The organism is Kineococcus sp. R86509, assembly GCF_042466365.1.
In the GTDB taxonomy this organism is placed as follows: Bacteria; Actinomycetota; Actinomycetes; order Actinomycetales; family Kineococcaceae; genus Kineococcus.
This window is the reverse complement of sequence record NZ_JAXHCE010000001.1, coordinates 2,293,025-2,350,695: the sequence shown is the minus strand read 5'-3', so window position 1 is coordinate 2,350,695 and position 57,671 is coordinate 2,293,025. Positions and strand designations below refer to the sequence as shown.

The 57,671-nt window shown below is 71.9% G+C and carries 54 protein-coding genes (2 of these 54 running past the window's edge); 29 read left to right on the top strand and 25 right to left on the bottom strand.

Features of this window, described 5'->3' with window-relative positions:
* From SJY07_RS11305 to SJY07_RS11275, 7 genes are all read right to left on the bottom strand, one after another.
* A protein-coding gene (locus tag SJY07_RS11305) for an isoaspartyl peptidase/L-asparaginase family protein (RefSeq protein ID WP_380159151.1) crosses the window boundary here: on the bottom strand, positions 1-234 show its start. Its footprint begins 714 nt before the window's first position; only the first 234 of its 948 coding nucleotides appear in the window; its start codon is at positions 232-234; its stop codon lies off the left edge, out of view.
* Positions 234-1,067, bottom strand: a complete 834-nt coding sequence (locus SJY07_RS11300) for a M55 family metallopeptidase (protein WP_328294171.1) — start codon at positions 1,065-1,067, stop codon at positions 234-236. The genes SJY07_RS11305 and SJY07_RS11300 overlap by 1 nt, the downstream gene beginning before the upstream one ends.
* Complete coding sequence (locus SJY07_RS11295; protein WP_328294172.1) at positions 1,064-2,182, bottom strand: oligopeptide/dipeptide ABC transporter ATP-binding protein; 1,119 nt, start codon at positions 2,180-2,182, stop codon at positions 1,064-1,066. Before SJY07_RS11295 ends, SJY07_RS11300 begins: the two co-directional genes overlap by 4 nt.
* Entirely contained in the window at positions 2,179-3,183 is a 1,005-nt protein-coding gene (locus tag SJY07_RS11290; RefSeq protein WP_380159148.1) for an ABC transporter ATP-binding protein, read from the bottom strand. The genes SJY07_RS11295 and SJY07_RS11290 overlap by 4 nt, the downstream gene beginning before the upstream one ends.
* A 2-nt stretch (positions 3,184-3,185) precedes the next feature.
* Positions 3,186-4,070, bottom strand: coding sequence for an ABC transporter permease (locus tag SJY07_RS11285; RefSeq protein WP_328294174.1), 885 nt, complete (start codon positions 4,068-4,070; stop codon positions 3,186-3,188).
* On the bottom strand, positions 4,067-5,026 hold the full coding sequence (locus tag SJY07_RS11280; protein ID WP_328294175.1) for an ABC transporter permease: 960 nt from the start codon (positions 5,024-5,026) through the stop codon (positions 4,067-4,069). The genes SJY07_RS11285 and SJY07_RS11280 overlap by 4 nt, the downstream gene beginning before the upstream one ends.
* Before the next feature lie 93 nt (positions 5,027-5,119).
* Positions 5,120-6,646: an ABC transporter substrate-binding protein gene (locus SJY07_RS11275; protein ID WP_380159144.1), complete on the bottom strand. Its 1,527-nt coding sequence runs from the start codon at positions 6,644-6,646 to the stop codon at positions 5,120-5,122.
* A gap of 401 nt (positions 6,647-7,047) precedes the next feature.
* On the opposite strand from SJY07_RS11275, the gene SJY07_RS11270 reads away from it, so the two are divergent.
* The 5 genes from SJY07_RS11270 (at position 7,048) to SJY07_RS11250 (ending at position 12,541) form a co-directional block, all read left to right on the top strand.
* Positions 7,048-8,373, top strand: coding sequence for an extracellular solute-binding protein (locus SJY07_RS11270; RefSeq protein ID WP_380159142.1), 1,326 nt, complete (start codon positions 7,048-7,050; stop codon positions 8,371-8,373).
* Positions 8,374-8,423: 50 nt separating this feature from the next.
* A complete protein-coding gene (locus SJY07_RS11265; protein WP_380159140.1) occupies positions 8,424-9,440 on the top strand; it encodes a LacI family DNA-binding transcriptional regulator in 1,017 nt (338 codons plus the stop codon).
* Positions 9,441-9,589: 149 nt separating this feature from the next.
* The gene (locus tag SJY07_RS11260) at positions 9,590-10,555 is read left to right on the top strand and encodes an aldo/keto reductase (RefSeq protein ID WP_380162276.1); all 966 of its coding nucleotides are present in this window, start codon (positions 9,590-9,592) and stop codon (positions 10,553-10,555) included.
* A gap of 12 nt (positions 10,556-10,567) precedes the next feature.
* On the top strand, positions 10,568-10,987 hold the full coding sequence (locus SJY07_RS11255) for an RbsD/FucU domain-containing protein (RefSeq protein WP_380159138.1): 420 nt from the start codon (positions 10,568-10,570) through the stop codon (positions 10,985-10,987).
* Between the two features lie 57 nt (positions 10,988-11,044).
* Entirely contained in the window at positions 11,045-12,541 is a 1,497-nt protein-coding gene (locus tag SJY07_RS11250; RefSeq protein ID WP_380162274.1) for an alpha-L-fucosidase, read from the top strand.
* Here SJY07_RS11250 and SJY07_RS11245 read toward each other — a convergent pair.
* Positions 12,486-13,574, bottom strand: a complete 1,089-nt coding sequence (locus SJY07_RS11245; RefSeq protein WP_380162272.1) for a LacI family DNA-binding transcriptional regulator — start codon at positions 13,572-13,574, stop codon at positions 12,486-12,488. The genes SJY07_RS11250 and SJY07_RS11245 overlap by 56 nt on opposite strands.
* A 236-nt stretch (positions 13,575-13,810) precedes the next feature.
* Between SJY07_RS11245 and SJY07_RS11240 the strand changes: the two genes are divergently transcribed.
* The 6 genes from SJY07_RS11240 (at position 13,811) to SJY07_RS11215 (ending at position 20,367) form a co-directional block, all read left to right on the top strand.
* The gene (locus SJY07_RS11240) at positions 13,811-15,394 is read left to right on the top strand and encodes an alpha-N-arabinofuranosidase (protein WP_380159136.1); all 1,584 of its coding nucleotides are present in this window, start codon (positions 13,811-13,813) and stop codon (positions 15,392-15,394) included.
* A gap of 95 nt (positions 15,395-15,489) precedes the next feature.
* On the top strand, positions 15,490-16,782 hold the full coding sequence (locus SJY07_RS11235; protein ID WP_380159134.1) for an ABC transporter substrate-binding protein: 1,293 nt from the start codon (positions 15,490-15,492) through the stop codon (positions 16,780-16,782).
* Positions 16,782-17,747 carry a sugar ABC transporter permease gene (locus SJY07_RS11230; protein WP_328294184.1) on the top strand — a complete coding sequence of 322 codons (966 nt, stop codon included), beginning with the start codon at positions 16,782-16,784 and terminating at the stop codon, positions 17,745-17,747. The genes SJY07_RS11235 and SJY07_RS11230 overlap by 1 nt, the downstream gene beginning before the upstream one ends.
* On the top strand, positions 17,744-18,619 hold the full coding sequence (locus tag SJY07_RS11225; protein WP_328294185.1) for a carbohydrate ABC transporter permease: 876 nt from the start codon (positions 17,744-17,746) through the stop codon (positions 18,617-18,619). The genes SJY07_RS11230 and SJY07_RS11225 overlap by 4 nt, the downstream gene beginning before the upstream one ends.
* A 9-nt stretch (positions 18,620-18,628) precedes the next feature.
* Positions 18,629-19,465, top strand: coding sequence for a hypothetical protein (locus tag SJY07_RS11220; protein ID WP_380159131.1), 837 nt, complete (start codon positions 18,629-18,631; stop codon positions 19,463-19,465).
* Positions 19,466-19,503: 38 nt separating this feature from the next.
* A complete protein-coding gene (locus SJY07_RS11215; RefSeq protein WP_380159129.1) occupies positions 19,504-20,367 on the top strand; it encodes an HAD family hydrolase in 864 nt (287 codons plus the stop codon).
* Here SJY07_RS11215 and SJY07_RS11210 read toward each other — a convergent pair.
* The 7 genes from SJY07_RS11210 to SJY07_RS11180 form a co-directional block, all read right to left on the bottom strand.
* Positions 20,348-20,584 carry a hypothetical protein gene (locus SJY07_RS11210; protein WP_328294188.1) on the bottom strand — a complete coding sequence of 79 codons (237 nt, stop codon included), beginning with the start codon at positions 20,582-20,584 and terminating at the stop codon, positions 20,348-20,350. The two genes, SJY07_RS11215 and SJY07_RS11210, sit on opposite strands and share 20 nt — an antisense overlap.
* On the bottom strand, positions 20,581-21,564 hold the full coding sequence (locus tag SJY07_RS11205) for a hypothetical protein (protein WP_380159127.1): 984 nt from the start codon (positions 21,562-21,564) through the stop codon (positions 20,581-20,583). Before SJY07_RS11205 ends, SJY07_RS11210 begins: the two co-directional genes overlap by 4 nt.
* Positions 21,565-21,779: 215 nt before the next feature.
* A complete protein-coding gene (locus SJY07_RS11200; RefSeq protein ID WP_380159125.1) occupies positions 21,780-22,109 on the bottom strand; it encodes a hypothetical protein in 330 nt (109 codons plus the stop codon).
* A gap of 80 nt (positions 22,110-22,189) precedes the next feature.
* Positions 22,190-22,807 carry a bacterial proteasome activator family protein gene (locus SJY07_RS11195; RefSeq protein WP_328294191.1) on the bottom strand — a complete coding sequence of 206 codons (618 nt, stop codon included), beginning with the start codon at positions 22,805-22,807 and terminating at the stop codon, positions 22,190-22,192.
* 15 nt (positions 22,808-22,822) lie between these two features.
* Positions 22,823-23,668: a phosphatase PAP2 family protein gene (locus SJY07_RS11190; RefSeq protein WP_380159122.1), complete on the bottom strand. Its 846-nt coding sequence runs from the start codon at positions 23,666-23,668 to the stop codon at positions 22,823-22,825.
* Positions 23,669-23,747: 79 nt separating this feature from the next.
* Complete coding sequence (locus tag SJY07_RS11185) at positions 23,748-24,680, bottom strand: aldo/keto reductase (RefSeq protein ID WP_380159120.1); 933 nt, start codon at positions 24,678-24,680, stop codon at positions 23,748-23,750.
* A gap of 53 nt (positions 24,681-24,733) precedes the next feature.
* Positions 24,734-25,558: an oxidoreductase gene (locus SJY07_RS11180; protein WP_380159118.1), complete on the bottom strand. Its 825-nt coding sequence runs from the start codon at positions 25,556-25,558 to the stop codon at positions 24,734-24,736.
* 75 nt (positions 25,559-25,633) lie between these two features.
* On the opposite strand from SJY07_RS11180, the gene SJY07_RS11175 reads away from it, so the two are divergent.
* On the top strand, positions 25,634-26,863 hold the full coding sequence (locus SJY07_RS11175; RefSeq protein WP_328294195.1) for a VWA domain-containing protein: 1,230 nt from the start codon (positions 25,634-25,636) through the stop codon (positions 26,861-26,863).
* Here the strand turns inward: SJY07_RS11175 and SJY07_RS11170 are convergent.
* On the bottom strand, positions 26,856-27,830 hold the full coding sequence (locus tag SJY07_RS11170) for a carbohydrate kinase family protein (protein WP_380159115.1): 975 nt from the start codon (positions 27,828-27,830) through the stop codon (positions 26,856-26,858). The genes SJY07_RS11175 and SJY07_RS11170 overlap by 8 nt on opposite strands.
* Before the next feature lie 113 nt (positions 27,831-27,943).
* Between SJY07_RS11170 and SJY07_RS11165 the strand changes: the two genes are divergently transcribed.
* The 4 genes from SJY07_RS11165 (at position 27,944) to SJY07_RS11150 (ending at position 36,331) form a co-directional block, all read left to right on the top strand.
* Positions 27,944-29,305 carry a 6-phospho-beta-glucosidase gene (locus tag SJY07_RS11165; RefSeq protein WP_328294197.1) on the top strand — a complete coding sequence of 454 codons (1,362 nt, stop codon included), beginning with the start codon at positions 27,944-27,946 and terminating at the stop codon, positions 29,303-29,305.
* Between the two features lie 77 nt (positions 29,306-29,382).
* Complete coding sequence (locus SJY07_RS11160) at positions 29,383-32,469, top strand: alpha-mannosidase (RefSeq protein WP_380159113.1); 3,087 nt, start codon at positions 29,383-29,385, stop codon at positions 32,467-32,469.
* Positions 32,466-35,327: a glycoside hydrolase family 2 TIM barrel-domain containing protein gene (locus SJY07_RS11155; RefSeq protein ID WP_380159111.1), complete on the top strand. Its 2,862-nt coding sequence runs from the start codon at positions 32,466-32,468 to the stop codon at positions 35,325-35,327. The genes SJY07_RS11160 and SJY07_RS11155 overlap by 4 nt, the downstream gene beginning before the upstream one ends.
* Positions 35,324-36,331 carry an alkaline phosphatase family protein gene (locus SJY07_RS11150; RefSeq protein ID WP_380162270.1) on the top strand — a complete coding sequence of 336 codons (1,008 nt, stop codon included), beginning with the start codon at positions 35,324-35,326 and terminating at the stop codon, positions 36,329-36,331. Before SJY07_RS11155 ends, SJY07_RS11150 begins: the two co-directional genes overlap by 4 nt.
* Here SJY07_RS11150 and SJY07_RS11145 read toward each other — a convergent pair.
* The gene (locus SJY07_RS11145; protein WP_328294201.1) at positions 36,319-37,092 is read right to left on the bottom strand and encodes a DeoR/GlpR family DNA-binding transcription regulator; all 774 of its coding nucleotides are present in this window, start codon (positions 37,090-37,092) and stop codon (positions 36,319-36,321) included. The genes SJY07_RS11150 and SJY07_RS11145 overlap by 13 nt on opposite strands.
* Before the next feature lie 122 nt (positions 37,093-37,214).
* Here SJY07_RS11145 and SJY07_RS11140 point away from each other — a divergent pair, with 122 nt between their 5' ends.
* From SJY07_RS11140 to SJY07_RS11110, 7 genes are read left to right on the top strand one after another with little or no spacing between them, the layout of a single operon-like run.
* Entirely contained in the window at positions 37,215-38,492 is a 1,278-nt protein-coding gene (locus SJY07_RS11140) for a hypothetical protein (protein ID WP_328294202.1), read from the top strand.
* The gene (locus SJY07_RS11135) at positions 38,489-39,463 is read left to right on the top strand and encodes a sugar ABC transporter permease (RefSeq protein ID WP_328294203.1); all 975 of its coding nucleotides are present in this window, start codon (positions 38,489-38,491) and stop codon (positions 39,461-39,463) included. Before SJY07_RS11140 ends, SJY07_RS11135 begins: the two co-directional genes overlap by 4 nt.
* Before the next feature lie 5 nt (positions 39,464-39,468).
* Positions 39,469-40,356 (top strand): carbohydrate ABC transporter permease, encoded by an 888-nt coding sequence (locus tag SJY07_RS11130; protein ID WP_328294204.1) that lies wholly within the window; start codon positions 39,469-39,471, stop codon positions 40,354-40,356.
* The gene (eis, locus tag SJY07_RS11125; RefSeq protein ID WP_380159107.1) at positions 40,356-41,498 is read left to right on the top strand and encodes an enhanced intracellular survival protein Eis; all 1,143 of its coding nucleotides are present in this window, start codon (positions 40,356-40,358) and stop codon (positions 41,496-41,498) included. Before SJY07_RS11130 ends, eis begins: the two co-directional genes overlap by 1 nt.
* A 16-nt stretch (positions 41,499-41,514) precedes the next feature.
* Positions 41,515-42,588, top strand: coding sequence for a Gfo/Idh/MocA family protein (locus tag SJY07_RS11120; RefSeq protein WP_380159105.1), 1,074 nt, complete (start codon positions 41,515-41,517; stop codon positions 42,586-42,588).
* On the top strand, positions 42,585-43,511 hold the full coding sequence (locus SJY07_RS11115; protein WP_380159103.1) for a TIM barrel protein: 927 nt from the start codon (positions 42,585-42,587) through the stop codon (positions 43,509-43,511). The genes SJY07_RS11120 and SJY07_RS11115 overlap by 4 nt, the downstream gene beginning before the upstream one ends.
* On the top strand, positions 43,508-45,181 hold the full coding sequence (locus SJY07_RS11110) for a glycoside hydrolase domain-containing protein (protein WP_380159101.1): 1,674 nt from the start codon (positions 43,508-43,510) through the stop codon (positions 45,179-45,181). The genes SJY07_RS11115 and SJY07_RS11110 overlap by 4 nt, the downstream gene beginning before the upstream one ends.
* A 3-nt stretch (positions 45,182-45,184) precedes the next feature.
* On the opposite strand, the gene SJY07_RS11105 is transcribed toward SJY07_RS11110, so the two are convergent.
* Genes SJY07_RS11105 through SJY07_RS11090 form a run of 4 tightly spaced genes read right to left on the bottom strand, consistent with a single transcriptional unit; the run spans position 45,185 to position 47,973 of the window.
* The gene (locus SJY07_RS11105; protein ID WP_380159099.1) at positions 45,185-45,592 is read right to left on the bottom strand and encodes a hypothetical protein; all 408 of its coding nucleotides are present in this window, start codon (positions 45,590-45,592) and stop codon (positions 45,185-45,187) included.
* Complete coding sequence (locus SJY07_RS11100) at positions 45,589-46,491, bottom strand: hypothetical protein (RefSeq protein ID WP_380159097.1); 903 nt, start codon at positions 46,489-46,491, stop codon at positions 45,589-45,591. Before SJY07_RS11100 ends, SJY07_RS11105 begins: the two co-directional genes overlap by 4 nt.
* Positions 46,488-46,997: a sigma-70 family RNA polymerase sigma factor gene (locus tag SJY07_RS11095; RefSeq protein ID WP_380159095.1), complete on the bottom strand. Its 510-nt coding sequence runs from the start codon at positions 46,995-46,997 to the stop codon at positions 46,488-46,490. The genes SJY07_RS11100 and SJY07_RS11095 overlap by 4 nt, the downstream gene beginning before the upstream one ends.
* Positions 46,998-47,022: 25 nt before the next feature.
* Positions 47,023-47,973, bottom strand: a complete 951-nt coding sequence (locus tag SJY07_RS11090) for an AraC family transcriptional regulator (RefSeq protein WP_380159093.1) — start codon at positions 47,971-47,973, stop codon at positions 47,023-47,025.
* 93 nt (positions 47,974-48,066) lie between these two features.
* Between SJY07_RS11090 and SJY07_RS11085 the strand changes: the two genes are divergently transcribed.
* On the top strand, positions 48,067-48,795 hold the full coding sequence (locus SJY07_RS11085) for an SDR family NAD(P)-dependent oxidoreductase (protein WP_380159091.1): 729 nt from the start codon (positions 48,067-48,069) through the stop codon (positions 48,793-48,795).
* A 57-nt stretch (positions 48,796-48,852) separates the two neighbouring features.
* Here SJY07_RS11085 and SJY07_RS11080 read toward each other — a convergent pair whose 3' ends face one another.
* Positions 48,853-49,476, bottom strand: a complete 624-nt coding sequence (locus tag SJY07_RS11080) for a TetR family transcriptional regulator (RefSeq protein WP_380159089.1) — start codon at positions 49,474-49,476, stop codon at positions 48,853-48,855.
* A gap of 81 nt (positions 49,477-49,557) precedes the next feature.
* Here SJY07_RS11080 and SJY07_RS11075 point away from each other — a divergent pair, with 81 nt between their 5' ends.
* The 5 genes from SJY07_RS11075 to SJY07_RS11055 all read left to right on the top strand — a co-directional run bounded on the left by SJY07_RS11075 (position 49,558) and on the right by SJY07_RS11055 (position 54,515).
* A complete protein-coding gene (locus SJY07_RS11075) occupies positions 49,558-51,054 on the top strand; it encodes an MDR family MFS transporter (RefSeq protein ID WP_380159087.1) in 1,497 nt (498 codons plus the stop codon).
* 82 nt (positions 51,055-51,136) lie between these two features.
* Positions 51,137-51,940 carry a GPP34 family phosphoprotein gene (locus SJY07_RS11070; protein ID WP_380159085.1) on the top strand — a complete coding sequence of 268 codons (804 nt, stop codon included), beginning with the start codon at positions 51,137-51,139 and terminating at the stop codon, positions 51,938-51,940.
* Positions 51,933-52,256 (top strand): hypothetical protein, encoded by a 324-nt coding sequence (locus SJY07_RS11065; protein ID WP_380159083.1) that lies wholly within the window; start codon positions 51,933-51,935, stop codon positions 52,254-52,256. The genes SJY07_RS11070 and SJY07_RS11065 overlap by 8 nt, the downstream gene beginning before the upstream one ends.
* Positions 52,257-52,303: 47 nt before the next feature.
* The gene (locus tag SJY07_RS11060) at positions 52,304-52,882 is read left to right on the top strand and encodes a helix-turn-helix domain-containing protein (protein ID WP_328294218.1); all 579 of its coding nucleotides are present in this window, start codon (positions 52,304-52,306) and stop codon (positions 52,880-52,882) included.
* 28 nt (positions 52,883-52,910) lie between these two features.
* Complete coding sequence (locus SJY07_RS11055) at positions 52,911-54,515, top strand: MDR family MFS transporter (protein ID WP_380159080.1); 1,605 nt, start codon at positions 52,911-52,913, stop codon at positions 54,513-54,515.
* Between the two features lie 78 nt (positions 54,516-54,593).
* Here SJY07_RS11055 and SJY07_RS11050 read toward each other — a convergent pair whose 3' ends face one another.
* The 3 genes from SJY07_RS11050 to SJY07_RS11040 form a co-directional block, all read right to left on the bottom strand.
* A complete protein-coding gene (locus SJY07_RS11050) occupies positions 54,594-55,604 on the bottom strand; it encodes a Gfo/Idh/MocA family oxidoreductase (RefSeq protein WP_380159078.1) in 1,011 nt (336 codons plus the stop codon).
* Positions 55,605-55,822: 218 nt separating this feature from the next.
* A complete protein-coding gene (locus SJY07_RS11045; protein ID WP_380162268.1) occupies positions 55,823-56,476 on the bottom strand; it encodes a LuxR C-terminal-related transcriptional regulator in 654 nt (217 codons plus the stop codon).
* A 29-nt stretch (positions 56,477-56,505) separates the two neighbouring features.
* Positions 56,506-57,671: the 3' portion of a sensor histidine kinase gene (locus SJY07_RS11040; protein WP_380159076.1), read on the bottom strand. It continues 64 nt past the right edge of the window; only the last 1,166 of its 1,230 coding nucleotides appear in the window; the start codon falls outside the window, past its right edge; its stop codon occupies positions 56,506-56,508.

The window sequence follows — 57,671 nt, the reverse complement described above, 5'->3', positions numbered from 1 at the left end:
CTGCTCCACCGTGGCGCAGACGGCGTCGAGCGCCGACCCGCCGTCCTCGAGCACCACGCGACCGGCGAGGTAGGCGCGCCGGAGGCCGGCCTCGAAGGACTCGCGGCGCTCGGTGGAGAGTTCCTCGATGCGCCCACCCGCCCCGCCGTGCAGGGCCAGGGAGTACTCGCGCAACGGCGGTGTGGCCCAGAGCCGGGTCTCCCGCGGCCGGGCGATGGATTCCTCGTCGGCCATCAGCGGCCACCTGCCTGTCGGGTGATGTAGTTGACGGCGACGAACGAGCGGAAGACGTCGAGCAGGTCGTCGCCGGTGATGCGCACCTCGCGCACACCGGTGCGCTCGGCCCGGCGGGCCCAGGTCGCGACGTCGGCCATGTCGGCGGTCTGCATCTCCAGGTCGAGGGCGACGGGACGTTCGATGCCCGGGGTCGACACCTTCCCGGCGGCGACCCGGCGGACGGCCTCCTCGGCCCCGGCGCGGATGCGGCGGCACGACTCCGTGGGGTGCAGGTTCTCCGCGCTGGCCCGGGTGATCGAGTGCTTGGTGACCACGTTCACGGCGCCGCGGGCGAAGGGTTCCGTCTCCTCCCAGGTCACCTCGTCGCCGGAGACGAAGGCGATCGGCACGCCGTGGTGCTCCGCGACGAGGGCGTTGATGCCGGACTCGCCGACGTAGCGGCCGTTGAGGCGGGCGCCGGAGAACACCTCGGGGTTGTAGGTGTGCGACATCGTCGACGCCGCACCGGAGATCGACCCGTGGTAGCCCACGAAGAAGATCGCGTCGACGGTCTCGTCGAGCCCCTGCATCATGTACAGGGGTTTGTGCCGGCCCGAGATGTACCGGGCCTCCCCGGCGATCGCGCGGGGGTCCAGGTTCGCCATCCGGCTGTGCGAGTCGTTGAGGACGACCTCCGTCGCCCCGCCGGCGATCGCCCCCTCGATGGCGGCGTTGACCTCGGCCTGCAGGAGTTCGCAGCCCAGGGCGTACGAGGGGCTGCCGGGGCGGCACTGGTCCCAGTCGACGATCCCGGCCACCCCCTCCATGTCCAGTGACATCCAGACCTTCATCGGGTGGTGCTCCTCGGTTCGTGGACGGGTGCTTCGTCGAGCAGTTCAGGGCGGACGTCGACGCGGTCGATGCTCGACGCGGGGTCGGGCGGGGCCTGGAAGTCGGGCAGTTCCGCGGCCCGCAGGCAGGCCGACACGTGACCGGTCCCCGCCGCGCCCACCGGTTCGAGCGCCGGGTCGACGGTGCGGCAGGCGTCGACCGCGTAGGGGCAGCGCGGGTTGAACCGGCAGCCCGCGGGGACGTCGAAGGGGCTGGGGGGTTCGCCCTCGAGCACGAACTCCTCGTTGACGCTGCCGGCCGTCATGCGCGGGATCGAGTCGATCAGCGCCCGGGTGTAGGGGTGGCGGGGGTTGGCGAAGAGTTCCGCCGTCTCGGCGACCTCCACGATGCGCCCCAGGTACATCACCGCGACGCGCTGGCTGAGGTGCTGCACGACGGCGAGGTTGTGGGCGACGAAGAGGATGCTGAGGCCGAGTTCGCGCTGCAGCCGCGCGAACAGTTCGAGGATCGTGGCCTGCACCGAGACGTCGAGGGCGGAGACGGGTTCGTCGGCGATGAGCACGTCCGGGCGCACCGCGATGGCCCGCGCGATGGCCAGGCGCTGGCGCTGTCCCCCCGAGAACTGGCTGGGGTAGGCGTCGAGGGCGTCCTCCTCCAGGCCGACGAGGTTCAGCAACCGGACGCTCTCGGCCCGGACCTCCGAACGCGCCACCACGCGGTGCAGCAGCAGGAGCTCACGGAGCATCGACCCGACGGAGATGCGGGGGTTGAGCGAGGAGTACGGGTCCTGGAACACCATCTGGATCCGCCGGCTCGCCTCCTTGTCCCGGCGCGGGGGCACCGGTTCGCCCTGGTGCTCCAGGGTGCCGGAGGTCGCGGTCGTCCCGCCCACGAGGACCTTCGCGAGGGTCGACTTCCCCGATCCCGATTCCCCGACGAGGGCCAGGATCTCCCCCCGGCGCAGTTCGAGGTCGATCCCGTCGAGGGCCTTGAGGCTCGTGCGGCCGTCCTCGGTGCGGGACAACCTGGTCGCCAGCGAGGGCCGGAGCCGGTACGTCTTGGTGACGCCGGTGGCCCGCAGCACCGGGAACGGCAGCGCGGTCGGACTGCTCACGCGGGTGCTCCCTCGAAGATGCGGTGGGTCTCGATGCAGGCGGCGTCGTGTCCCGGCGCGACGACCTCGCGCGGGGGGACGGCGGCGGTGCAGGCGTCCACGGCGAACGTGCACCGGGGGGCGAAGGGACAACCGGGGGGCCGGGCGGCCAGGTTCGGCGGGAAACCCGGGATGGGGACGAGGCGCCGGTCGGGCTGGTCGAAGTCCGGCGCGGAGTCCAGCAACCCCTTCGTGTAGGGGTGGCGGGGGTCGCCCAGGACGTCGCGGACGGTGCCGGACTCCACGATGTGCCCGGAGTACATCACCGCCATGTCCGTGCACGTCTGGTTGACCACGGCCAGGTCGTGCGTCACGAAGGCCAGGGCCGTGCCGGTGTCGGCGCAGAGCCCCTCGAGCACCTTCAGCACCTGGTGCTGAACCGTCACGTCCAGCGCGGTGGTCGGTTCGTCGCAGAGCAGGAGCCGGGGCCCGCACGAGACCGCCATCGCGATCATGATGCGCTGGCGCAGACCGCCGGAGAGTTCGTGCGGGTAGGCGCGGGCCCGCCGCGCCGGGTCGGGGATCCCCGTCTTCGCCATGAGTTCCACGGCGAGGCGCCCCGCGTCCTTCGCGGACAGACCGAGGTGACGACGGGGCCCCTCGGCGATCTGGTCCCCGACGCGGACGACGGGGTTCAGCGCGGTCATGGGTTCCTGGAAGATCATCGCGATCTCGGGTCCCATGAGGCGACGGCGCGTGGCGCTCGGCATCCCGACGAGTTCACGCCCGTCGTAGACGATGCTGCCGGAGAGCACCTCGACGCCGCGCGGGAGCAGGTCGGCGATCGCCCGCAGGGTCAGGGACTTCCCCGACCCGGACTCGCCGACGACGCCGAAGCGTTCTCCCGGGGCGATCTCGAGCGACAGGTCGTCGACGATGACGGTGTCCGGCCGGTTGCGGTGCCGGATGCCGAGGCTGAGCGAGGAGACGCTGAGCAGGGGACTGAGCGGGGGACTGGTCACGGTCACTTCCTCCTCTCGGGGCTGAGCAGGTCGGAGACCCCGTCCCCGAGCCAGGAGAGGCCGAGGGAGGTGAGGACGACGACGAGACCGGGGATGGTGGCCTGCTGCCACTGGGTCGTGATGAACTCCTGGCCGTCGCTGATCATGGAACCCCACTCCGCCGTGGGCGGGGCGATGCCGAGCCCGAGGTAGCCGAGGGTGACGATCGCCATGATGTCCATGACGATGTCGCTCATCCCGTAGATGATCGCCTGCGACAGCACGTTCGGGCCGATGTGGCGGACCAGGATGCGGGCGTGCGACATCCCGCCCAGGCGGGCCGCGACGACGTAGTCCTGCTCCTTGGCGACCAGCACCTCCCCACGCACGATCTTGGCGTAGGAGACCCACGACACCGCGGCGATGGCGAGGTAGATGCTGAACTCCCCGGAACCGAGGACGAAGACCAGCACGATCACCATGACGTAGAACGGGAACGCGAAGAACACGTCGACGATGCGCATCAGCACCGTGTCCAGCCACCCGCCGGCGTAGCCGGCGATGCCGCCGACGACGGTTCCGACGACGAAGGGGATCAGCACCGCGAGGAACCCGACGCGCAGGTCGACGCGGGCGCCCCAGATCAACCGCGACAGCACGTCGCGCCCGTACTTGTCGGTCCCCAGCGGGTGGGCGCCCGAGGGCGACTGCAGCGCGTTGAGCAGGTCCTGCTTCACGGGGTCGTACGGGGCGAGGACGGGGGCCAGCAGCGCGACCAGGACGAGGAACCCGACGATGACGATGCCGGCCACCAGCGTGCCGCTGCGGTACCAGGGCCGCAGCGTCCGGGAGCGGGCGGCGCGACGTCGCTGGCCGCGTTCGACGAGGAGGGCGGTGGGGGTGCTCATGCGCGGGCCGTCCTGCCGAGGTCGACGCGGGGGTCGAGGGCCGTGTAGACGACGTCGGTGAGGATGCCGACGACGACCACGAACAGCGCCACGAAGAGGGTGACGCCCTGGATGGTGGGGAAGTCCCGGGTGAAGATCGAGTTGATCATCAGCGAGCCCAGGCCGGGCAGGGCGAAGACGCGTTCGATGACGAGCGAGCCACCCACCAGGTAGCCGAGGTTGACGCCGACGATGGAGACGGTGGGGATGGCGGCGTTGCGCAGCACGTGCCCCCGGAACAACTGCACCCCGTAGGAACCCTTGGACTTCGCGGTGCCCACGTACTCCGAACCCAGCACCGAGATCATCGACGAGCGGAGGCTGCGGATGATGGTGGGCGACATCGCGATCGCCAGGGTGAGCGCGGGCAGGAACAGGTAGTAGACGTGGCCGGCGGCGTCCTCGCCGTACCCGCCGACGGGGAAGGCCCGCATCCCGACCCCGAGGAGCAGGATGAGCATGATGCCGACCCAGAACTGCGGCATCCCCTGACCCAGGAGGGTGAAACCCCGGACCCCGAGGTCGCGCGCCCCGCCCGGGCGGAAGGCGGCGAGGGCGGCCAGCGGGATGCTGATGAGCAGGGCGATGAGCAGGGCGTACAGCAGCAGGGACAGCGTCACCGGGATCGCCTGCAGCACCAGCTGGGCGACGGGGGTCTGGTAGGTGAGGCTGGTGCCGAGGTTCCCGTGGGCGAGTTGTCCCAGGAACGTCAGGTACTGCCGCCACAACGGCTCGTCGAGGCCGAGCTGGGCGGTCAGGGCCGCGACGCTCTCCGCCGTGGCGCGCTCGCCGAGCAGGGCGACGGCGGCGTTGCCGGGCAGCAGGTGGGCCAGGAGGAAGACGATGAGGGTGACGCCGAAGGCGACGGGGATCGACTGCACGAGGCGGCCGGGGATGAATCGCAGACGGTGCAGCACCGTCTCACCTCCTGGTTCGCGCGGGAGTTCACGAGGGTTCGTGGGAGTTCACGGGGGCGCCCGCCGCGTCGGCGGACGCCCCCGGTGCGACGGCTACTTCGTCTTGGAGACGTCCTGCAGCAGGTACCCGCCCAGCGGGGTCACGTGGAAGCCCTGGACCTTGTCGGTCGAGGCGTACACGTAGGGCGAGTAGTACAGGTAGGCGAGGAACGCGTCCTCGCTCGTCTTCTGCTGCAGCTCGGTGTAGAGCTCCTGACGCTTGGCGCTGTCGGTCTCCTTCTGCGCCCGGTTGTTCAGGTCGATGACCTCGGGGTTGTCGTAGGAGGTGAACGCCGACTTCGCCCCACCGGTCGGGACGACCGCGAACGACGTCCACTGGTCGGGGTCGGGGATGTCCATCGTCCAGGCCGAGATGGCCATGTCGAAGTCGGAGGCGAGGCGCGCCTGCTTGTTCGCCGTCGGGTCGAGCTGCTTGATCTCCATCGTGATGCCGATGTCCTTGAGCTCCGACTGCATGATCTGGGCGACGGAGGCCTGGTTCGGGTTGCCCGAGGAGATCAGCAGGGTCGTGGTGAAGCCGTTCGGCTGGGAGGACTGGGCGAGTTCCGCCTTCGCCTTCGCGACGTCGAGCGACGCCCCGCCGGCGTTCTCATCGTAGTACGGGGTTCCGGGCGAGAGCAGCGAGTTCGCCTCCTGTCCGTTGCCGAACAGGACGGCCTTGACCATGGCCTTGCGGTCGATGGCGTAGGAGATCGCCCGGCGCACGTGGACGTCCTGGAAGGGCGCCCGCGCCTGGTTGAACGCGACGTAGTCGATCTGGGTGGAGGGGAACGTCTCGGCCTTCACCCCGCTCGCCGACTTCAGCGACGCCAGGCTGGACCAGTCCGGGGTGTCGTCGATGTCGATCTGACCGCCCTGGACCTGCAGCTTGCGGGTGTTGGCGTCGGGGACGACGTTCCACTGCACGCTGGAGAGGTAGGGCTTGTCCTTCTGCCAGTACTTGGTGTTGGCGGTCAGCTTGAGCGACTGCCCCTGCTTCCAGCTGTCCCAGACGAAGGGTCCGGTGCCGACGGGGGCCTCGTAGAACTGCTCGGAGGTCTTGCCGCCGTAGCCGTCGGGGATGATCCCGTTGGCGAAGAGCGACAGGTCGGCGATGAGGGGCGCCCACGCGTACTTCAGCTTGATGGTGACCGTCGCGTCGTCGGTCGCCTCGACGGAGTCGATGGCCGCGTTGATGTAGCCCCAGCCGGACTCACCGGTCTTGGTGTCCTCGTCGAGGGAGAACTTCACGTCCTTGGCGGTCATCGGGGTGCCGTCGGAGAACGTGACGTCGGTGCGGAGCTTGATCGTGTACGTCAGACCGTCGTCGGAGATCGTGTAGCCGCTGGCGAGCCAGGGTTCGAGTTCGCTCCCGTCCGCGCTGGAGTGGAACAGCGGCTCCATGATCTGCTCCATCACGCGGATGGAGTTGTTGTCGAAGGTCGTCGTCTTGTCCATCGAGATGATGTCGGCCGACCGCGCGATGGTGAGGTCACCACCCTTGGTGGGTGCACCGCCCGTGGCGGAGCCGCCGTCACCGCTGTCGTCGGCGGCACCGCACCCGCCGAGGGCGAGTGCCATCGTGAGCGCCAGGGCTCCGACGACTCCAGTCCTTCTTCTCATGGAGAGCCTCGCTCGTCTCTGCACCCGGGGGGGTGCGCCTGCCGTGGGGTGGATCGGGGGACCGTGCCAGGGCGACGGTGCCGCTGTACTGATGATTACAGTAGTCCCCATCTGGACAGCAATTGTTACGTTTGTGATAACTCTGGCGCAACCGTCCGGAGACCTCTCGGCGCGGGAGCCCGCGGTGATCCGGGCTGTATAACGATAAATTAACGATGGGACGGGGTTCGCCCGAGCTCGTTCCCCGCACCGGCTCCGCGACGTAGCGTTCCGGCCAACCGGGTGCAGAGCAGCGTCCGGCGCGCACGCCCCCAGCTCGCCCGGACGCCGCACGGTCGCGGCTCGTCGACGGAGACACCATGAACGAGCAGTTCACCACCCGACGCGCAGTCCTCACCCTCGCCCTGGCCGCCCCGTTGGCCGCCGGCCTCGCCTCGTGCGGCGGCTCGTCGGGCCCCGGTCAGGCCACCGGCGGTGGCGCCACGATGTGGATCCTCACCGGGCAACCGGCGGAGGGGATCCGCACCGATGCCGTGGACGCCTTCAACAAGGCGAACCCGGACGGCGAACTCACCCTCTCCTCGTTCCAGAACGACGCCTACAAGGCCAAGATCCGCACGGCCATCGGCGCCGCCCAGGCCCCCACGATCATCCCCACCTGGGGTGGTGGGGGGCTGCGCGACTACGTCGGCAACGGCCAGGTCGAGGACCTCACCGGGTTCTTCGCCGAGAACGCGGGACTCAAGGACAAGCTGTTCACCAGCGCGTTCGCCGCGGCCACCGTCGACGACAAGATCTACGCCGTCCCGTGCGAGGTCGTGTCCCCGATCGTGTTCTTCTACAACAAGAAGCTGTTCGAGCAGGTGGGGGCCCAGCCGCCCACGACCTGGGACGAGCTGATGGCCCTGGTCCCCGTCTTCGTCGACGCGGGCGTCGCGCCGCTGTCGCTGGGCGGGCAGTCGCGGTGGACGAACATGATGTGGCTGGAGTACCTCTACGACCGCATCGGCGGCGCGGAGCTGTTCACCTCGATCTACGACGGTGAACCCGGGGCCTGGTCGAAGCCCGACTCGATCGACGCCCTGACCAAGGTGCAGGACCTCGTCAAGGCCGGCGGGTTCGTCAAGGGCTTCGCCTCGATCACCGCCGACTCCAACGCCGACCAGGCGCTGCTGTACACCGGCCGCGCGGCCATGATGCTGCACGGCTCCTGGGTCTTCGGCTCGATGAAGACCGACGGCGGGGACTTCGTGACGGGAGGCCACCTGGGGTGGTCGACGTTCCCCACCGTGACCGGCGGCAAGGGTGACCCCACGTCCACCGTCGGGAACCCCTCGGGCTACTACGCGATGTCCGCGAAGGCCTCGGAGAAGGCCAAGACCGCGGCGAAGAAGTTCCTCGCCGACGGTCTCGTCACCGACGCGACGACGAAGGCCTGGATCGACTCCGGCGGGGTGCCGATCGTCGTGGGCTCCGACAGCGGGTTCTCGGGCTCCGAGGACGCCGACTGGCTGCAGTTCGTCTACGACCTGGCGTCGGGGGCGGCGACGTTCCAGCAGTCCTGGGACCAGGCGCTCTCGCCGACGGCCGCGGACGCCCTGCTGGACAACATCGAGAAGTTGTTCGGCCTGAGCCAGACCCCGCAGGAGTTCGCCGCCGCCATGGAGGCCGCCAGCGCCGGCTGAGACCCCCTGTACTGTCCGGGGCGGCAACGGTCCGACGGTGGGGGAGTGACGTGCGGGCGACCTACAAGGACCTCCAGCGGGCCACGGGCCTCTCGCTCGCCACCATCTCCAAGTACTTCAACGGCGGTACGGTCCGCGAGGAGAACCGCGCGGCGCTGGACGTCGCGGCGCGCGACCTGGGCTTCCGGGTGAACGCCGTGGCCCGCAGCCTGCGCACCCGCCGCTCGCAGACGGTGGGCGTGCTGCTGCCGGAACTCGACAACGACTTCCACCTCTCCGTCATCGCCGGGGTTGAGGAGGTGCTGGCCGCGGACGGGGTCGGGGTCCTGGTCCGCTCGAGCCGTTCGCGGAGCGGCGGCGCGGCCGACGACGCGGTCGCGGACCTGCTGGACCGTCAGGTCGACGGCATCGTCGCGGTCCCCTCGCCGCGGGACACCACCGCGCTGTCGGCGGCCGCGGCGCGCGGCGTCCCGCTGGTGCTGATCGACCGCCTCGTCGACGGGCTGGTGTGCGACGCGGTGGTCCTGGACAACGCGGAGGTCAGCGCGGGGGTCGTGGCCGACCTCGTCGCCCGGGGGCACCGCCGGATCGCCGTGCTCGCCGGCCCGGACGAGGTCTGGAGCCTGCGCGAGCGGCTGGCCGGGTTCCGCCGGGCGATGCGTCGCGCCGGGCTGCCCGTCCCGCGGGGCGTCGTCGTCGGCGGGCCGCTGACCGTGGCGGCGGGCCGGGAGGGGATGGCGCGACTGCTCGCGCTGGAACCCCGGCCGACCGCGGTGTTCGCCCTCAACCAGGAACTCACCGTCGGCGCCCTCACCGTCCTCGCCGAGTCCGGGCTCACCGTCCCGGACGACGTGTCGTTCGTCGGGTTCGACGCCCGGGACGTCGCGGCCCTCACCCGGCCGCGGACGGCGGTGGTCGTCCAGCCCGTGCGTGAGATCGCCCGCGCCGCAGCGGAGATGGTGCGCGACCGGCTGCGCGAGACCGCGGGTGGGCAGTCGCCCCCGCGGCGGGTCGTGCTGTCCGGGGAACACCGCCCCGGCCCCTCGGTGGGTCCGCCGCCGCTCTGAGCCGGGCCCGCGTCGCGCTCCCCCTTGTTGGAGCGAATCGTTTCGTCTATCGTTCCGCAGGCCAGGATCGAAGGAGAACCGTGAGCCGTCCGAACGTCCCCGTCCACCCCGCCGACGTGCCCTTCCGCACCCTGAGCGGCGGTGCCCGCATGCCCGCGATCGGGCTGGGCACCTTCGGTTCCGACCGCTACGGCCCGGCGGAGGTGTCCAACGCCGTCGCCGGTGCGCTGCGCGCCGGGTACCGCCTCGTCGACTGCGCCGCCGTGTACGGCAACGAGGACCGCATCGGCGACGTCCTGACCGAGGCGATCTCCGAGGGGATCCCGCGGGAGGAGTTGTTCGTCGTGTCCAAGGTCTGGAACGACGCGCACACCCCGGAGGCCGCGGTCGCCTCGGTCCACCGGTCGTTGCGCGACCTGCGCCTGGACCACCTCGACGCGGTCTTCGTGCACTGGCCCTTCCCCAACCACCACCCCCCGATGGCCGACACCTCGGCGCGCGACCCGCACGCCCGCCCCTACGACCACGACGCCTACCTGGCGCTGTGGCAGGCCCTGGAGGGCCTCGTCGACGCCGGGCTCGTGCGCCACCTGGGGACCTCCAACACGACGATCCCGAAGCTCGAGCTGCTGCTGCGCGACGCCCGGATCGCCCCGGCGCTCAACGAGATGGAACTGCACCCCTGCTTCCAGCAGCCGGAGCTGTTCGACTTCTGCCTGGCGCACGGCGTCCAGCCGGTGGGGTACTCGCCGCTGGGTTCGCCCTCGCGGCCGGAACGGGACCGGACCCCCGACGACGTCGTCGACGTCGAGGACCCCGTCGTGGTGCGCATCGCCGCGGCGCACGGCGTCCACCCCGCCCTGGTCTGCCTCAAGTGGGCGGTCGCGCGGGGCCAGGTCCCCATCCCGTTCGCGGTGAAACCCGAGCAGTACACCGCCAACCTGCGCGCCGTGGTCGAGGACCCGCTCACCGCCGCGGAGGTCGAGGAACTGCGCGCCGCCGACCGCGGGAACCGCCTCATCAAGGGCCAGGTGTTCCTCTGGCCGGGGGCGGAGTCCTGGGAGGAACTCTGGGACCTCGACGGCCGCATCGCCGTCGCACCGATCACCGACTGAACCGGAGGAACCGTGCTGGAGACGGAACTGCTGCACCCACCGCTGCTGGCCGCCCTGGCCGCCGCCGGCCACGGCGACCACATCGTGATCGCCGACGCGAACTTCCCGCTGCGGACGGCGACCGACCGCTCGGTCGACGTCGTCCACCTGAACCTGCGTCCCGGGCTCGTGGGGGTCCTCGACGTGCTGGAACCCGTGCTGCGCGCCGTCCCCGTCGAGGCGGCCACGTTCATGGCCTCCCCCGACGGGGCCGAGGTCGAGGCGCACCACGACTACCGGCGGGCCCTCGGGCCCGACGTCGCGATCGACGTCGTGGACCGCTGGGCCTTCTACGACCGGACCCGGGCCGCGGGGGTCGCGGTCGTCGTCGCGACCGGTGACCAGCGGTTGTGCGCGAACGTCGTGCTCACCGTCGGAGTCCGCGCGATGTGAACCCGGTGGGTGAACGAGTCAGGAACCGGACGGAACGAGGAGATCGTGGTGGAGAACGTGATCGGCAGGGACGACGAGGAACTCGCCCGGGTCCGCTCGGTGGCGACGGCGGGGCCGTACCAGCCGGAGTGGGAGTCGCTGCAGGGGTACCGGGCCCCGCGATGGTACGAGGACGCCAAGTTCGGCATCTTCATCCACTGGGGGGTCTACTCGGTCCCGGCCTTCGGCAACGAGTGGTACGCCCGCACGATGTACCGCCAGGGAACCCCGGAGTACGAGCACCACCGGGCCACCTACGGCCCGCAGGACGAGTTCGGGTACAAGGACTTCATCGAGCGGTTCCGGGCCGAACGGTTCGACCCGCAGGCCTGGGCGGCGACGTTCCGCCGGGCGGGCGCGCAGTTCGTGGTGCCCGTCGCGGAGCACCACGACGGTTTCGCCATGTACGCCACCGAGCGCTCGCGCTGGAACGCGGCCGAGATGGGCCCGCAGCGCGACGTGCTCGGTGAACTCGGAGCGGCCGTGCGCGAGTCCGGGATGGTGCTGGGCGCGTCCTCGCACCGGGCCGAGCACTGGTGGTTCATGAACGGCGGCCACGAGTTCCCCTCCGACGTGCGCGACCCCGCCTTCGCCGACTTCTACGGCCCGGCGATGCGCGAGGAGACCGCGCCCAACGAGCAGTTCCTCGAGGACTGGTTGTTGCGCACCGTCGAGCTCATCGACACCCACCGCCCGCAGGTCCTGTGGTTCGACTGGTGGATCGAGCAGCCCGCCTTCGAGCCCTGGCTGCGACTGCTGGCCGCCTACTACTACAACTCCGCCGCGCAGTGGGGGCGCGAGGTGGTCATCAACTACAAGTGGAAGGCGTTCGCCGACGGCAGTGCCGTCTACGACGTGGAACGCGGGGCACTGTCGGGGATCCACCCGCGGGTCTGGCAGAACGACACCTCCGTCGGTCGCACCGCGTGGAGCTGGGTCGAGGGGCACTCCTACAAGTCCGTCGCGGAACTCGTCGGGGAACTCGTCGACGTCGTCGCCAAGAACGGGGTCCTGCTGCTGAACATCGGGCCGAAGGCGGACGGCACGATCGACCCGGCGGAGGTGGAACTCCTGGAGTCGCTGGGGGAGTGGCTCGCGCGCAACGGGGAGGCGATCTACGGGACCCGGCCCTGGACGATCCCGGGGGAGGGTCCCACCCACCTCCCGGCGGGGTCGTTCGTCGACACCACGGCCCGCGCCTACACCGCGCAGGACGTCCGGTTCACGGTCCGCGACGCCCCGGGGGAGAGCGGCACCCGGCTCTACGCCACGGTGCTGGCCCGACCGGGCGACGGCGTCGTGCGCGTCCGGTCCTGGGGCCGGGCCGCCGGGCTGGTCCCGCGCGAGCTGACCGACGTCCGGGTCCTCGGCAGCCGTGCCGACGTCGTCGTCCGCCAGACCGACGCGGCCTTCGAGGTCGACCTTCCGGACGACCTCCCCGGCGACCTCGCCGTGGTCGTCAGCGCCCGTTTGCCCGAGGAGGCCGTCGTCCCGCGGAACGACGACCTGCACTGAGGCGACCTGCACCGGGACGACCTGCACCGACCCGCGTCGTCGACTCCCGCTCGACGATCCCGTAGGACACCGTCACGTCCTGCGGGACCGCCGAGGGGTCGGCGATGCGCCGCGCCAGCAACCGCACCGTCTCATCGACCAGACCCTGCAGGTCGGGCGCCACCGAGGTGAGCGAGGGGATGTGGAAGCGGGCGTCCTCGACGTCGTCGAAGCCGACGACCAGCACGTCGTCGGGCACGCGCACCCCGTGGTCGGCGAGCCCGCGGACGACGCCGAAGGCGAGGGTGTCGGTCACGCAGACGATGCCGTCGGGCACCTCACCGCGGCTCAGGAGCTCGTGGGCGCACTCCACGCCCGCGGCCTGGGTCACCCCGGCGTAGGCGGCGCTCGCCGGGATCCCGGTCTCCCGCACCACGCGCGCGAACCCCTGGGCGCGCAGGACGAACGCGGCCCCCTCGGGGAGGGTGACGTCGTCCAGGTCCTCCAGGGTCGGGAACCCGACCAGGGCCAGGTGGCGGCACCCCCGGTCCAGCAGCAACCGCGTCGCCGCCTCGGCGCCCTCGACGTTGGGCATGCTCACGTGGTCGACGCTCTGGTGCAGTTCCTGCTCGCCGAGGACGACGACGGGCACCTCCCGGCTGAGGGCGTTGATCTCGCGTTCGGTCAGGCCGAGCGCGGCGATGACCAGACCGTCGTAGGCGTTGAGCCGGGAGTCGCGGAACGCGGCGATCTCGCCCTCGCGGCTGGCGTGCGTCTCCTCGACCACCGTCGCCATCCCGGACTGGGCGAAGGCGAGCACGAGGTGGTGGGCGAGCCGGCTGTAGTAGTGGCTGTCCAGGGTGGGGACGGCGATGCCGACGACTCCCGTCCGGCCCTGCCGGAGGCTGCGGGCCGCGACGTTCACCTGGTACCCGAGGCGTTCGACGGTCTCCATCACGAGCCGGCGGGTGGAGTCGCTGACCGGTCGCCGTCCGGTGAGGGCGTTGGAGACGGTCATCGCCGAGACCCCGGCCTCGGCCGCGACGTCGCGCATGGTGACCACGTCGCCCTCCCTCCGCACCGCGTCGTGACCGCACCGCCGCGGTCTCCCGCAGAAACTACAGCGACCGTCTCCGAGAGGTGCTTGACAGGTCGGCGGCTGCCACCCACTATATCGATACACACAACGAGGTGGACACCGACGAAGGTGTCCCCCCGGTTCTCCCGACCCGAGGACGACCGCGGCGCTGTCGCCGCACGGTCACACCCGACGACACCTGCGAGGAACCCGTGCTTCTCGACGACGAGCGACTGGCCCCCGATCCCACCCCGACCTCCACCGTCCCGCGGGTCCGCGCCGTGCTGGACGTCGACCTGCCCGGCGCGGCGATCTCCCGCCACCTCTACGGCCACTTCGCCGAGCACCTCGGGCGCTGCATCTACGGCGGGTTCTGGGTGGGCGAGGACTCCGACCTCCCGCACGAGGGGGGTCTGCGCCTGGACGTCGTCGAGGCGCTGCGGGCGCTCGACATCCCCAACCTCCGCTGGCCGGGCGGCTGCTTCGCGGACACCTACCACTGGCGCGACGGGATCGGTCCCCGCGAGGAGCGTCCCGCGATGGTCAACTCGCACTGGGGCGACGTCGTGGAGGACAACTCCTTCGGGACCCACGAGTTCATGGCGCTGTGCGAACTCCTCGGGGCCGACCCCTACGTCTCGGCCAACGTCGGCAGCGGCACGGTCCGCGAGGCCGCCGAGTGGATCGAGTACCTGACCCGCGCCGACGACTCACCCATGGCCCGGTTGCGGCGGGCCAACGGGCGAGACGTTCCCTGGTCGGTCCCGTTCTGGGGTCTGGGCAACGAACCCTGGGGTTGCGGCGGAGGGATGGGTTCCGGCGCCTACGCCGAACTCGCCCGCCAGTACGGGACCTACAGCCTCGACCACGGCGACAACCACCTGTACCGCATCGCCGCCGGTGCCGCCGACGCGGACTACCGCTGGACCGAGGTCCTCATGCAGAACCTCGGCCGCTACCTCGGTGACGGTGAGGTCAGCGGTCACGGCAAGAACACCTACCAGGCGATCTCCTTCCACCACTACACGATCGTCGGGCCGACCTGGGACGCGAAGGGTTCCGCGACGGAGTTCGACGACGCCGAGTACTACCGCACGATGGTGAAGGCCACCGAGATCGAGCGGATCATCGCCGGTCACGCGAACGTCATGGACGCCTACGACCCGGACAAGCGCGTCGGCCTGGTCCTCGACGAGTGGGGTACCTGGTTCGACGTCGAACCGGGGACCAACCCGGGGTTCCTGTTCCAGCAGAACACCCTTCGCGACGCCCTCGTCGCGAGCGTGCACTTCGACGCCTTCCACCGCCACGCCGACCGGCTGGTGATGGCCAACATCGCCCAGACGGTGAACGTCCTGCAGGCCATGCTGCTGACCGACGGGAACTCGCTCGTCCTGACCCCGAGCTACCACGTGTTCGCGATGAACAAGGGCCACCACGACGCGGCGTCGCTGCCGTTCACCGTCCGGGGGACCACCCCCACCGCGACCGTCGACGGGACGGAACTCCCGACCTTCTCGGCGTCCGCCAGCACCAAGGACGGCCAGGTCCTCGTCTCGCTCACCAACCTCGACGCCGAGCGCCCGCTGGACGTCGAGGTCGACGTCCGCGGCGGCGCGAACGGGACACCGGTCGCCAGGGTCCTCACCGCGCCGGAGATCTCCGCGCACAACACGGCGGAGCAGACCCCGGTCCAGGTGCGCCCGCTGGAGGGCGTCACCCTGCACGACGGCGTCCTGCGCGCTCAGCTGCCCCCGCACAGCTTCGCCACCGTCTCCTTCGCCGCCCGGGCCTGAAGACCACCGCACCCCCGTTCCGCCGCACTCCCGTTCCACCGCACCGGCACCCGTCGCTGCGAGACCCGCACGACTCCCCGAAGGAGGGGACCTCCGTGAACACGCTGCCCCCGCTGTCCATGACCCGTCGCCGTGCCCTGGCGATGTCCGCCGTCCTCGGCGGTACCGCCCTCACCTCCGCGGCCTGCTCCTCGGGTTCCGGGGGGTCCAGCGACCCGAACACCTTCGACTTCTGGTCCTTCACCGGCATCGGCCAGAAGGACGACGTCGCGGCGTACAAGAAGCTCGCCCCCGACGTGACCGTCAAGCTCACCGAGGTCGGCAGCAGCGCCGAGACCGCGCAGGCCCTGACCACGGCCCTGGCCGGCGGCAAGGTCCCCGACCTCTGCCTCATCCAGGCCACCGAACTGCCGAAGTTCGTCGAGAACGCGGGCAACTTCGTCGACCTCGGGACGCTCGGGGCCGACGACCTCGAGGGCGAGTACCTGGACTGGGTCATCTCCCAGGCCAAGGCGAAGGACGACGTCCTCATCGGGATCCCCACCGACGTGGGCGGCATGGGCGTCGCCTACCGCACGGACTTCTTCGCCGCGGCCGGTCTGCCCACCGACCGGGTCGAGGTCGGCAAGCTCTGGCCGACCTGGGAGGACTTCATCGCCACCGGTCAGAAGTACACCGCCGCCACCGGCAAGCCCTTCATGGACAACGCGAACACCTCGGTGTTCCTGCAGGCCGTCTCCCAGGGCGACGAGCAGTACTACGACGCCTCCGGCAAGCCGGTCTTCGAGACCAACCCGCAGGTCCGCGACTCCTTCGAACTCGCCCTGTCCGCCATCGCCGCCAAGGTGACCGCCCGCCTGGGCACGTTCACCGACGGCTGGACGGCGGCCCTGGGCAAGGGGGACTTCGCCGCGATGGGTGCACCGTCGTGGATGCTGGGCTCCATCCGCAGCGCCGCGCCGGACTCCAAGGGCAAGTGGGACGTCGCCACCATCCCCGGCGGCAGCGGGAACTGGGGCGGCAGCTACCTGGTCATCCCCGCCCGTGCGGCGAACCCGAAGGCGGCGTGGAAGTACATCTCCACGATGCAGGCCCCGGACCAGCAGCTGCAGCACTTCCTCACCAGCGGCTCGCTGCCGACGACGCCGTCGAACTACGACAAGCCCGAGCTCACGAGCTACACCGACCCGTTCTTCGGCAACGCCCCGACCGGGCAGATCTTCACCCAGTCCGTGCTCGGCCTGAAGGCCTTCAAGGTCGGCCCCAACACCGCTGAGATCGGCACCGCTTTCCTGGACGCCCTCACCGGCGTCGAGCAGGACGGGGCCCCGGCCGACGCGGCCTGGGACACCGCGGTCAAGAACGCCAAGACGGCGATCGGCGCCTGATGAGCGCCACCCTGACGCCGGGGCAGGTGGGGGCGACCGCCCCCACCACCTCGACCCGGCCCGTGGAGACCCGGTGGGAACGGATCGCGCCCTACGGCTACGTGGCGCCGTTCTACCTGCTGTTCGCCGTGTTCGGCCTCATGCCGCTGCTGTTCACGTTCTACGTCTCGCTCTTCGACTGGAACCCCATCGGGGCGCACACCTTCGTCGGGCTGGACAACTTCCGCCAGCTCGCCGGGGACCCGCGGTTCTGGAACGCCTTCCGCAACACGTTCAGCATCTGGCTGATGTCCACCGTGCCGCAGCTGCTCGTGGCGCTGATCCTGGCCCAGGTCCTCAACTCGGCCCGGCTGCGGTTCGCGAACCTCTTCCGCATGTCGATGCTGCTGCCCTACATCACCTCGGTGGCGGCGACGACGATCGTGTTCTCCCAGCTCTTCGACCGCGACTACGGCCTGCTGAACTGGTTCATCGGCCTGCTCGGCTTCGACCACGTCGACTTCATGTCGACCGCGCTGAGCAGCCACATCCTCATCTCGGTCATGGTCATCTGGCGCTGGTTCGGCTACAACACCCTGCTCTACCTGGCGTCCCTGCAGGCCGTTCCCCGCGACCTCTACGAAGCGGCGGCCGTGGACGGCGCCGGCCCGGTGAAGCAGTTCCGCCACATCACGCTGCCGGCGCTGCGACCCGTCATCGTCTTCACGGTCATCACCTCGACCATCGGTGGTCTGCAGGTCTTCACCGAACCCCTGCTGCTGGGCGGCGGTCTGCTCACCTGCGGTTCCGCGCGCCAGTGCCAGACCCTCTCGCTGTTCCTCTTCGAGCAGGGGTTCGGGTCGTTCAAGTTCGGGTACGGCTCGGCGATCGGGGTGGCCCTGTTCATCATCATCGTCGTGGTCGCGATCATCAACTACCTGCTCTCCAGCCGCCTGGGGAACCGAGACGTGAAGGCCACCCGATGAGCCAGACGCTGACCCCGCGCAAACCCTCGTCGCGGGTCGCCCGCTCCCGTCAGGTCGGACGGGTCGGCTGGCCGACCTACCTCGTCCTCGCCCTCGCCACGCTGGCCTGCGTGTTCCCGATCTACTGGATGTTCGTGGTGTCCTCGGTCGGTTCGCAGGCCGCCTCGCAGATGCCACCCCGGGTGATCCCCGGGGGCAACTTCCTCAACCTCCTGAAACTCGTCTTCGACACCATCCCGTTCCTGCGCTCCCTGCTGAACAGTTTCGTCGTGGCGGCGTGCATCGGGGTCGGGCAGGCGTTCCTGTGCTCCCTGGCCGGGTTCGCCTTCGCGAAGATGACCTTCAAGGGGCGCGACGCCCTGTTCCTGCTGCTGGTGCTGACGATGACCGTCCCGGCGCAGCTCGGGGTCATCCCGCAGTACCTCATCATCTCCAAGCTCGGCTGGGTCGACACCCTGCAGGCCCTCATCGTCCCGGGCCTGGTCAGCGCCTTCGGCATCTTCTGGATGCGCCAGCACATCAGCGCGACGATCAACGACGAACTCCTGCAGGCCGCCCGGATGGACGGTTGCGGTTCGTGGCAGATCTTCACCCGGATCGCGTTCCCCGTGGTGCGTCCCGCGGCCGCCGTCCTGGGGCTGCTGGGGTTCGTGAACTCCTGGAACGACTTCCTCTGGCCGTTCATCGTGCTGAAGTCCCCCGAGCACTACACCGCCCAGATCGCGATCAAGGCGTTGCAGTCCAACATGTCCATCGACCTGGGACTGGCCATGGCCGGTTCCTTCCTCGTCACCGTCCCGCTCCTGGTGCTGTTCGCCTTCTTCGGCAAGCAGATGGTCTCCGGGATCATGGACGGCGCCTTCAAGGGCTAGGAGAACACCGTGAGCACCACCCCCCTCGACGACCGGCAGGTCCAGCAGTTCCTGGACACGGGCTACGTCGTCCTGGAGAACTGCTTCGACGCCGCGAGCGCGGCCCCGATCGTCGACCGGGCCTGGGACCGGCTCGGCGTCGACCGCGACGATCCCGCCACGTGGGACCGCCCGCGGGTGCACCTGCCCTCGCTCGAGCACGTCGACGCGGCCGAGTTCGCCCCGACGGCGTTCGCGGCCGCGTGCCAGCTCCTCGGGGGCGAGGACCGCGTCCGGACCCCGTGGCACTGGTCGGACGGGATCATCGCCAACCTCGGCGTCGGGGCGGACCGGCCCTTCGACCCGCCCTCGGCCGAGGTCGGCGGCTGGCACAAGGACGGTGACTTCTTCCGGCACTTCCTGGACTCCCCGGAGCAGGGGCTGCTCACGATCGTGCTGTGGACCGACGTCCACTCCCGCGGGGGTGGCACGTTCGCGGCCACGGACTCGGTGGGGGTGGTGGCCCGGTTCCTGGCCGAGCACCCCGAGGGCGTCCTGCCGGAGGTGTTGCAGCAGACCCCGCTGATCCGCGAGTGCCGGGAGTTCGTCGAGCTCACGGGCCGGCTCGGGGACGTCGTCCTCATGCACCCGTTCCTGCTGCACGCGACGTCGCAGAACGTGCTGCGGGCACAACGCCTCATCACGAACCCGCCGCTGAGCCTGCGCGAACCGATGGACCTGGACCGCGAGGACCCCTCGGCGTCGTCCCCGGTGGAGCAGGCCGTGCTGCGCGGGCTGGGGGTCGACCGCTACGCGTTCACGCCGACGCGCCCCCGCGAGGCCGTGGTGCCCGGCCGACGGGGTTGACGCACCGGACTCCCGTCGCCGGGTGACAGGATGGGCGGGTGACCTCAGAACCCCTGGCCGCGCCCCTCACCGACGCGGAGCGGGAGTTCGCCCGCGGCTGGAAGCTCGTCGCCACCGACCTCGACGGCACGGTCATCCCGCGCGACCGCCCCGTCAGCGCCCGCACCCTGGCCGCCTTCGCCGCCTGCGAGCGCGCCGGCATCCCCGTCGTGCCGGTGACGGGCCGCCCGCCGCGCTGGGTCACGCCGCTGGCGGCGGAGGCGGGGCTGCGCGGCCAGGTCGTCTGCGCCAACGGTGCGATCGTCTTCGACCTCGACTCCGAGGAGTTCGTGCGTCAGCACCCGATCCCGGTCGACGTCGTCCGTGAGGTCGCGGCCCGGTTGCGTCCGGCGCTGCCGGGGATCGGGTTCGCCCTGGAGTCCATCGAGGGGTTCCGCCGTGAGGACGCCTACGCGACCCGCTTCGACAGCGGTCTCGAGGAGCGCGTCGCCCCGTTCGGGGAACTGCTGCGCGACGCCCCGCCGATCGTCAAGATCCTGGCCAAGTGCCCGGGGACGCTCAGCGACGAGATGGTCGCGATCGCCGCCCGGGAACTGGGCGACCTGGTGAACGTCACCCACTCCAACGCGGCCGACTCCCTCATCGAGATCATGGCCGCCGGGGTCAGCAAGGCCTCGACGCTGGCCGAGGTCGCGGCCGACCGCGGGATCACCGCCGAGGGGGTCGTCGCGTTCGGGGACATGCCCAACGACCTCGAGATGCTGCGTTGGGCGGGCCGTTCCTACGCGATGGCCGACGGTCACCCCGAGGCGCTGGACGCGGCGGACGCCGTCGCCCCCGAGTGCGGGGACGACGGCGTCGCGCAGGTCCTGGAGCGCCTGCTCAGCTCGCGCGCGCGCTGATCCCGCCCACACCGCGGACCACGACGGGGACCCCGTCCACGGTGTCGGGCAGGTCCGGGTGGTCGGTCTCGTCGACGACGTTGACCTTGACGGCCCAGTCGCCACCGGCGTGGGTCAGGCCGATGCCGTTGACCCGCGGGTCACCGGCGACGAGGCTCCTGACCTGCGCCTTGGCCGCACGGGCCACGTTCGCGTCCGGGGAAGTGGACTGGCTCACACCACCAGTGTCGCACCGAGCGCGTTCAGCACAAGGCCGATCGGGTTGCAGAACGTGAGGCCGGCGCCGTCGGCGCCGCCGCGCTCGCTACCCGCGAAGAGCAGGCCGACGGCCTCGCGGGTGTCCGGCCGGTAGACCAGCGACCCGGAGTCACCCCCCGCCGAGAACGCCCCGCTCGCCCCGGTGACCTCGATCTGGCCGTCGAAGCTGACGACGCCGACGGGGTACTGGACCGCCACGTCGTCGAGTTCGATGGCGCTGATCCGGCCCTTCGTCCACCCCGTCGTGCGGCCCACCTTCTCGACGTCGACCTCGTCGTCGGGGTCGGCCCAGCCGGTGAGGCGACCCACGGGGTAGCTGAGGTCGACGCCCGAGGCGTCGGTCACGTCCTCGAGCAGGGCGATCGCGGCGTCGACGGTGTTCCCGCCGCCGGCGTCGAGGTGCACCGCGCGGGCGAGGCGCGCGACCCGGTCACCGGCCTTCCCGCCGTCGAACGGGCCGGGCTGCAGGACCGGGTCCTCGAGGGCGGCCTGGTCGGAGTTCGCGAGGACGTGGTTGTTGGACAGGACGTACAACCCGTCCGAACCCTCGATGGTCACGAACCCGCCGAGGGTTCCCGCCGTGACGTCCCGCTGCGCGATCGACAGCCCCGGGTGCAGTGGACGCACCTTGCGCTGCAACGACTCCGGCGCCCACGTGCCCGGCTCCGTCGGGGCGGTGAGGGCCTGCACGAGGCCGATCTCGCGGATGTCGAGCTCGGCCTGCGCCGCTCCCGTGGTGAGTTCCCGCGCGCTGCCGGCCAGGGCCTCCCCGCGGCTGCCGGAGTAGCGGACGGCGAGCCCGTAGCGCGGTCCGTCGGCCCCCCGGCCGAGGACGCTGATCCCGACGCTGGCCACGCCCTGGGGCTGGGCGACCGCAGCCGACCGGATCGACCCGGCGAGCAGCCGGGCCTTGAGTTCACGAGCGTTGTCGATGTGCACGAGACGTCCCCCTGTTGTCGGTACCTGATCACCCGGCGAACCGGGACGAGCACACCGTGCCACCGCCCTCCGACACAACCCCTCCCGGTGACCGAGGGCGCCGGGAGCCGTCGGTGGACGTGTGGGTGCGACGAACCGGGTGCTCTGGTACCGAGTTCGTCTCACCCACAGCTCACTCCACGTGGTGACACCGATGGGTGCGACTCGTGCGAGGTTCAGCGCAGGCCGGCGAGCGTCTCCGCCTTCACCACGGCCCGCTCCACCGACGCGATCGACGCCGGGTCGAACGTCTCCGCGACCCGCACCATCGCGGCCGCCTCGGCGACCTGCGCGCACGCGGTCGCGGTGCGGGTGACGGAACGGTGGACCTCCCCGGCCGCCCCGCCGGGGACGAGCAGCTGCGAGCTGGGGGAGTCCAGCTGGGCCTGCAGGCACCGGGCCCGCGCGGCCCGGGCCACGAGGTCCACCCGGGGGAGGAACTGCTCCAGCGCGTCCCGGGCGGGACCGGGCGGGGTGCCGTCGACGACCTGCTCGACCCGTCGCACCGCCCGCTCCACCCCGTGGTGGGCGCGCTGCCAGACGCCGTCCCCCAGGGGGTCCGGCGTCCGGCGCCAGAACGCGAGCTTCAGAGGTACTGCCCCGTCCCGGGCGGCTGGATGCGGGGCATGCCGTCACCACGAGGGGGACCGGCGGGGTGCGGGGCCCCAGCCGGCAACGCCCGCCGCATCTCCTGCAGCTGCGCCTGCGCGGCCATCTGCTGGGCGACGAGCGCGGTCTGGATGCCGTGGAAGAGACCCTCCAGCCAGCCGACGAGCTGGGCCTGGGCGATGCGCAGCTCGCTCTCCGAGGGCGTCTCACCCTCCGCGAACGGCAACGCGATCCGGCGCAGTTCCTCGACGAGCTCCGGGGCGAGACCGTCCTCGAGCTCGTTGATGGAGCGCTCGTGGATCTGGGCCAGGCGGCTGCGACCGGCCTCGTCCAGCGGCGCCGAACGCACCTCCTCGAGGAGCTGCTTGATCATGCTGCCGATGCGCATGACCTTCGCCGGCTGGGACACCATGTCGGCCGGTCCGGGCTCGCCGTCCTCGAGCGGTTCGGCGATGCCCATGCCCTGCGGGGTCACCACCACGACGCGCGGTTCGGGGCCGTCGGTGGTCTCACGGGGGGCGTCGGGCGGGGTCGGGTCGCCCGGGAAGGAGGTGGAGTCGGTCGAACCGGGGAATCCGGAGGTGGAGTCGGACATGACCCCATCCTGCCCTCAGCCCCGGCGGTGCACCTCTCGCGGGAGGCTGCGGGCCGCGCTCAGCACCGTCAGCGCCACGACCGCCCCGGCCACGACGTAGGACGTGCGCAACGAGGCGTCACCGGCGTAGACCACGACGAGAGCTGCGGCGCAGGCCACCGGGACGACCAGCGACAGGGCCACCAGGCGACCACGCCGACGGTGGTCGCGGCTGGGCAGGACCTGCACGAGGCAGAGCACGATCGAACCGACCAGCGCCGAGGCGAGCACGTCGCTGACCCGGTGCCACCCGTCGGCGATGACGAAGGCCCCCATCGCCCCCGCGGCCGCCGCCCCCACCACCGCGACGGGGAACCGCAGCCAGCGCGGGGCCGCGACCAGCAACCCCAGCGCCAGCCCGAGCACCGCCGACGTGTGACCGCTCGGCAGGCTGTTCGAGGACGCCGCGTAGCTCTCCGCGAGGTGCGGACGTTCCAGCAGCACCAGCTTCAGCAGCTCGGTCAGACCCAGCGTCCCCGCCGCGACGACCAGGCCCTGCACGGCGCGCCCGGGACGTCCCCGGACCAGCGCCAGGACACCGATGGCGACGAACCCGAACACCAGGTGCTGCGGCTGCAGGCGTTCCGCGAGGTGGAACGCCCGACCGAGCCAGCCGGCCGCGTCGCCCCGGGTCGCGAGGGCGTCGGAGTGCAGGCGGTTCTCGTGCAGCTGACCCGTCGCCGTCCGCACGCAGACGTAGTAGAGGACCCCGAGGGCCACGACCTGACCCCACGCCCCGGCGAGCGCGACGAACGACCACGTCCGTCGCGCCCCGGGCGTGCGGGACGGGCTGTGCTGCTGCGAAGGCGCGGAGGTGACCACCCCTCCACTGTGCGGCACCCGCGACGGCGCTGCGCACCCGTGACGTGCAGGGAAGGTGAGCTTCCTGTGTCCTGCCGGGTCAGCGGGACGCGCGGTCCAGCGCCGAGAGTTCCTCGGCGTCCAGGACGAGGTCGAGGGCGGCCATCAACGCCGGCAGCTGCTCGAGCGTGCGGGCGCTCGCGATCGGCGCGAGCACCGTCGGCTGCTGACGCAACCAGGCCAGCGCGACGCTCGCGACCTCGACCCCGTGGGCGGCGGCCGCCGCGTCCAGCGCCGCGAGGACCTTCTCGCCCCTGGGCTCGTCGAGGTACTTCGCCGCCCCCGCCTGGCGCTGGGACTCGGCCAGCCGGCCGGGGCGGTACTTGCCGGTGAGGAAGCCCGACGCCAGCGCGGAGTAGGGGATCGAGGCGAGACCGTTGTCCGCCACGACCTTGCCCGCGTCGCCCTCGTACTCCGCGCGCTCCACGAGGGAGTACAGGTTCTGCAGCGCGACGTAGCTCGCGAAACCCTCCCGGCGCGACGTCTCCAACGCCGCCTCCAGGCGCGGGCCGGTGTAGTTCGAGGCCCCGATCGCGCGGACCTTGCCCGCCCGGACGAGTTCGTCGAACGCGCCGAGGGTCTCCTCCAGCGCGGTGTCCGGGTCGTCCGCGTGCGCCCAGTACAGGTCGATCCGGTCGGTCTGCAGCCGCTGCAGCGACTCGTCGACGGCCACCCGGATCGTGTCCGCGGCGAGGCCCTCGCGGTCGGGCTTCTTGCCGACCTTGGTGGCCAGCACGACCTGGTCGCGCTTGCCGGACTTCGCGAACCAGCTGCCGATGATCGTCTCGGAGATCCCGGCCCCGCCCGCCGACCAGGCCGAGTAGACGTCGGCGGTGTCGACGAAGTCGCCGCCGCCCTCGACGAAGGCGTCGAGCACCCGGTGCGACTCCGCCTCGTCGGCGGTCCACCCGAAGACGTTCCCACCGAGGCTGAGCGGTTTCACGTCGAGGTCAGAGGTTCCGATGCGCGTCATGGTGCCCAGGCAACCACCCCGGGGGTGCCGACGCGCGTCGGCACCCCCGGATCTCAGAAGTCGGTGCTGGTGCTGAGGTCGCGCCAGACGTCCACCTCGGCCGCCCGCGCCTTGAGCACGCCGTCGATCGCGGAGACGGCGTCCGTCCCCAGGAAGATCGAGGCCGGGGCGTTCTCCGCCTCGGCGATCGCGATCATCGCCGCCGCTGCCTTCGCCGGGTCGCCCGGCTGCGTCCCGTGCGCGGTGTCGTTCTCCTTGCGGCGCCTGCCGGCCGTCTCGGCGTAGTCGCCGATCGCCTCGGCCGACTGCGTCAGCGAACGCCCCGCGAAGTCGGTGCGGAACCCGCCCGGCGCGACGATCGTCACCGAGATCCCCAGCGGGGCGAGCTCCTGGCGCAACGACCGCGACAACGCCTCCAGCGCCGCCTTCGCCGCCGCGTAGTACCCCGACCCGGGCGGCGCGACGTGCGCACCGATCGAGGAGATGTTCAGCACCGTCCCGCTGCGCCGGGCCCGCATCCCCGGCAGGACGGCCTTGAGCATCGACGCCGCCCCGAAGACGTGCGTCGCGAAGAGGCGCTGCACGTCGTCGTCGTCACCCTCCTCGACGGCCGCGCGGTAGCCGTAGCCCGCGTTGTTGACGAGGACGTCGATCGCGCCGAAGCGTTCCTCGGCCGCGCGCACGGCCGCGGCGACCTGGTCGGGGGAGGTGACGTCGAGGGCGAGGGCCAGCGCGTTGTCGGGCTTCGCGTCGGCGATGTCGGCGACCCGCGACACGTCACGAGCGGTGACGACGACGTTGTGACCGCGTTCGAGGACGGCCTGGGCGAGCGAACGCCCCAGGCCGGTGGAGCAACCGGTGATGAACCACGTGGACATGCCCCGACCCTCCCAGGGGTTCGGCCGTCCTGCCAGGTCCAGGCGGTGCCCCCCTCCGTGCGGTAGGAAGAGGAGGTGCCCACGCTCACCGAAGGCGGCAACGCTCCGCTGACCGCGACCTCCGTCCGCGCGCACGTCACCGGCCCGGTCGACGTCACCGCCCTCGTCGTCAGCGCCGACGGCAAGGTCGCCGGCGACGCCGACATGGTCTTCTTCAACCAGCCCACCGCCCCCGGCGTCCGCCTCGACGGGACGGCGCTCGCGCTCGACCTCACCGCGTTGCGCCCCGGGGCGGACAAGGTCGTCGTGGTCGCCAGTCCCGCCGCCGAGGGCGCCACCTTCGCCGGGACGACGGTGAGCCTGCGCGTCGAGGGGTCCGGGGAAGCGGTGGAGTTCACGCCCGCGCGGCTGGGGTCGGAGACCGTCGTCGTCCTCGCGGAGTTCTACCAGCGCGGCGGTGCCTGGAAGGTCCGCGCGGTGGGCCAGGGCTACGACAACGGTCTCGCCGGGTTGGCGGGCGACTTCGGGGTGGACGTCGACGACCCCGGGACACCCGCGCCGGAACCGGTGGTCCCGAAGGTCTCCTTCACCAAGGGCGAGGACGCGCTCCCGGTCGAGATGCGCAAGAACCTCAACCTGCGCAAGGAGAAGGTCGCCCTCGTCCTGACCAAGCACCGGATGACGGGGTTGCGGTGCCGGGTGATCGTCGTGCTCGACGTCTCCGGCAGCACCAGTTCGCTGTACCGCAAGGGGGTGTTCTCGCGGGCGGTGGAACGCGTCGCCCCGGTGGCGGCGCAGGTCGACGACGGCGCCGAGATGCAGGCCTGGGCGATGGGTGGCCGGGCGAAGCAGCTCGAGGACATCACCATCGCGACCCTGCCGCAGTGGATCGAGCGGTACACCAGCAAGCGCTACACCGAGGCCGAGGGGTGGAACAACGAGAAGGCCGCGATCGAGGACGTCGCCCGCTACGTCGCGAAGAACCGCCTCGACATCCCGACCCTCGTCCTGTTCTTCCACGACGGGGGCGTGACCGACAATCGCGGCACCGAGAAGGCGATCCGCGCCGTCGACCGCGAACCCGTGTTCTGGCAGTTCATCGGCATCGGACGCAGCAACTACGGGATCCTCGAGAAGCTGGACACCCTCGAGGGCCGGGCGCACGACAACACGGGGTTCTTCGCCCTCGACGACCTCGACGCCGTCGACGACGCGGAACTCTACGACCGGATCCTGCAGGAGTTCCCGGCCTGGATGCGGGCCTACTACCCCGCGGGAGCGCCTGCGCTGCAGGGACTCAGCTGACCACCACACGGTCGAGGTGGTCGAGGACCCTGGTCCACGCACCGCTCGGCAGGTCGTCGCGGTCGAGGCCGGCGCGCACGAGCCCCGCGAGTTCCGCGGCGGTCGGGGCGCTGGTCGCCCCGCCGAGCCGCTGCACCGAGACCGACCCGGCGAGGACGGCGAAGGCGACGGCGGTGCGCAGGTCCCAGCCCGCCGTGCGCGCTCCGCAGAAGGCGGCGACGAAGCAGTCGCCGGCGCCGGTGGGGTCGATCGCGGCGACGGGTGGGGCGAGGACCTCGCAACGTTCACCCGTGCCCGCGTCGAGCGCGACGGCCCCGCGGGCCCCGCGGGTCACCACGACGACCCCGGTCCTGGCGGCCAGGGCTTCCAGGGCCTCGTCGGCGTTCCCCGTCCGGGTGTAGAGCCGCGCCTCGTCCTCGTTGGGGACGAACGCGTCGACGTCGGCGAGGCGGTCGAGGGTCGCGGGGTCCCACCGGCCGGTGTCGTCCCAGCCCACGCCACCGACGACGAACGTGCCCTGTGCGCGCAGGTCGCGGACCCAGGCCGGGATGCCCTCGGCGATCCCGACGTGGCAGGCCGCCACCCGCGGCAACGCCCGGGGCAGCGACTCCGGCAGCCAGGTGGCGCGTTCCTCGTAGGTGATGAAACTGCGTTCCGCGGCGTTCGTGAGCGCGACCGTGACGGCGGTGTGGGCGTCGGGGAGTTCCGCGAGCCAGTCGAGGCGGAGCCCGGGTTCGGCGCCGAGCTGGGCCCGCACCGCGCCGCCGAAGACGTCCGTCCCGACGGCGCCCACGAGGGCGGTCCCGAACCCGAGGCGGGCGCCGGCGACGGCGCGGGTGGCCGTTCCGCCGGCGGTCACGGTGAAACCGTCGGCGAACACCTCCGCGCCGGGCAGGGGCGCCTCCACCCCGGACATCACCAGGTCGCAGAACACCCGGCCACCGAAGACGAGGTCGAGCTCGGTCACGGGACACCCCTCGATTCACTGATCGTTCGTGCAGGTCGGTTCGCGAAAGACTAGTCAAGGATGCGCGTTCGGTCATATCCTCCCTGCGTGAACGAGCAACGAGGGGCTGTCGAGTGAAGCTGGCGATCCTGGGCGGGGGCGGCTTCCGGACCCCGTTCGTCTGGCAGGCGCTGCTGCGCGACCGGGGGTTCCCGCGCATCACGACCGTGACGCTGCAGGACACCAGCGAGGCGCGCCTCGCCGGCATGCGTGCCGTGCTGGAGCAGCTGTCCGAGGGCTTCCCCGATCCGCCGCGCCTGCAGACCACGACCGACCTCGACCGTGCCGTCGAGGGCAGCGACTTCGTCTTCGCGGCCGTCCGCGTCGGGGGGCTCGAAGGGCGCTGCGCCGACGAGCGGGTCGCCCTCGACCTCGGGGTGCTCGGCCAGGAGACGACGGGTCCGGGCGGGCTCGCCTACGCCCTGCGCACCGTCCCGTTCATGCTCGACGTCGCGGAGCGGGTCAAGCGACTCGCCCCGGACGCCTACTTCCTCAACTTCACCAACCCCGCCGGCATCATCACCGAGGCCCTCCAGGGCGTCCTCGGGGACAAGGCGCTCGGGATCTGCGACACCCCGTCCGGCCTCGGACGCCGGGTCGCCCTGCTCCTCGGCCACGACCCCGACCACGCCCGCCTCGACTACGTCGGCCTGAACCACCTCGGCTGGCTGCGCCGGGTCGAGGTCGGTGGCCGCGACGTGCTGCCGGACCTGCTCGGGGACGACGGACTGCTCGCCCAGCTCGAGGAGCAGCACGTCTTCGGCGCCCCGTGGCTCAAGGCGTTCGGCGCGGTCCCCAACGAGTACCTCTACTACTGGTACCGCAACGCCGAGGCCGTCGCGCGCATCCGCGAGTCCGCCATGACCCGGGGGGAGTTCCTGCTCAAGACCCAGGGCGAGTTCTTCGACGCCCTCCCGCACGCGGGTTCCGGCGCCGCGAAGCTGTGGCGCGACACCGTCCTCGACCGCAGCGCGAGCTACATGGCCGAGGCCAAGGGCGGTGAGCAGGGCGCTCCCGAGAACCCCGAGCCGCCGGAGACCGACCCGTCCCAGCAGGGGTACGCCGGGGTGGCGCTGGCCGTCATGGCCGCCATCAGCCGCGACGAACCCTCGACCGCGATCCTCAACGTGCGCAACGGCTCGACCATCGCCGGACTGCCGGCCGACGCGGTCGTCGAGGTCCCCGTGGCCGTCGACGGCAGCGGGGTCCGCCCGTTCGCGACGCCGGCCCCGGACCTGCACCAGCTCGGGTTGATGCAGCAGGTGAAGGCCGTCGAACGCCACGTCATCGCCGCCGCCGTCCACGGTGACCGCTCCGAGGCGTTGCTGGCCTTCGCGACCCACCCGCTGGTCCGTTCCACCGACGTCGCTGAGAAGCTGCTCGCCGGCTACGTCGAGCGGATCCCCGAGGTCGCCGCCGTGTTCGACCGTTCCTGATCCGGCCTTGATCCGGCCCTGATCCGGCTCTGAACCAGCCCCCCGCCGCGCCCCGAAACTCACCGAGGAGAACCCCCGTGCACGACGACCGATCCCTGGTCGAGGGGCGCGTCCACCGCGTCCTGACCCACCGCATCCGTCCCGCCGTCCACTCCCACCGGGTGCCGATGACCCTGTCGGCCTGGCTGGTGCCGGACGAGCCGGTCCCGGCCACCGAGGCCGTCGCCGCGCTGGCCGCCGGGGAGTTCGGCGGGTTCGCGATCGGCACGACGTGGGGCCGGCCGTGGTCGACGACGTGGGTGCGGGCGCAGGCCGAGGTCCCCGCGGAGTGGGCCGGTCGCCGGGTCGAGGCCCACTTCGACCTGGGTTTCGTCGGCGACTGGCCGGGCAACCAGGCCGAGGCGCTGGTCCACACCCTCGACGGCGTCCCGATCAAGGGGGTCGCCCCCGACAACCAGGTCGTGCCCGTCGTCCGCGACGCGCAGGGCGGGGAGACCGTCGACTGGCTGCTCGAGATGGCCGCCAACCCCGACGTCATGGCCGACGACATGAAGCCGACCCCGTTGGGGGACAAGGCGACCGCGGGCGAGAAGCACCTCTACACGATGAAGGTCGCCGACCTCGTCGTCCTCGACGAGGAGGTGTGGATGCTGGCCGTGGACGTCGAGGTCCTCGACGACCTCATGCGCCACCTCCCCGAGAACGAACCCCGCCGCTACGAGATCGCCCGCGCCCTCGACCGCGCGCTGGACGCCCTCGACCTCGACGACGTCTCGGGCACCGCGACCGCGGCCCGCGCGCAGCTCGCGGACGTGCTGTCCTCCCCGGCCGTCCGCAGCGCCCACACGCTGTCCTCGGTCGGCCACGCCCACATCGACTCGGCGTGGTTGTGGCCGCTGCGCGAGACGAAGCGCAAGACGTCGCGCACGTTCGCCAACGTCACCGCCCTGGCGCAGGAGTACCCGGAGTTCGTCTTCGCCTGCTCCCAGGCTCAGCAGTACGCGTGGGTGAAGGAGCGCTCACCCGAGGTCTACGCCCGCATGCAGGCCGCGGCCCGCGCCGGGCAGTGGGTCCCCGTGGGGGGCATGTGGGTCGAGGCCGACGGGAACCTCCCCGGCGGTGAGGCCCTCGTCCGCCAGTTCGTCACCGGCAAGTCCTTCTTCCGCGAGGAGTTCGGCGTCGACTGCAAGGGTGTGTGGCTGCCCGACTCCTTCGGGTACTCGGGGGCCTACCCGCAGATCGCCCGCCTCGCCGGGATGGAGTGGTTCCTCACCCAGAAGATCTCCTGGAACCAGACGAACAAGTTCCCGCACCACACGTTCCGCTGGGAGGGCATCGACGGGTCGCAGATCTTCACCCACTTCCCGCCCGTCGACACCTACAACGCGATCTTCTCCGCCGAGGAACTGACGCACGCCGTCGCGAACTACTCCGAGAAGGGCCGCGGTACCCGTTCCCTCGCGCCGTTCGGCCACGGTGACGGCGGTGGCGGCCCCACGCGCGAGATGCTGGAGCGGGCCCGCCGGTTCGCCGACCTCGAGGGGTCGCCGAAGGTCAAGGTCGAGGACCCGAACCAGTTCTTCGCCGACGCCCGCGCGGAGTACCCGGACGCACCGGTCTGGGCGGGGGAGCTCTACCTCGAACTGCACCGTGCGACCTACACCAGCCAGGCCCGCACCAAGGCCGGGAACCGTCGCAGCGAGCACCTGCTGCGCGAGGCGGAGCTGTGGGCGACGACGGCCGCGCTGAACGTCCCCGGTTACGCCTACCCGCACGCCGAACTCGACCGGCTGTGGAAGATCGTCCTGCTGCACCAGTTCCACGACATCCTCCCCGGCTCCTCCATCGCCTGGGTGCACCGCGAGGCCGAGGCGACCTACGGGCAGGTCCGCACCGACCTCGAACGGCTCACCACCCAGGCCGTGAACGCGCTCGGCACCGGCTCGCGGGTCCTGCTGAACACCGCCCCGCACGAACGGACCGACGTCGTCGACGGCGCCCTCGTCCGGGTGCCGGCCTCCGGCGCCGTGGTCCTCGCCGACGCGGGCACGGACGTCGTGGTCCCCGTCACCGTGCAGGCGCAGGACGGGGTCACGACGCTGGCCAACGGCACCCTCACGGTGGTCGTCGACGCCGACGGGTTGCTGTCCTCCGTCGTCGACGAGGTCAACGACCGCGAGGTCCTGGCCCCCGGGACCCGCGGGAACCTGCTGCAGCTGCACAGCGACTTCCCGAACAACTGGGACGCGTGGGACGTCGACCAGCACTACCGCAACCGGGTCGTCGACCTCGTCGCGGCCGACGAGGTGAGCGTGGTCGAGGACTCCCCGTTGCGGGCCCGCGTCTGCGTCGTCCGGACCGTGCGGAACTCGCGCATCGTGCAGGAGTACGTGCTGAGCGCCGGGTCCGACCGCCTCGACGTGCGCACCGAGATCGACTGGCACGAGCAGGAGAAGTTCCTCAAGGCCGCGTTCCCGCTCGACCTGCACGCGGCGGTCAGCTCCTCGGAGATCCAGTTCGGCCACGTGCAGCGCTCGACCCACACCAACACCAGCTGGGACTACGCCCGGTTCGAGACGGCCATGCACCGCTGGGTCCACGTCGCCGAACCCGGTTACGGGGTCGCCGTCGCCAACGACGCCACCTACGGCCACGACACGACCCGCGCCGCCCGCGAGGACGGCGGGTCCACCACGACCGTGCGGCTCTCCCTCGTCCGCGGCCCCCGCATGCCCGACCCGCAGGCTGACCAGGGCGCGCACGTCCTGTCCTACTCCCTCGTCCCGGGGGCGCGGATCGCCGACGCCGTGCGCAGCGGCTACGACCTGAACCTGCCGCTGCGCGTCGTCGACGGTCCGGCGCAACTCCCCGCCGCACCGGTCACCGTCACCGGGTCCGGCGCCACGCTGGAGGCCGTGAAGCTCGCCGAGGACGGTTCCGGCGACGTGATCGTCCGGATCTACGAGGCGTGGGGCGCCCGGGCCAAGGGGGAACTGCGGACCTCGTTCGACCTCGCCGAGGTCACCGTCGTCGACCTCCTCGAGGACCCCGCGCAGGACGGGACCGCGGCCGCACGCGGGATCGCCTCGTTGCTCGAGGACGGGAGCGTCGGTTTCGCGCTGCGCCCGTTCGAGGTCCTCAGCCTGCGGTTGGCCCGCGCGTGAGCGACGGCCAGCCCCCGGTGTGGCTCGACCCCGAACACGTCGGCCGCCGCCGGGAACCCCTGTCGACGCTGCGTCGCGCCGTCCCCGACGACGGTGCGACCTGCGTGGACCTCGACGGCGACTGGGAGTTCCAGCTGCGCCCGCGCCCCGACGCCGCTGCGGGGGAGCGGTGGCTGACGGCGCAGGTCCCCGGCTGCTGGACCACCGAACCCTCGCTGTGGGGTGAGGTCCCCGACCCGCCCTGGTACACCAACGACCAGATGCCGTGGCCGGACCTGCCGCCGACCCCGCCGACGGAGCACAACCCGACGGGGGTCTACCGGCGTTCCGTCGAGGTTCCCGCCGAGTGGGCCGGGCAGCGGGTGCTGCTGCACGTCGGCGCGGCCGAGAGCGTCCTGCTCGTCCGGGTCGACGGCCACGACGTCGGCAGCAGCACCGACTCCCACCTGGCCGCGGAGTTCGACGTCACCGCGTGGGCCGCGCCCGGTGCGACCGTGCAGGTCGAACTCACCGTGGTGAAGTGGTCGTCGGCCACGTTCGTCGAGGACCAGGACCAGTGGTGGCACGGCGGCCTCACCCGCTCGGTGCGGTTGGTCACCCGACCCGTCCTGCACCTGTCCGACGTCCGCACCGTGGCTCGGGCCGACGGTCGCCTCGACGTCGACGTCCGGGTCGGTTCCGACGAGGGACGACTCCCCGCGGGGTGGCGGGTCGCCACCCGGCTGGCGGGCTCCGAGCTCGCCTTCGACGCCGTGGCGCACGCCCGCGACCTCGACGACGAGCGGATCTCCCTCTACCGGGGCCGGGCCCGCTTCGCGGGAATCTTCCCCGGGATCGCGACGTGGACCGCGGAGACGCCCGTCCTGCACGAGCTGACCGTCGAACTGCGCGACGCCACGGGGGCCCTCGTGGACTCCGTGGTGCAGCGGGTGGGTTTCCGGACCGTCGAGGTCATCGGGGCGGACCTGCTGGTGAACGGCCGCCGGATCTTCGTGCGCGGGATGAACCGCCACGACCGCGATCCGCTCACCGGCCGGGTCGTCACGCGCGAGCAGGTGCGCGAGGAGCTGCTGACGCTGAAGCGTTTCGGGTTCAACGCGGTGCGGACCTCGCACTACCCGAACGACCCGGTGTTCTACGACCTCACCGACGAGCTCGGGTTCTACGTCGTCGACGAGGCGAACATCGAGTCCCACGCCTGGGCCCACGAGATCTGCGACGACCCCGCCTACCTGCCGGCGTTCACCCAGCGCGTGGCGCGCATGGTGCGCCGCGACCGGAACCACCCCAGTGTCATCATCTGGTCGCTGGGCAACGAGAGCGACTACGGCGCCAACCACGACGCCGTCGCGGCCTGGATCCGTCGCGACGACCCGACCCGACCCGTCCAGTACGAAGGGGCGATCAAGGACGACTGGAACGCGGGGTTCGCCGCGAGCGACATCGTCTGCCCCATGTACGCCCACATCGGGCAGATGGTCGACCACGTCACCCAGAACCCGCCGATCCGTCCCGTGATCCAGTGCGAGTACTCCCACGCCATGGGCAACTCCAACGGGTCGCTGGCGGAGTACTGGCAGGCCATCGAGTCGCTGCCCGGCCTGCAAGGCGGGTTCGTCTGGGAGTTCGCCGACCACGGCATCCTGCAGCGCAGCGCCGACGGCCTCCCGGCCGGTCGGGCCGGAGCGGGGTCGTTCGCCGACGGCGTCCCCGCCGAAGGTTTCCGCTGGGCCTCCGGCGGCGACTTCGGCGACACCCCCAACGACGGGGCCTTCTGCCTGGACGGGATGACGTTCCCGGACGGCACCGCGAAACCCGCGATGTTCGAGCACCGTGAGCTGAGTTCCCCCGTCCGGTTGTCCGTCGTGGACGGTGACGTGCGGATCCGCAACGCCCTCGACTTCTCGGGTCTGGGTCACCTGCGGGCGCAGTGGCGCCTCGACGCGACGGACGGGACCTCGCTGACGGTTCCCGCCGTCCTGCCGGACCTCGCCCCCGGCTGCAGCGCCGTCGTCGCCCTCCCCGCCGAGGTCGTCGCGGCCGGGAGCGGTGAGCGGTGGCTGCAACTGCTGCTCAGCCAGGCCGTGGACACCCCGTGGAACCCGGCCGGGGCCGAGGTGAGCCGTCCGGCCGTGCGGTTGGCCGACGTCGCGGTGGTGCAGGAGGCCGTCTGGTCCCCGGCGTCCGTGGACGACGAGGGACAGGTCTCCTTCCCCGGTCTGCCCACCCGTCCGGAACTCACGCTGTGGCGCGACCCGACCGACAACGACGTCATCGCCGGTGACGCCGAACGGTGGATCGTCGCCGGCCTCGAGGAGACCGGGGCCGTCGTGGAGAGCGTCCGGGCGGACGGGGAGGCGACCGTCGTCGTCTCCCGGCTGAAGACCGCCGTGGGCGACGTCGTGCACACCCAGCGGTTCCGGGTGGCCGGCGACGTCCTGGGCTGCGACGACACCGTCGAGGTCCCCGAGGGCTTCGACGACCTGCCCCGCATCGGGGTCCGGGTCGCCCTCCCCGTCCCCGACGTGGCCCGCTGGTTCGGGACCGGGCCGTGGGAGACCTACCCCGACCGCTGCACCGCCCCGACCGGCTGGCACGAGCTCCCGGTGGCCGGGCTCGGAGTGCCCTACGTGCGCCCGCAGGAGAACGGTGGCCGCACCGGCGTCCGCGAACTCCACCTGGGCGGGGTGCGGTTCTCCTTCGACCAGCCGGTGCACGCCACGGTGACGGCCTCCGGCGTCACCCTCGACGTGCGTCACCGCGGTCTCGGATCGGCGTCGTGCGGTCCGAACGCGCTGCCGCAGTTTCGGATCGGTGCGGGGACGCACGCGTGGTCCTGGAGCGTGCGGGCGCGGTGAAACTGCTGCTCATCGGCCTCGACGGGGTCCGGGTCGACCTCGCCCTGCCGGACGTCGTGGCCGCGGACCCGGGGTTCGCCGAGCCCGACCACCCGGGCGACCCCCGGTTCGCGGCGTCCGGCCCGCCACCGGGGCTCGCCCCCGGGAACCCCGGCGCCCCGGTCGCGCCGACGCTGGAGCGGCTCGCCGCCGGGGGCCGGGTGGTCCCGGTGTGGATGACCCCGCCGACGGATTCCGGTCCCGGCTGGGCGTCGTTGCTGACGGGCACGACCCACGAGGAGAACAACGTCTGGTGGAACGAGTTCGTCGGTCACCGGCTCGCCCGCTGCCCCGACCTGCTCTCCCGGGTGTTCTTCGCCGACCCGCGGGCCCGTACCTTCGCCGCGTCCACGTGGGCCGGTCTGGTCGACCCGAGCGGCCCGGGGCCGGTGGTCCACACCCGGCCCGACCAGCACGTCGGGGGCCAGCACCAGCTGTTCGCGGCCACCGACTTCGGTGACGGGTGCCGTTCCGCGGACCGGCAGGTGCGCAGCCGCGCGGCGTGGGTCCTGAACCACGAGGGACCCGACGCCACGTTCGTGCACTTCGAGGGCGTCGACGAGACCGGTCACCGGTACGGCTCGGCCGGGGCGGAGTACCTCGAGGCGCTGCGCACCGTGGACGAGCACGTCCGGTTCCTCGTGAAGGCCGTCGCGGAACGGGTGGAGCAGCTGGGTGAGGACTGGCTCGTCGCCGTGACGACCGACCACGGGCACAAACCCCAGGGCGGTCACGGTGAGGACGAGACGGTCGTCCGCCGCTCGTTCCTGCTCGTCCACCGTCTCGGCGGCGCGGTGCCCGCGGTGGTGGCCGACGCCACGACGTTGCGCAGCCACGAGGTGGCGCCGCTGCTGCTGGCGGCGGTCGGGGTGGTGCCCGGGGAGTTCCGGGCCGGGCACCCGGTCGGGCAGGTGCGCGACGTCGCGTCGACCGGGCCGACGCGCGACCTGCGCTACGAGTGGTGAACGACCTGTCGGGCCACCTCCACGGAGACCCCGCCGAGATTGAGGGCGCCACCCGTCCGGGGTTCCGGGGCCGTGTCCGTGATGAGGTGGTGGTAGGCGCCGACGTCGCAGACGGTCGCCGTGCCGCTGCCGGGGAACTTCGAGGAGTCGGCGAGCATGACCACCTCGTCCGCGGCAGCGATCATCGCGCGCTTCACGGGGACCTCGTCGGTGACGGTGTCCACGGAGTGGCCGCTGGGGCGGATGCCGCTCGTCCCCAGGAGCAGGACGTCGGCCCGCAGCTGCCGCAGGCTCTCCTCGGTCAGGTAGCCCACCAGCGACCGGTGCGCGGGGCGCACCGCGCCCCCCAGCAGCACGAGTTCCAGGGCGGGGTCGTCGACGAGTTCGGTGAAGACGGCCAGGTTCCGGGTGATGACGGTGATCGGGCGGCCGTGCAGGTAGCGGGCGACCCGACCCACCGTCGTGCCGATGTCCAGCAGCACCGACTGGCCGTCACCGATGCGCGCCGCCGCGGCGCGGGCGATGGACTCCTTGTGGTCCCCCTGCCGGTCGACGAGGTCGGCGTAGACGTCGTCGCGCAGGTCCACCGGACGCGCGCCGCCGTGGACGCGCTTGAGGAGGCCGGCGTCGTCCAGCTTGACCAGGTCCCGGCGGATCGTCGCCTCGGAGAGGCCGAGGCGTTCCACCAGTTCCGACACCGTTGCCGGTCCCTGGTTGCGGACGACCTCGACGATCGCTTCGCGTCGCTCCTTCGCTTGCACGATCGACAGAATACCTTGCGCGTTCGCGCATTTGGCAAGTACCGTTCGCGCAATCTCGTCGATGAGAGTCGCCGCAGTTGCGCGATCGCTCACGATGATCAGACGTCGAGAAGGGTCTCGCCATGCTGCTGTCCCGTCGCAACCTCCTCCTGAGTTCCGGTCTGGCCGCACTGGGAGCCGGGGCCCTGTCGGCCTGCTCCACCAGTGCCGGCGGCTCCGGCGGTGGAGGCTCCTCCAGCGGCCTCGCCCTCTGGTACTGGAACGGTGGCCTGAGCGACAAGGTCGTCGACTCGTCCAAGACGCAGTTCCCCAAGGACGACATCAAGCCCAACAAGGTCGGCGGCGACTTCAAGCAGAAGCTGCAGACCACCCTGACGGGTGGCTCCTTCATCCCCCAGGTCACCGGGGTCAAGGGCGAGGACATGCCCTACTTCCGCTCCGTGGCGGACAAGTTCACCGACCTCAACCAGTTCGGTGCGAAGGACATCGCGTCCTCGCAGCTGGCCTGGAAGTGGGCCGAGGCGCAGACCCAGGACGGCAAGCAGCTGGGGTTCCCGATCGACATCGGCCCCACCGCGATGTTCTACCGCAGCGACATCCTGGCCCAGGCGGGCCTGCCGACGGACCCGACCGCGGTCGCCGCGGCCACCTCGACGTGGGACGACTTCTACGCCTTCGGCCAGGAGCTGCACGGCAAGGTCCCGGCCAGCTTCCCGGTCCCGCAGCTGGCGAACGTCTTCCAGATCATCGTCGGTCAGCTCTCGCAGCGCTTCGTCAGCGAGGACAACGCGTTCGTCGGCGACAGTGACGAGATGAAGCAGGCCTGGGACACCACGGTCAAGGCGCAGACGCTGGGCCTCAACGCGAACGTCGCGCAGAGCCTGGAGGCGTCGACCGCTTCGGGTGTCGTGGCCATCGACCTCGGTGCCGCCTGGCACGCCCTGGACATCAAGCTCGCCGCCCCGGACACGAGTGGCAAGTGGATGGTGGCGAACAACCCGGTCAAGCCGACGAACTTCGGTGGGTCGTTCCTGACGATCCCGGCGGCGACGAAGGACAAGCAGGCCGCCTTCGACGTCATCAAGTGGATCCTGGGCACCGACAACCAGGGTGAGGCGTTCACCGACGCCAGCATCTTCCCCGCCGACCCGGCCGCGTGGGAGCTGCCCGCACTCACCGGCGGTGACGAGTTCTTCGGTGGACAGAAGACCATCGACATCTTCGGTCCGGCGGGCAAGGAGGTCCCCTCCCAGTACGTCGCGGCGTCCGACTCCGCCATCCAGGCTGCCTACCTCAACGAGCTGACCAACGTCGAGGCCAACGGCAAGAACCCCGACCAGGCCTGGACCGACGCCGTCTCGGCCGCGAAGGACATCGCCCAGCGGCAGGGCCTGAAGTGAGCTCCGCCAGCCTCGACCGAGGGTTCCGGCGCAGCCGCTCGCGACCTCCGGGTCAGACGCCGGCGAAGACCGGCGCCCAGCGGAACCCGTTGCGGTTCTGGCCGCAGTACGTCGCGGTGAGCCCGTTCTTCCTGATCTTCGCGGCGTTCGGGCTCTTCCCGCTGGGGTTCTCGGCGTGGCTGGCGTTCCACCGCTGGGACGGGATCAACCCGGTCACGTTCGCCGGTTTCGACCAGTTCCGCTTCCTGCTGGAAGACGCGACGTTCCGCAAGGCCGTCGTCAACACCATCCTCATCTGGATCATGGCGACCGTGCCCATGCTCGTCATGAGCCTGGGCATCGCAGCCATGCTGAACGCGGTCAAGCGGTTCCGGACCTTCTACCAGGTGGTCCTGTTCCTGCCCTCCGTCACCTCGATCGTCGCCATCACCATCTTCTTCAAGGCGATCTTCAACAACCAGGTCGGCGTCGTGAACCAGGTGCTCGAGGGCATCGGGCTCCCGGGGGTCGAGTGGCTCAGCGGCTACTGGACGATCAAGATCGTGCTGGCGACCCTCATGACCTGGCAGTGGGTCGGGTACAACGCGATCATCTACTTCGCCGGTCTGCAGGCGATCTCCACCGAGGTCTACGAAGCGGCGAAGATCGACGGTGCCGGCGCGTTGCGGACCTTCTGGTCCATCACCGTCCCGTTGCTGCGCCCGATCATCCTGTTCACCGTCGTCGTCTCGACGATCGGGGGCATGCAGACGTTCGCCGAACCGCAGGTCCTCTTCGGCTCGAACGCCTCGATCAACCCCAACAGCGGCGGACCGGGCCAGGCGGGTCTGACCATGGTCCTGTACTTCTACCAACAGGCCTTCAACAACAACAACTACGGCTACGGCGCCGCCATCGCCTACGGGGTGTTCGCCGTCATCGCCGTGTTCGCCGTGCTCAACTGGCGCCTGACCGCCCGTTCGGAGAAGTGATCGAGATGGTTGCGCAGAACACGCTCACCTCCCGCGGTCGGGACACCGGCGGCACCCCCACCCGCAGGAACAAGGGGGTCAGGAGCTCCGCGAAGTGGGCTCACCTCCCCCTGGTCCTGACGACGCTGCTGCTGCTCTTCCCGTTCTACTGGACCGTGGTCATGGCCACGAACACGAACGCGGACTACTACCTCACCCCGCCCAAGGTGGTTCCGGGTACGCACCTGCTCGAGAACGTCTCCTCGGTCCTGACGAGCATCAACTTCTTCGGCTCGATGGCCAACACCGCCATCGTCGCCGTCTCGGTCACGGTGCTGGTCCTCTTCCTGGACTCGATGGCGGCGTTCGCCTTCGCCAAGTACGACTTCCCGGCCAAGAAGTTCCTGTTCGGCCTGATGCTGGCGTTCTTCATGGTGCCCGCCCAGCTCTCGACGGTGCCGCAGTACATCACCATGATCCACATCGGCTGGGTCGGGACCCTGCAGGCGCTCATCGTGCCCGCGGCCGCCAACGCCTTCGGGATCTTCTGGATGCGGCAGTACATCTCCACGGCGATCCCGGACGAGATCCTGGACGCCGCCGTCGTCGACGGGTGCGGGTTCTTCCGCCAGTACGTCCTCATCGTCCTGCCGGTCATCCGGCCCGGCCTGGCGTTCCTCGGCATCTACACCTTCGTCGCGGCCTGGAACGACTACGTGTGGCCGCTCATCGTGCTCATCAACCCGGACATGCTGACGCTGCAGGTGGCGTTGTCGCAGCTGAACGCCACCCGGAACACCGACTACGCCGTGGTCATGGCCGGGGCCCTGCTGGCGATCGTGCCGCTCATCGTCGTGTTCCTCGCCTTCTCCCGGCAGTTCGTCGCCGACTCGGTCAAGGGCGCGGTGCGCTGATGGCCGCCACCGTCCTCCGGGCCGCCCGGCCCGAGGACCGGGACGAGGCCGAGGCGCTGGCGGGCGCGGCGTTCTCCGCCGACCCACCCCGACCCGGGCCCGAGGTGGCGGGAACCGCGGAGGTGCTCCGTCGCGTCGCGCAGGACCCGGCCGACGGCCGGTTGCTCGCCACCTCGACGGCCCGGCTCTGCGGGCAGTGGTGGGGCGGGCGCCGGGTTCCTGCCATCGCGCTGGGCGGGGTCGCGGTGGACCTCACCGCACGGGGCCGGGGTGTCGGTCGCGCCCTGCTGACCGACACCTTCGACGCGGCCCGGGCCGCGGGGGCGTCGCTGGTGGCGCTCATCCCGTCCACCCACGGGTTCTACCGGAAGGCCGGCTGCGGGATCGCCGGTCGCCGATCGGTCTACGCCATCGACACCCACGAACTGCGCACCCTGCCCCGCCCGGCCGACACACCGGCCTACCGCCGGGCGACGTCCGACGACGTTCCCGCCGTCGCCGCGCTCGTGGCGGCGCACGCGGGCCGCACCAACGGTGTGCTCGAGCACGACACGTCCACCGGGTCCGCCGTGCAGTACGTCGCCGTCCGCGACGACGTGGTGGTCGGCTGGTGCGCGCTCGGACGGCGAGCCTCCGAACGCGGGAACTACACCGTCACCGTGCTCGACCTGGTGGGCGTGGACCCCGCCACCGAACTGGCCCTCTGGCGCGACCTGGTCGCCGACGAACCCAGCGCCCGCCAGGTCCACGCCCTGCTCCCGGCGGGCAGCCTGCTGGAGCACCACCTGCCCCGCCAGACCGAACCCGTCGAGGACGCGACCTGGATGCTGGGTCTGCTCGACGTGCCCGCCGCGCTGGCCGGTCGCGGCTACCCGCGCGGGGTGCGGACCCGGCTGACGCTGGACGTGGGTTCCGACGTCTGGACCCTCGACGTCGCCGACGGTTCCGCCCGGGTGGCGGCGGGCGCGCAGCCGGGCCCCCGGGTCCGGCTCGACCTCGCCGACCTCGCCTCCGTCTACGCCGGCCACCTCGACCCGCTGAGCGCCCACCACGCCGGTCTCCTCGAGGGGGACGAGGCGGCCGTGGAGTCGCTGCGCACGCTGTTCGCCGGTCCGCCGGCCGTCCTCGCCCGACCCTTCTGAACCGCTGGAGAGACCCGTGACACTGCGCTGGGGAGTCCTCGGACTCGGCACCATCGCCCGGGCGGTCCACCTGCCGCTCATCGCCCGCCTGCCCGGGCACGAACTCGTCGCGCTCGCCGACCTCGACCCGGACCGCAGCGCGGAACTCGCCACCCGGTACGGGGCCCGCGCGCTCGACGCCGCCGGGTTGTTCGCGGCCGACGACGTCGACGCGGTCCTCGTCGCCACCCCCGGGCGGCACGCCGCGCACGCGGTGACGGCGCTGCGCGCCGGGAAGCACGTGCTCGCCGAGAAACCCTTCGCCCTCTCCGCCGACGAGGCCCGGGCGGCCGCGGAGGTCGCGGCGGCAACGGGGTTGGTGCTGCAGGTCGGGTACATGAAGGTGCACGACCGCGCCGTGACGACGGCGGTGGAGGCCCTGCCGGAGATCGGGGACGTGCGCCTCGTCCAGATCAGCGTGCGGCACCCCGTCGACGGCCCCCAGATCGACCACCTCCGACTCAGCCCACCCGGTCCGCTGCCCGTCGGTGCCGCGGAACTCATCGCGGCCGACGACGCCGCCGAGAACCGCGCGCTGGACGTCTCCGTCGGGGCGGACGCCGCGCCCGCCGTCCGCCGCTTGTTCCGCTCGGTGCTGTGCGGTTCCGTGGTCCACGAGTTCTCGCTGCTGCGCTCCCTGGGTTTCGGTCTCCCGACGTTCGACCACGCCGACCTGTTGGCCTGGGAGGGCGGTGCCCCGCCCACGGTGTTCGCGACCGGCAGGTTGGACAACGGCGCCCGGTTCGTCCTGGACTGGGCGTGGACCCCCGACCGCCCGGACTACCGCGAGACCGTCCGCATCACCGGTTCCGCCGGCGACGTCGAGATCGGGGTGGCGCCGCCGTACCGTCTCGACGCGACGTCCACCGTCACCGTGGTCTCCCCGCACGGTGAACGTCGCCCGGTGCTGCCGGCCGACGGGGCGTTCCAGCGCCAGCTCGAGTCCTTCGCCGCCACCGTGGGCGGGGCGCCCCCGAACCCGCACGCGGGGGTCGAGGGCGCGGTCGCCGACCTGCGGTCGATGCAGCAGCTCTTGGCGGTCCTCCCGTGACCCCGTGGATCGCCAGTGCCCCGGTGAGCTTCGGGGTCTGGGGGCCGCACGTCGGCCCGGCCGACGGGGACGGGAACGACCTGCTGGCCGCCATGGCCGCGGCCGGGTACCGGGGGAGTGAACTCGGCCCGACGGGCTACCTCGGGGACCCCGACCGGACCGCCGACCTCTTCGCGGCGCACGGGCTCGTCCCGGCCGGCGTCTACGTCGGTCTGGAACTCGCCGCGGGACGGTGGAGCGGGGAGGCGCGGACGGGTTTCGAGCTCGCCTGCACCACCCTGCGTGCGACGGTGGACCGGAGTTCCGCCCCCGGCGCACCCCCGGCGCCGATCGTCCTCGCCGACGACGGCGCCCCCGGCCTCGACGCGCCGCGGAACCCCGCCGACCGGTCCTCCGGACTGGACGACGCCGCCTGGGCGGCAGCGGTCCGGGTGCTCGCCGAGGCGGCCGCGATCTGCGCCGACCACGGCCTGCCGACGACGTTCCACCCGCACCTGGGGACCTTCGTGGAGTCGGGGTGGGAGGTCGAGCGCCTGCTCGCGACGACGGACCTCACCGTCGTCCTCGACACCGGTCACGCCCTCCTGGCGGGCACCGACCCCGTGGCGGCGGTGACGGCGTGGGGTTCCCGCGTCGACCACGTCCACCTCAAGGACGTCCGCCTCGAGCCCCTGCGCCGGGCGCGGGCCGCGGGGCCCGTCCCGTTGCGGTCGTGGTGGTCGGACGCGAACGTGGTCTTCGGTCAGGGCGACGTGGACCTGCCCGGCGTCGTGACGGCCCTGCAGCGCAGGAACTACGCGGGATGGCTCGTGGTGGAGCAGGACGTCGCCCCGCACGGGGGACCGCAGCTCGAGGAGTTCTGCGACGACCAGCAGCACAACCTCGACACCCTGACGGCGATGGTGTCGCAGGACGACCGGTGACCCGGGCGGCGCACGAGTTCCTGCTCGTCGACGCCCTCGCCAAGGTGTTCCCCGACGAGCGACCACGAGAACTCCTGTCGTCCGGACCCTTGACGGTGTACGCGGGGGAGACGGCGTCCTTCCAGGTCGCCTGGCGGGCACCGTCCACCCGGGACCTCAGCGACCTGCCGCGGCTCGTCCTCCGGGTCGACGCCGGGCCGGGCTCCCGGGTGACCCTGCACCGGGTCGGTCTCGTCCCGGTGCTGCTCGCGGCCTACGAGGGGGCGGACGAGCACTACCTGCGCACGAGTCCGGGGCTCTACCCGGACCCCTTGCACCCGCTGGGTTCCGGAGAACCCGTGGTCTCCGCCGTCGACACCTGGTCGGCGTGGTGGGTCGACGTCGTCGTCGAGGACCCCGAACGGGCCGGTCCGCGCACGATCGGGGTGGTGGTGTCGACCGAGGACGGCGTCGAGCTGTTCGCCGCCGAGGTCGGGCTCCGGGTCCACGCCGCGGTGCTGCCGGACGTCGACGTCACGATCGCCCACTGGCTGCACGTCGACGCCCTGGCCGACCGCTACGCGGTGGTGCCCTTCGGGGAACGGCACTGGGAACTCCTGGACCACCACCTCGTGTCCCTGCGGGCGATGGGGGGCAACACGTTGCTCACGCCGCTGTGGACCCCGCCGCTGGACACCGCCCCCGGCGGGCGGCGCACGTCGACGCAGCTGGTGCGCGTCACCCTCCGGGACGGGAGCTGGTCCTTCGGGTTCGAGAACCTCGACCGCTGGGCGGCGACGGCGATCCGGCGGGGTTTCACGACGCTGGAGATGCCGCACCTGTTCACCCAGTGGGGCGCGAAGGCGACCCCGTCGGTGACCGCCGGGACCGACGCGGGAACCCGGGAGGTCTTCGGCTGGCACGTCCCCGCGACCGACCCGAGCTACCGGGAGTTCCTCGGTCAGCTGGTCCCGCGCCTGCGCGCGCACCTGGGAACCCGGTGGCCGCAGCTGCGGACGGTCTGGCACGTGAGCGACGAACCCGGTGCGGACGCGCTGCCGGACTACACCGCGGCCCGGGCCGTGGTGGGGAACCTGCTCGACGGCGCCCGCGTCGTCGACGCCCTCAGCGACCGGCGGTTCCTGACCGCGGGCGCGGTCGACGTCCCCGTCGTGGCGACCGACGCCGTCGGACCGTTCGCGGCCGCCGGGGACGAGTTCTGGGTCTACCACTGCAACGCCCAGGACCGTGGCGTCTCGAACCGCTTCATCGCCCAGCCGAGCTGGCGCACCCGCGCCATCGGGCAGCAGCTCTTCGCCTCCGGTGCGACGGGTTTCCTGCACTGGGGTTTCAACTTCTGGAACAGCCAGCTGTCGACGCGGACCGTCGACCCGTGGCAGGACCCGAGTTCCGGCGGGGCGTTCCCCGCGGGTGACGCGTTCGTCGTCTACCCCGGAGCGGACGGCCGCCCCGTGGAGTCGTTGCGGCACCGCGCGCTGCGGCAGGCGGTCGATGACCACCGGGCCCTGCAACTGCTGGGCGCACGGGTCGGCGCGTTCGCGGCTGCGCGGGTCGCCGGCGGGGGGACCGCGATGGCCTTCGACGACCTGCGACCCGGCGTGGAGTTCTGGAGCGCGTCCCGCCGGGAGGTGGACCGCCTCGCCCTCGGCGGCAGCCCTCCGTCCCGCTGAGCGTCACCCGGCGCCGAGGGTGCCGTCGGCGGCGGCCACCACGTCCGCCCGGTACACGATCGGGCCGCAGCCGTGCCCGTTGACGTCGACGCGGTGCAGCGTCGCCGTGCCGGTGGCGTCGAACACGACGGAACCGACGGCGTCCGCGACCCGGAGGCTGACGTCGACCGTCCCCTCCTTCGTCAGCGTCTCGTCGTCGACGCCGACGAAGCCGGTCCCCACCCCGACCTGCGCCTCGGTGCAGACCTCGCCGACGCACGCGCGCACCGACGTCGGGTCGGTGAGGGGCAGCCCGCTCAGGTCGAAACCCACCCCGGAGGAACCGCCCATCAGGGTGCAGGCGCGGCCTTCCGACGTCGAGCAGCCGGTGAGGCAGCCCGCCAGCGCGACCACCGCGAGGAGCTTCCTCACCGGGAGACCTCGAGCACGGGACGGGTGCCGGGAGCCGCCGCCGAACCCGCGGGAACGTCGACGCCCCCGCAGCGGGCCGCGGCAGCCGCCCCGTCCGGTCCCAGCACGTGCTGGACGTCCGGCAGGGGTCGACCCCAGACCTCGACCCGGTCACCGACCCCGATCCGGGTCCCGCCGGCCAGCACCACCTGCTGCGCGGCGGCGTCCCAGGTCGAACCCGTCGGCCAGACCAGCAGCGCCTCGTCCAGCACGAGGCACCCGGTGTCCAGGCCGACGACTCCCGTGCGCCCCCAGGCGTCCCGGCCCTCCTCCGGCTCGGCGGCGACGGTGATGACGGGCGCGACGAAGTTCCCGCTGAGCGAGTCGATCCGCCACCGGCCGCGGTCGTCGCGGACGACGACGAACGACCCGGCCCAGGGGCCGGTGCCGGTGGTCCAGGAGACCCCGACGGTCACCGTCTCCTGCCACCCGTCGAGCCTGGTCGTGGGTTCCGGGACGCCGACGGCGATGTCCGTGGCCTGCAGTTCCTCGGCCGTGACGTCGATCCGGGCGCCGTACCCGGGCACCCAGTAGTCGTCGTAGGCGCGGGCGCTGTCTCCCACCAGCTGGGCGGACAGGAACCTGCGCACGATCTCGTCGGGACCGGGAGCGGCCGCCGCCGAGGTGCCGATCGCGGTGCTGTCCCGAGTGCGGGTCCACGGCCAGTCGACGTCGACGATCGCCGCCGGGACGGCCAACCCCAGGACGACGGCGAGTCCGGCCGTGACGGTGAGGACACGCCTGCGCTGCCGACGCCGCCGACCGCGGAGCTTGACGGTCACCAGGTCGAGCGTGCTGGGTGGGGCGGGACGGGTCTCCAGGGCGGTCCGCAGACTGGTGACCAACGGGTCGTCGCTCATCGTCGGGCTCCATCCGTCGGGGGGACGAGGTGCTGTTCGAGGAACCGCCGCGCGTGGTGCGCCTGGCTCTTCACCGTGCCCTCGCTGCACTCGAGGAGGTGGGCCACCTCGGCGACCGGCAGGTCCTCCAGGAACCGGAGGACGGCGACGGCGCGTTGCCGGACGGGTAGACGTCCCAGCAGGTCGAGGGCGTCGAGCCGGCTCGCGCTGCCGTCGGTCTCGTCCGCGAGCACGGGAACCGGGAGGGACTCGTCGGGGACCGAGGACTCGCGCCGGCGCCACGCGCGACGGTTCTCCGAGACCAACCGGTGGATCAACGTGGTCCGTGCGTAGGCGTACTCCTCGCCGTCGCGTCGGACCCGTGGCCAGGCAGCGTAGACGCGTTCCATCGTGTCCTGCACGACGTCGTCGCTGTGGTGCCAGTCGTGGCACCAGGCGTAGGCCGGCCGACGCAACCGGGGCATGGCGTCGACGGCGAACACGTCGAACGTCCTGTCGGAGCTCACGCGAGCACCACCCCCTCACCAACACCTACGCGCCGGCCCGCTCCCGAGGTTGCACGCCCGCCCGGAACTCCGTGCGGTAGCGCCCGGGGGTCCGGCCGTGGGCTCGGGTGAACGCCCGGGTGAACGCGGGCACCGAGAGGTAGCCGACGGCGGGCGCGATGACCTCGATCGGGTCCAGCGTCTGACGCAGCCGGGCCGCGGCGAGGTCCATCCGCCACGTCGTGAGGTAGGCGGCGGGAGTCGTGCCGATGACCGCCGGGAACCGTCGGGCCAGCGTCGCCCGGGACACCGAGATCGCCGCGGCGAGCGACGACGTCGTCCACCCCCGGGCCGGGTCGGCGTGCAGCTCCTCCACCGCCGGCCCGACGACCGGGTCGCCCGCCATCGCGAGCCAGGTCCCGGCGCAGGCGGCGGGCCGGTCCGCCGTCCAGGCCCGGAACAACTGCACCAGCACGATGTCGACCAGGCTGTTGAGCACGGCCGTCGTCGCGACCTGCGGCGTGGCCAGCTCGTTGCCGAGCATGCGGACGGTGTCGTCCAGACAGGTGCCCGCCGTGGCCGCGACGTGCACGACGTCGGGGAGGCCGGTGAGGACCTGGGTGAGGACCGTCCGGTCGCAGACGTAGGCGAGGGAGACGATCCGCGTGGTGACCGGGCCCGAGCCCAGGGCGATGACCTCGCCCGCCAGGGTGGCGCGGGCGGTCGCCGTGCGGTCGCACCGGGACCCCCGCGTTCCCGGCGCGTCGCCGAGGGTGTGCGGGATCCCGGCACCGACCAGGACGACGTCACCGGCGGACAGTTCCAGGGGGTCGCGCTCCGGTGCGGTCAGCCAGGCACTGCCGGCGGTGACGATGTGCAGGGCGGCGCCGTCGGGGACGTCGGCGAAGGCCGTCGCCCAGTTCCCGCCGGCCTCGACGCGCGCCCCGAGGGTGCCGCAGATGCCGGAGATCGAGAGCACGTCGCTGAGAGGGTCCACCCGGGAAGGGTAGCCGTCCGGATGAGGCAGACGGGCAAGGATCCGAGGCGATCAGGCATCGATCAGCGCACTCGACGCCCCTACGGTCGAAGCATGGAACTCCACGGCAGCACCGCCCTCGTCACCGGCTCGAACCGCGGCATCGGCCACGCCTTCGCGACCGAGCTGCTGCGTCGTGGCGCGAAGGTCTACGCCACGGCCCGCCGCCCCGAACTCGTCGACATCCCCGGCGTGCACGTCCTACGCGTCGACACCCTCGACCAGACCACCATCGACTCGGCCGTCGCGGCGGCCGGCGACGTCGACGTCCTCATCAACAACGCGGCGTTCACCGCCGGCGGAAACCTCGTCGGGGGTGACATGGACGCCATCCGCGCGGTGATGGACTCGAACTACTACGGAACCCTCGCCATGGTCCGGGCGTTCGCGCCGGTCCTCGCCCGCAACGGCGGCGGGGCGATCCTCAACGTCCTGTCCGCCGCGGCGTGGGCGACGGTCGAGGGCAACTCCGCCTACGCCGCAGCGAAGTCCGCGCAGTGGGGCCTGACCAACGCGATCCGGGTGGAACTCGCCGGACAGGGCACCCAGGTCTCGGCGCTGGTCCCCGGGATGACCGCCACCGAGCCGATGAAGGCGTTCGCCGCGGAGTTCGCGCCGGACCTGCCGGCCGGCGCGATGAACGAACCCGCCGACCTGGTGAACCTCGCGCTCGACGGCCTGGAGGCGGGAGAGCTCGAGATCCTCGACCGGTACGGGGTCCAGGCCAAGGAGCTGCTCGCCGGTCCGCCGCGGGCGTTCGACCTCAGCGGCCTCACCGCCTGACCCCTCCCGCCCGTGATCTTGCCGGGACCCCCTGCACGATCACGGGTCGGGTCGGGGTCAGGTGGCGGTGATCTCCCGCAGTGCGGCGCAGCTCGCGCGGTAGATCTCCACCAGGTCGGCGTCCTCGCCGTTCTCGCGCCGCGCGGCCCAGTCGTCCAGGGCGGCGCGCAGCCCGGCGCCGAGGGTCTCGGAGATGATCCGGGTCCGCAGGTCCACGGTGGCCGAGCCGGTCGCGTCCGCGATCCGCCGGAAGAAGGCCCGTGACTGCTCGGCGTCCAGGCGCAGCAGGGCACCGCGCAGTCCGGCGTCCTCCATCACCAGGCAGCGCACCCGCAGCATCCGCTCGACGGACCCGGCCTCGGCGACCATCTCGGCGAGGACGGCGGCGATGGCCCGCTCGAAGTCGGCGAGGGAGGACGTCTCGTCGACCCGGGCCTCGAGGCGTTCGGCCAGGGCGTCGTCGAAGGCGCGGTTGGCGCCGAGCGCCGCGTCCTCCTTGGTGGGGAAGTAGCGGAAGAAGGTGCGCGGTGAGACCCCCGCGGCGGCGGCGATGTCGTCGACGGTGGTGCCCTCGGAGCCGTTGCGGGCGAAGAGGTCGAGGGCGGCGTGCTCGATCTCCGCCTGGGTGGCCAGTCGGCGGCGTTCGCGCAGGTCCGGGACGACGGTCCCCAGGTCGGTCACGGGAATGAGGATAACGACTGTCGAGTTGGCAGACACTGCCATTAGGGTTGTGACTGTCACCACCACGAGGAGTCCCCACCCATGTCCACGAACGAGGACGTGACCCTGCCCGGGGTCGCGACCGACGCGTCCGCCCCGCCGATCGAGAAGGACCGGCTCGCGCCGGGCGACGCCACCGTCATCGCCCTGCTGCTGGTCTCCGCCTTCGTCGTGATCCTCAACGAGACGATCATGGGTGTGGCGCTGCCGCGGCTCATGGCCGACCTCGACATCACCGCCGCCACCGGTCAGTGGCTCACCACCGGCTTCATGCTGACCATGGCCGTGGTCATCCCGGCCACCGGTTTCATCATGGACCGGTTCCGGCTGCGCCAGGTCTTCATCGCCGCGATGAGCCTGTTCAGCCTCGGCACGGCGATCGCGGCGGTCGCGCCCGGTTTCGAGGTGCTGCTGCTGGGCCGCATCGTCCAGGCCAGCGGGACGGCGGTCATGATGCCGCTGCTCATGACCACGGTGATGACCCTCGTGCCCGCGGCCGGCCGCGGCAAGACGATGGGCATGGTCTCGGTCGTCATCTCCGTCGCCCCGGCCATCGGGCCGACGATCTCCGGCGTCATCCTCTCCGCGCTGTCCTGGCGGTGGATGTTCATCATCGTGCTGCCCATCGCGTTGATCGCCCTCGGGCTCGGCGCCTGGAAGGTCCGCAACGTCACCGCTCCGCGCGACGCCCGCCTCGACGTGCTGTCGCTGGTGCTGTCCGCGATCGGGTTCGGTGGCCTCATCTACGGCCTCGCCAGCATCGGGGAGTCCGCCACCGGCCACGTCCCGGTCGCGCCCTGGATCCCGGTCGCGGTCGGGGTCGTCGCGCTGGCGACGTTCGTCGCGCGGCAGTTCCGCCTGCAGCGCACCTCGAACGCGTTGATGGACCTGCGGGTGTTCGCGAACCGGTCGTTCACCGTCTCGACCGTCGTTCTCGCGACGAGCTTCATGGCCCTGTTCGGCACCCTCATCGTGCTCCCGATCTTCCTGCAGTCCGTCCTGCAGCTGGGATCGTTGGAGACCGGTCTGCTGCTGCTGCCCGGTGGCGCCGTGATGGCCGTCCTCTCGACCGTCGTCGGGCGGTTGTTCGACCGCTTCGGTCCGCGGCCGCTGGTCATCCCGGGGGCGGTCCTGGTCAGCGGGGCCCTGTGGCTGCTCACGACGCTGCACCCGGGGACCCCGGCGGGCATGGTCGTCCTGGTCCACACGGTGCTGAGCGCCGGGCTGGCGTTCATGTTCACGCCGCTGTTCACCTCGGCGCTGGGCTCGTTGCGCGCGGAGCTCTACGGCCACGGCAGCGCGATCGTCGGGACCGTCCAGCAGCTGGCCGGCGCCGCCGGGACCGCCCTGTTCGTGACGGTCCTCTCGACGAGGTCGGCCGCCAGCCTGGCGGACGGTTCCTCGGTGCTGAACGCCACGGCCGACGGGGTCCGGGGGGCGTTCTTCTGGGGCGGCATCATCTCCCTCGTCGCGCTCGTGCTGGCGCTGCTGATCCGGCGCCCGCCGGTCGTCCCCGGCCCCCGCGTCCCGGTGCACTGAGTTCCCGCCGCAGTTCCCGTCACGAACGGCCGACCTCCCCTCGGGAGGTCGGCCGTTCGTCGTCGCGCCCTAGGCTCGTGGCGTGCTGATCGCCGACCGGGCCGCCCTGCTCCTGCTGGACCCCGACGGTCGCCGCCGGGTGAGCGCCCGCCCGGCGGCTGCCGTGCTGGCCGGGGCCCTGCTCTCCGACCTCGTCCTCGCCGGTCGCGTCGTGGCCGACCTCGACGTCACGGCGCTGCGGGTCCTCCCCGGCCGGGACCCGGTGCCCCGTCTCGCCGCCGCGCTGGGGGCGGTCACGCTCACCTCGGGCGCGGTCCGCGCCACCCTCCGCAGGCTCGTCGAGCGCCCGCTGTGGGCGGAGTCGACGGCCGAGCTGGAGAAGGCCGGTGCGCTGGTGACCGAACGTCGTCGTCGGCTCCTGGTCTTCCCGGTGGTGCGCTGGTGGCCCGAGCAGGCGGTCCTCGGACCCCAGCAGGAGTCCGTCGCGGCCGCGTTGACGGCGGCCGGGGTCCGACGCGCAGCCGCCGCCGTCGACCCGTCGACCGTCAGCCTGGTGGCGCTGCTCGCGGGCGTGGGTGGCCTCGGCGCCGTCCCCGGGCTGCCGGACGACGTGGACCCCGGCGAGGCGGCCGCGGTCCTGGCCGCCGCCCGGACCTTGCCGGCCGACGTGCTGCAGGCCCTGGCGGACATCGAGACGGCCGTCCCCGTGCTCCTGCAGTCCGCTGCCGGGGGCGACTCCGGGACGGACGGCGGCGGTGGGTACTCCGGTGACGGTGGCCACCACGGCCACGGCCACCACGGCGGTCACTTCGACGGGGGTCACTCCGACGGGGGTTCCTCCGACGGTGGTGGGGGAGACGGCGGTGGCGGTGGTGGGGGTGACTGATCCCCTCACGACCCCCGACGGTCGCTACGTCGTCGTCCGGGGCCGGCTGTGGCGCTGCTCCGACCCGTCGTTGGCGCCGGAACGTCGTCAGGAGCTCGTCGAGGAGCTGATGTCGGCGCGCCGGGCGAAGGGGGCGGCGATGCGGTCCGGCGACGACGCCGCCCGGGAGGCGGCCCGCGAGCGTGTGGAGGCGGCGAAGCGGGGACTGGGTGAGCGTGGTCCCGTCTGGTGGGACGACGACGCCCCCGACCTGACGCGGCACCTGGCGAAGAACACGGGCTACGCGGAGTGGTTCGCCGAAGTCTGCGCGGAGTGAATCTTCTGCACTTGACGCACTCCTTGCACTGAGTGCAAGATGGAGACGTGACCGCAGTCCAGCCCTCCCTCCGCGAACGCCGCCGCACCGAGACCACCACGTCGATCGCGGAAGCCGCCCTCGACCTCGCGATCGCCAACGGCTGGGACGCGGTCACCGTCGACGAGATCGCCGCCCGCGCAGGGATCTCCCGGCGCACCTTCTTCAACTACTTCGCCACCAAGGACGAGGCGCTGTTCAGCAACGCCGTTCCCTGGAGCGAGCAGAGCCTCGCGACGTTCACCTCCTCCGACGGTCCCGTCGTCGACGCGCTGGAACTCCTGTTCGTCGCCCGGACCAGCGCGGAGAAGCACGACCGCGAACGCAGCCTCCAGGTCATGCGGCTCGTCGAGAGTTCCCCGGAACTCCTGCCGGGCCTCCTCGGCCGGGTCGCGGCCGGGGAGAAGGCGCTCGCCGACGCGATCGTCACCCGGGATGGGGTCGACGAGTTCACGGCCCAGGTCCTCGCCGCGATCGCGGGCACGATGGCCCGGGTCAGCGGCATGGGCTGGCTCGCCGGTCTGCAGCCCGACCCCGTCACCGCCACCCGCGCGGCCTGGTCCGCGCTGCGCTCCCTCACGTCCTGACCCCACCACGCACCCGCAGGAGAAACCCGTGTCCACCACTGTGCCCTCGAGCGCGCCCTCGGCCGCCGACCGGGCGAAACCTCGCATCGGCTGGATCTTCACCAGCCTCATGCTCGTCATGCTGCTCGCCTCCCTCGACCAGACCATCGTCGGGACGGCGCTGCCCACGATCGTCGGTGAACTCGACGGTCTCCAGCACATGAGCTGGGCCATCACCGCCTACACGCTCGCCATCACGATCGCGATGCCGATCTACGGCAAGGTCGGCGACCTCGTCGGACGCAAACGCCTGTTCATCGTGGCCATCGCGCTGTTCCTGCTCGGCTCGGCGCTCGCCGGGTTCTCGCAGAGCATGACGGAGTTCATCGCGTTCCGCTTCCTCCAGGGCCTCGGTGGCTCCGGGCTGATGATCATGTCCCAGACGATCATCGCCGACGTCGTCCCCGCCAAGGACCGCGCGAAGTTCATGGCGCCCATCGGCGCGGTGTTCGGGGTCTCCGCCGTCGCCGGCCCACTGCTGGGCGGGTGGCTCACCGACGCCGCCGACTGGCGCTGGGTGTTCTGGATCAACCTACCGCTGGGGATCGTCGCCCTCGTCGTCGCGGCGCTCGCGATCAAACTGCCGAAGCGGCACAACTCCGCCCCGATCGACTACGTCGGCATGGTGCTGCTGGCGCTGGCCTCCACCGGCCTCGTCCTCACGATGAGCTGGGGTGGGACGCAGTACGCGTGGGGTTCGGCCACCATCATCGGTCTGGCCGTCGCCACCGTCCTCGCGGCGGTCGCGTTCGTGGTGGTCGAGAACAAGGTCCCCGAGCCGGTCATCCCGATGCGGTTCTTCAAGAACCGGACGTTCGTCGTCACCACCCTGCTCGGTCTCGTCGTCGGCGCCGGGATGATGGGCGCCCTGGCCTACCTGCCCACCTACCTGCAGATGGCCTACGGCGTGAACGCCACCGAATCGGGTCTGCTGCTGCTGCCGATGGTCGGTGCGCTGCTGGTGGCCAGCATCGGGTCCGGCGTGGTCGTCACGAAGACCGGTCGGTACAAGGCGTTCCCGATCGCCGGGACGTTCATCGCCGCCGTCGCGATGTTCCTCATGTCGACGATGTCCGTCGCCACCCCGCTCTGGCAGGTCTGCGTCTACGTCGGCATCCTCGGCGCGGGGCTCGGGTTGTTCATGCAGATCATCGTCCTGGCCGTGCAGAACGCTGTCAGCCCGAAGGAGATCGGCACCGCCACCAGTTCCAACAACCTGTTCCGCGAACTCGGAGTCACCGTCGGCACCGCCGTCCTGGGCACGGTGTTCTCCAGCCGGCTCACCGAGCGTCTCGGTGGCGCGCTGAGCGGTTCCGCGGACAGCGCCTCGAGCCTCACTCCGGCGCTCGTCCGGTCGCTGCCGGCCGACGTGGCCGACGGCATCGTCAACGCCTACGCCGACTCCCTCGTCCCGATCTTCCTCTGGCTGGTCCCGATGTTCCTCCTCGGCACCGTCATCGCGTTCTTCCTCCCCGAGGTTCCGCTGTCCAGCACGGCCCCGATGGGCGAGGGGGAGACCGAGGCGGCCGCCGAGCGGAACGCCGAGGTTCCCGCCCAGAGCACCGGCTCGACCCCCTCCGTGCTCAAGGAGTAGCCGCCGCGGGTGGGATCGTTGCCTCCCCGGTGTCGCTGGACGACACCGGGGAGGCAACGATCCCACGAGGAACGCGCGTCAGGACAGGTCGACGGAGACCGTCCGACCCTCGCGGGCCGACACCTCGCAGGCGTCGGCCAGCACGAGCGCCGCGCGGCCGTCCTCGAACCCGGGGGAACCCGCGACGGTCTCGCCGCGGACCGTGGCGATGAACGCGGCGAGTTCCCGTTCGTAGGCCTCCCGGTAGCGTTCCAGGAAGAACCGGCGGTACGGCTCGCCCGTCGAACTGGAGGCGCCGGTCGAGGAACGCACGATCGTCGGCGTCACGTTCCCGACCTCGAGCAGCCCGTCCGGACCGAACGCCTCGAGGCGCTGGTCGTAGCCGTAGGCGCTGTGCCGGGAGTTCGTGATGACGATGGACTCGCCCCCGGAACCCACGAGGGTCGTCACGGCGGCGTCGAAGTCGTCGTGACCGGCGATCCCGGTGTCGAACTGCCGCAACCCGACCGCGGTCACCGAGACGATGTCCGGCACGAACGAACGCGCCATGTCCAGGTCGTGGATGGCCATGTCGCGGAAGATCCCACCGGACAGGGGCACGTAGTCGGCGGGCGGCGGTTCCGGGTCGCGGCTGGTGATGGCCAGGTGCTCGAGACGACCGATCTCGCCGGCCTGGACGCGACGGCGCAGTTCCGCGAAGTGCGGGTCGAAACGGCGGTTGAACCCGAGGACCACGGGGGCCTTCGCCTGCCGGGCGCGCGAGCGGATCGCGTCGACGCGCGCGAGGTCGAGGTCGATGGGCTTCTCGCACAGGGCGGGCAGCCCCGCGTCGAGGCAGGCCTCGAGCAGGTCGACGTGGGTCGGGGTGGGGGAGGCGATGATCACGGCGTCGACGTCGTCGGCGCGGATCGCCGCCAGCGGGTCCGAGATGGCCCGGCCGCCGAACGCCGCCGCGGTCCGTTCGGCCCCCGCGATGAGGGCGTCGCAGGCGACCTGCAGCACGGCGTCCCCGCTGCGGTGGATGCTCGCGGCGTGGACCTGGCCGATGCGGCCGGTGCCGATCAGCGCGAAGCGCAGGGGCTGGGACATCGGTGTCCTTCCGAGAGGGGCGTGAGTCCGTTGGTGGACCGGTCCAATGCTAAGGAAGCCCCCACTCCCGGTCAACGCCGCCCCTCCCGCGGAAACGACACCCTCCGCCCCACAACGCCCGTCCCGGGGGCGGAAACAACACTTTCCGCCCCCGGAGGCCCCGCGGGAAGGGCGGAAAGTGTTGTTTCCGCGGGACGGGGGAGGCAGGAGGGGGAGGGTCAGAGGAGGCGGCGGGCGGCGGCCCAGCGGGTCAGCTCGTTGCGGTTGGACAGCTGCAGCTTGCGCAGCACCGCGGACACGTGGGTCTCGACGGTCTTCACCGAGATGAAGAGCTCCTTCGCGACCTCCTTGTAGGCGTAGCCGCGGGCGATGAGCCGCATCACCTCACGCTCGCGCGCCGACAACCGGTCGAGCTCGTCGTCGGCCGCGGCGACCTCGCCGGCGCCGGAACCGAACGCGTCGAGGACGAAACCCGCCAGTCGCGGCGAGAACACGGCGTCCCCGTCGGCGACCCGGCGGACCGCCGCGGCGAGTTCCTCGCCGCTGATGGCCTTGGTGACGTAACCCCGTGCGCCGCGGCGGATCACGGCGATGACGTCGTCGGCGGCGTCGGAGACCGACAGGGCCAGGAACCGCACCGGAGGGTCGGCCGTGAGCAGCGACGCGCACTGCGCGAGCACCTGCGCCCCACCGGACCCCGCTCCGGGCGCGGGGTTCTCGTCCGGCCCCGACGGCAGGTGCACGTCGAGCAGCACGACGTCGGGCCGCAGGCGCTGCACCGCCGCCACCGCACCGCTCACGTCGGCCGCCTCGCCGACGACCTCGAGGTCGTCGGCGGAGGAGAGCTCCGCGCGGACGCCGGAGCGGACCATGCGGTGGTCGTCGACGACGAGGACCCGGATCACGACGTGCCTCCCGGCAGTACGAGCGCCACCTCGGTGCCGCCGTCGGCGGGCCGCCGCACGGTCGCCCGACCGCCGGCCCGGCGCATCCGGCCGATGATGGACTCGCGCACCCCCAGCCGGTCGTCGGGCACGTCGTCCACCTCGAAACCGGGACCCCGGTCGCGCACGAACACCTCCACACCTGCACCGACGGCTTCCGCGTACACCGACACGGTCCCACCCGCGTGCCGGCCGGCGTTCAGCAGTGCCTCCCGGGCCGCCTGGGCCAGCGACGTCAGCGGCTTGTCGAGGACCCGGTTGTCCAGGTCGCCCACGACGACGACCTCGACGACGGCCCCCGACACGTCCTCGACCTCCGTCGCCGCGGCCCGCAGCGCAGCCCCGAGCGTGCCGGCGCTCTGCCCGTGGTCGCCGTACAACCACTGCCGCAGTTCGCGTTCCTGCCGTCGCGCCAACCGGGCGACCTCGCCGGCGTCCGACGACCGCTTCTGGATGAGGGTGAGGGTCTGCAGCACCGAGTCGTGCACGTGGGCGGCCAACTCGGCCCGTTCCTGCTCACGCGCCAGGGCCGCCCGTTCCTCCCCGAGGTCCTGCCACAGCCGCACCACCCAGGGCGCCAGCACGACGGTCACCCCCGCGAGGATCCCCAACCCGGCGACCGTGGAGCGCCAGAACTGGGTCGGGTCGCCCACGACGAACAGGAACATCAGGGCGAGGACGACGAGTGCGGCGCCCACCGCCACCCGCAGCGCGGCCCGCCGCCCGTCCGTGGAGTCCGCCACCAGCCGACGTCGACGGGTCGTGTCGAGCTGGCCCCACGCCAGCACCACGCCCGCGCCGGCCACGAGCAGCGGGGCCGCGAACCGCGAGGACCCCCTGAGCAGGTTCATCGCCGGCAGCAACCCGAAGCAGACGACCAGGGCGATCCCGGCCAGGGCGTTGCGGTGCGCCACGACCCACGCGGCGGCGTCGGAACGCTGCTCCGGAGGCAGCGCGAGCTGGTTCTCGTCGGGCAGCAGCAACCACAGCGCCGCGTAGAGCGCGACGCCGAAACCCCCGAGGAACGCCCCTGCGACGAACACCGTCCGCACGCGTGACGACGGGATCCCGGTGTGGGCGGCGACGCCCGCGGCCACGCCGGCGACCCGGCGGTGCTCGACCG

Excerpts from the sequence above, each read along its gene's own strand:
- SJY07_RS11300 (WP_328294171.1), bottom strand. The coding sequence starts at position 1,067 with ATGAAGGTCTGGATGTCACTGGACATGGAGGGGGTGGCCGGGATCGTC.
- SJY07_RS11285 (WP_328294174.1), bottom strand. The coding sequence starts at position 4,070 with ATGAGCACCCCCACCGCCCTCCTCGTCGAACGCGGCCAGCGACGTCGC.
- SJY07_RS11275 (WP_380159144.1), bottom strand. The coding sequence starts at position 6,646 with ATGGCACTCGCCCTCGGCGGGTGCGGTGCCGCCGACGACAGCGGTGAC.
- SJY07_RS11270 (WP_380159142.1), top strand. The coding sequence starts at position 7,048 with ATGAACGAGCAGTTCACCACCCGACGCGCAGTCCTCACCCTCGCCCTG.
- SJY07_RS11260 (WP_380162276.1), top strand. The coding sequence starts at position 9,590 with ATGCCCGCGATCGGGCTGGGCACCTTCGGTTCCGACCGCTACGGCCCG.
- SJY07_RS11245 (WP_380162272.1), bottom strand. The coding sequence starts at position 13,574 with ATGCGCGACGTCGCGGCCGAGGCCGGGGTCTCGGCGATGACCGTCTCC.
- SJY07_RS11230 (WP_328294184.1), top strand. The coding sequence starts at position 16,782 with ATGAGCGCCACCCTGACGCCGGGGCAGGTGGGGGCGACCGCCCCCACC.
- SJY07_RS11225 (WP_328294185.1), top strand. The coding sequence starts at position 17,744 with ATGAGCCAGACGCTGACCCCGCGCAAACCCTCGTCGCGGGTCGCCCGC.
- SJY07_RS11195 (WP_328294191.1), bottom strand. The coding sequence starts at position 22,807 with ATGTCCGACTCCACCTCCGGATTCCCCGGTTCGACCGACTCCACCTCC.
- SJY07_RS11185 (WP_380159120.1), bottom strand. The coding sequence starts at position 24,680 with ATGACGCGCATCGGAACCTCTGACCTCGACGTGAAACCGCTCAGCCTC.
- SJY07_RS11180 (WP_380159118.1), bottom strand. The coding sequence starts at position 25,558 with ATGTCCACGTGGTTCATCACCGGTTGCTCCACCGGCCTGGGGCGTTCG.
- SJY07_RS11140 (WP_328294202.1), top strand. The coding sequence starts at position 37,215 with ATGCTGCTGTCCCGTCGCAACCTCCTCCTGAGTTCCGGTCTGGCCGCA.
- SJY07_RS11130 (WP_328294204.1), top strand. The coding sequence starts at position 39,469 with ATGGTTGCGCAGAACACGCTCACCTCCCGCGGTCGGGACACCGGCGGC.
- eis (WP_380159107.1), top strand. The coding sequence starts at position 40,356 with ATGGCCGCCACCGTCCTCCGGGCCGCCCGGCCCGAGGACCGGGACGAG.
- SJY07_RS11100 (WP_380159097.1), bottom strand. The coding sequence starts at position 46,491 with ATGAGCGACGACCCGTTGGTCACCAGTCTGCGGACCGCCCTGGAGACC.
- SJY07_RS11085 (WP_380159091.1), top strand. The coding sequence starts at position 48,067 with ATGGAACTCCACGGCAGCACCGCCCTCGTCACCGGCTCGAACCGCGGC.
- SJY07_RS11075 (WP_380159087.1), top strand. The coding sequence starts at position 49,558 with ATGTCCACGAACGAGGACGTGACCCTGCCCGGGGTCGCGACCGACGCG.
- SJY07_RS11050 (WP_380159078.1), bottom strand. The coding sequence starts at position 55,604 with ATGTCCCAGCCCCTGCGCTTCGCGCTGATCGGCACCGGCCGCATCGGC.
- SJY07_RS11045 (WP_380162268.1), bottom strand. The coding sequence starts at position 56,476 with ATGGTCCGCTCCGGCGTCCGCGCGGAGCTCTCCTCCGCCGACGACCTC.